This window comes from Hymenobacter setariae, assembly GCF_007713685.1.
Classification (GTDB): Bacteria; Bacteroidota; Bacteroidia; order Cytophagales; family Hymenobacteraceae; genus Hymenobacter; species Hymenobacter setariae.
In genome coordinates, this window is record NZ_VMRJ01000001.1 from 288358 (window position 1) to 346028 (window position 57671).

General features: G+C 58.5%; 51 protein-coding genes and 1 tRNA gene (2 of these 52 only partly in view). 27 read left to right on the top strand and 25 right to left on the bottom strand.

Annotation, left to right across the window (positions count from 1 at the left end; all coding sequences use genetic code 11):
* The 7 genes from hisH to hisIE all read left to right on the top strand — a co-directional run.
* Positions 1-197: the 3' portion of an imidazole glycerol phosphate synthase subunit HisH gene (gene hisH, locus FNT36_RS01190; RefSeq protein WP_144843163.1), read on the top strand. Its footprint begins 484 nt before the window's first position; 197 of the gene's 681 nt are visible here — the last part of the coding sequence; its start codon lies beyond the left edge, outside the window; its stop codon occupies positions 195-197.
* A 58-nt stretch (positions 198-255) separates the two neighbouring features.
* Positions 256-978 carry a 1-(5-phosphoribosyl)-5-[(5-phosphoribosylamino)methylideneamino]imidazole-4-carboxamide isomerase gene (hisA, locus tag FNT36_RS01195; RefSeq protein ID WP_144843165.1) on the top strand — a complete coding sequence of 241 codons (723 nt, stop codon included), beginning with the start codon at positions 256-258 and terminating at the stop codon, positions 976-978.
* 154 nt (positions 979-1132) lie between these two features.
* Positions 1133-1654 carry a hypothetical protein gene (locus tag FNT36_RS01200; RefSeq protein ID WP_144843167.1) on the top strand — a complete coding sequence of 174 codons (522 nt, stop codon included), beginning with the start codon at positions 1133-1135 and terminating at the stop codon, positions 1652-1654.
* A gap of 12 nt (positions 1655-1666) precedes the next feature.
* Positions 1667-2380 (top strand): HAD family hydrolase, encoded by a 714-nt coding sequence (locus FNT36_RS01205; protein ID WP_144843169.1) that lies wholly within the window; start codon positions 1667-1669, stop codon positions 2378-2380.
* A gap of 17 nt (positions 2381-2397) precedes the next feature.
* Positions 2398-3183 carry an imidazole glycerol phosphate synthase subunit HisF gene (gene hisF / locus FNT36_RS01210; protein ID WP_144843172.1) on the top strand — a complete coding sequence of 262 codons (786 nt, stop codon included), beginning with the start codon at positions 2398-2400 and terminating at the stop codon, positions 3181-3183.
* Positions 3184-3327: 144 nt separating this feature from the next.
* On the top strand, positions 3328-3735 hold the full coding sequence (locus FNT36_RS01215; RefSeq protein WP_144843174.1) for a VOC family protein: 408 nt from the start codon (positions 3328-3330) through the stop codon (positions 3733-3735).
* A 19-nt stretch (positions 3736-3754) separates the two neighbouring features.
* Positions 3755-4453 carry a bifunctional phosphoribosyl-AMP cyclohydrolase/phosphoribosyl-ATP diphosphatase HisIE gene (gene hisIE / locus FNT36_RS01220; RefSeq protein ID WP_144843176.1) on the top strand — a complete coding sequence of 233 codons (699 nt, stop codon included), beginning with the start codon at positions 3755-3757 and terminating at the stop codon, positions 4451-4453.
* A 134-nt stretch (positions 4454-4587) separates the two neighbouring features.
* Here the strand turns inward: hisIE and FNT36_RS01225 are convergent, their stop codons facing one another.
* From FNT36_RS01225 to FNT36_RS01245, 5 genes are all read right to left on the bottom strand, one after another.
* Entirely contained in the window at positions 4588-5625 is a 1038-nt protein-coding gene (locus FNT36_RS01225) for a hypothetical protein (RefSeq protein ID WP_144843178.1), read from the bottom strand.
* Between the two features lie 1053 nt (positions 5626-6678).
* Entirely contained in the window at positions 6679-7878 is a 1200-nt protein-coding gene (locus FNT36_RS01230) for a tetratricopeptide repeat protein (protein WP_144843180.1), read from the bottom strand.
* Between the two features lie 191 nt (positions 7879-8069).
* A complete protein-coding gene (gene gyrA / locus FNT36_RS01235) occupies positions 8070-10661 on the bottom strand; it encodes a DNA gyrase subunit A (RefSeq protein ID WP_144843182.1) in 2592 nt (863 codons plus the stop codon).
* 267 nt (positions 10662-10928) lie between these two features.
* The gene (locus FNT36_RS01240) at positions 10929-11186 is read right to left on the bottom strand and encodes a hypothetical protein (protein ID WP_144843184.1); all 258 of its coding nucleotides are present in this window, start codon (positions 11184-11186) and stop codon (positions 10929-10931) included.
* Positions 11187-11244: 58 nt separating this feature from the next.
* On the bottom strand, positions 11245-11901 hold the full coding sequence (locus FNT36_RS01245; RefSeq protein WP_144843186.1) for an HD domain-containing protein: 657 nt from the start codon (positions 11899-11901) through the stop codon (positions 11245-11247).
* 209 nt (positions 11902-12110) lie between these two features.
* Here FNT36_RS01245 and FNT36_RS01250 point away from each other — a divergent pair, with 209 nt between their 5' ends.
* The 4 genes from FNT36_RS01250 (at position 12111) to FNT36_RS01265 (ending at position 15124) form a co-directional block, all read left to right on the top strand.
* Positions 12111-13106, top strand: coding sequence for an NAD(P)H-dependent glycerol-3-phosphate dehydrogenase (locus FNT36_RS01250; RefSeq protein WP_144843188.1), 996 nt, complete (start codon positions 12111-12113; stop codon positions 13104-13106).
* Between the two features lie 388 nt (positions 13107-13494).
* Positions 13495-13977 carry an HAD domain-containing protein gene (locus tag FNT36_RS01255; protein ID WP_144843190.1) on the top strand — a complete coding sequence of 161 codons (483 nt, stop codon included), beginning with the start codon at positions 13495-13497 and terminating at the stop codon, positions 13975-13977.
* A complete protein-coding gene (locus tag FNT36_RS01260) occupies positions 13974-14402 on the top strand; it encodes an EamA family transporter (protein ID WP_144843192.1) in 429 nt (142 codons plus the stop codon). Before FNT36_RS01255 ends, FNT36_RS01260 begins: the two co-directional genes overlap by 4 nt.
* Positions 14403-14473: 71 nt before the next feature.
* Positions 14474-15124, top strand: a complete 651-nt coding sequence (locus FNT36_RS01265; RefSeq protein WP_144843194.1) for an HAD family hydrolase — start codon at positions 14474-14476, stop codon at positions 15122-15124.
* An 8-nt stretch (positions 15125-15132) separates the two neighbouring features.
* On the opposite strand, the gene FNT36_RS01270 is transcribed toward FNT36_RS01265, so the two are convergent.
* The 4 genes from FNT36_RS01270 to FNT36_RS25280 form a co-directional block, all read right to left on the bottom strand.
* Positions 15133-15699 carry a Maf family nucleotide pyrophosphatase gene (locus FNT36_RS01270; RefSeq protein WP_144843196.1) on the bottom strand — a complete coding sequence of 189 codons (567 nt, stop codon included), beginning with the start codon at positions 15697-15699 and terminating at the stop codon, positions 15133-15135.
* A 48-nt stretch (positions 15700-15747) separates the two neighbouring features.
* Entirely contained in the window at positions 15748-17097 is a 1350-nt protein-coding gene (locus tag FNT36_RS01275) for a DUF1015 domain-containing protein (RefSeq protein ID WP_144843198.1), read from the bottom strand.
* Between the two features lie 127 nt (positions 17098-17224).
* Positions 17225-17878 carry a pyridoxamine 5'-phosphate oxidase gene (pdxH, locus tag FNT36_RS01280; protein ID WP_144843200.1) on the bottom strand — a complete coding sequence of 218 codons (654 nt, stop codon included), beginning with the start codon at positions 17876-17878 and terminating at the stop codon, positions 17225-17227.
* Positions 17879-17925: 47 nt separating this feature from the next.
* Positions 17926-19890 (bottom strand): hypothetical protein, encoded by a 1965-nt coding sequence (locus FNT36_RS25280; protein WP_233635585.1) that lies wholly within the window; start codon positions 19888-19890, stop codon positions 17926-17928.
* A gap of 183 nt (positions 19891-20073) precedes the next feature.
* On the opposite strand from FNT36_RS25280, the gene FNT36_RS01290 reads away from it, so the two are divergent.
* The 6 genes from FNT36_RS01290 to FNT36_RS01310 all read left to right on the top strand — a co-directional run bounded on the left by FNT36_RS01290 (position 20074) and on the right by FNT36_RS01310 (position 26411).
* The gene (locus FNT36_RS01290; RefSeq protein ID WP_144843202.1) at positions 20074-20631 is read left to right on the top strand and encodes a YqgE/AlgH family protein; all 558 of its coding nucleotides are present in this window, start codon (positions 20074-20076) and stop codon (positions 20629-20631) included.
* Between the two features lie 89 nt (positions 20632-20720).
* Positions 20721-23162, top strand: coding sequence for a DUF349 domain-containing protein (locus FNT36_RS01295; RefSeq protein WP_144843204.1), 2442 nt, complete (start codon positions 20721-20723; stop codon positions 23160-23162).
* A gap of 108 nt (positions 23163-23270) precedes the next feature.
* Positions 23271-23343 (top strand) — tRNA-Thr (locus FNT36_RS01300).
* 217 nt (positions 23344-23560) lie between these two features.
* Entirely contained in the window at positions 23561-23716 is a 156-nt protein-coding gene (locus FNT36_RS25285; RefSeq protein ID WP_233635586.1) for a hypothetical protein, read from the top strand.
* 1013 nt (positions 23717-24729) lie between these two features.
* Positions 24730-25062, top strand: coding sequence for a hypothetical protein (locus FNT36_RS25290; protein ID WP_233635587.1), 333 nt, complete (start codon positions 24730-24732; stop codon positions 25060-25062).
* An 815-nt stretch (positions 25063-25877) separates the two neighbouring features.
* Complete coding sequence (locus FNT36_RS01310; RefSeq protein WP_144843210.1) at positions 25878-26411, top strand: GNAT family N-acetyltransferase; 534 nt, start codon at positions 25878-25880, stop codon at positions 26409-26411.
* Here FNT36_RS01310 and FNT36_RS01315 read toward each other — a convergent pair.
* Both FNT36_RS01315 and chrA read right to left on the bottom strand, forming a co-directional pair.
* Positions 26408-27127, bottom strand: a complete 720-nt coding sequence (locus tag FNT36_RS01315; RefSeq protein ID WP_144843213.1) for a GAF domain-containing protein — start codon at positions 27125-27127, stop codon at positions 26408-26410. The two genes, FNT36_RS01310 and FNT36_RS01315, sit on opposite strands and share 4 nt — an antisense overlap.
* A 120-nt stretch (positions 27128-27247) precedes the next feature.
* Complete coding sequence (gene chrA / locus FNT36_RS01320; protein WP_144843217.1) at positions 27248-28435, bottom strand: chromate efflux transporter; 1188 nt, start codon at positions 28433-28435, stop codon at positions 27248-27250.
* 460 nt (positions 28436-28895) lie between these two features.
* On the opposite strand from chrA, the gene FNT36_RS01325 reads away from it, so the two are divergent.
* From FNT36_RS01325 to FNT36_RS01335, 3 genes are all read left to right on the top strand, one after another.
* Positions 28896-29177, top strand: coding sequence for a hypothetical protein (locus FNT36_RS01325; RefSeq protein WP_144843220.1), 282 nt, complete (start codon positions 28896-28898; stop codon positions 29175-29177).
* A 531-nt stretch (positions 29178-29708) separates the two neighbouring features.
* Positions 29709-30569 carry a S24 family peptidase gene (locus FNT36_RS01330; RefSeq protein WP_144843223.1) on the top strand — a complete coding sequence of 287 codons (861 nt, stop codon included), beginning with the start codon at positions 29709-29711 and terminating at the stop codon, positions 30567-30569.
* Positions 30570-31160: 591 nt separating this feature from the next.
* Positions 31161-32690 carry a family 43 glycosylhydrolase gene (locus FNT36_RS01335; protein ID WP_233635588.1) on the top strand — a complete coding sequence of 510 codons (1530 nt, stop codon included), beginning with the start codon at positions 31161-31163 and terminating at the stop codon, positions 32688-32690.
* A gap of 93 nt (positions 32691-32783) precedes the next feature.
* Here FNT36_RS01335 and FNT36_RS01340 read toward each other — a convergent pair whose 3' ends face one another.
* The 4 genes from FNT36_RS01340 to sdaAB all read right to left on the bottom strand — a co-directional run bounded on the left by FNT36_RS01340 (position 32784) and on the right by sdaAB (position 37648).
* The gene (locus FNT36_RS01340) at positions 32784-33686 is read right to left on the bottom strand and encodes a phosphatase PAP2 family protein (RefSeq protein WP_144843226.1); all 903 of its coding nucleotides are present in this window, start codon (positions 33684-33686) and stop codon (positions 32784-32786) included.
* Between the two features lie 81 nt (positions 33687-33767).
* Positions 33768-35162, bottom strand: a complete 1395-nt coding sequence (locus tag FNT36_RS01345; RefSeq protein WP_144843229.1) for an efflux RND transporter periplasmic adaptor subunit — start codon at positions 35160-35162, stop codon at positions 33768-33770.
* A gap of 126 nt (positions 35163-35288) precedes the next feature.
* Positions 35289-36839 (bottom strand): TolC family protein, encoded by a 1551-nt coding sequence (locus tag FNT36_RS01350; protein WP_144843233.1) that lies wholly within the window; start codon positions 36837-36839, stop codon positions 35289-35291.
* A gap of 131 nt (positions 36840-36970) precedes the next feature.
* Positions 36971-37648, bottom strand: a complete 678-nt coding sequence (gene sdaAB / locus FNT36_RS01355) for an L-serine ammonia-lyase, iron-sulfur-dependent subunit beta (protein ID WP_144843236.1) — start codon at positions 37646-37648, stop codon at positions 36971-36973.
* A gap of 255 nt (positions 37649-37903) precedes the next feature.
* On the opposite strand from sdaAB, the gene FNT36_RS01360 reads away from it, so the two are divergent.
* Entirely contained in the window at positions 37904-38896 is a 993-nt protein-coding gene (locus FNT36_RS01360) for a tryptophan 2,3-dioxygenase family protein (RefSeq protein WP_144843239.1), read from the top strand.
* Positions 38897-39021: 125 nt separating this feature from the next.
* Here the strand turns inward: FNT36_RS01360 and FNT36_RS01365 are convergent, their stop codons facing one another.
* From FNT36_RS01365 to lpxK, 10 genes are all read right to left on the bottom strand, one after another.
* The gene (locus FNT36_RS01365; protein ID WP_144843242.1) at positions 39022-40320 is read right to left on the bottom strand and encodes a family 1 glycosylhydrolase; all 1299 of its coding nucleotides are present in this window, start codon (positions 40318-40320) and stop codon (positions 39022-39024) included.
* 295 nt (positions 40321-40615) lie between these two features.
* Complete coding sequence (locus FNT36_RS01370; RefSeq protein WP_233635589.1) at positions 40616-41863, bottom strand: MFS transporter; 1248 nt, start codon at positions 41861-41863, stop codon at positions 40616-40618.
* Positions 41864-42042: 179 nt separating this feature from the next.
* Positions 42043-42933, bottom strand: a complete 891-nt coding sequence (locus FNT36_RS01375; RefSeq protein WP_144843248.1) for an SDR family oxidoreductase — start codon at positions 42931-42933, stop codon at positions 42043-42045.
* A 337-nt stretch (positions 42934-43270) separates the two neighbouring features.
* Positions 43271-43972, bottom strand: a complete 702-nt coding sequence (locus tag FNT36_RS01380; RefSeq protein ID WP_144843251.1) for a DUF421 domain-containing protein — start codon at positions 43970-43972, stop codon at positions 43271-43273.
* A gap of 127 nt (positions 43973-44099) precedes the next feature.
* Positions 44100-44816: a DUF421 domain-containing protein gene (locus FNT36_RS01385; protein WP_144843254.1), complete on the bottom strand. Its 717-nt coding sequence runs from the start codon at positions 44814-44816 to the stop codon at positions 44100-44102.
* Positions 44817-44973: 157 nt separating this feature from the next.
* Positions 44974-46200 carry an alanine dehydrogenase gene (locus tag FNT36_RS01390; RefSeq protein WP_144843257.1) on the bottom strand — a complete coding sequence of 409 codons (1227 nt, stop codon included), beginning with the start codon at positions 46198-46200 and terminating at the stop codon, positions 44974-44976.
* A gap of 130 nt (positions 46201-46330) precedes the next feature.
* Positions 46331-46750, bottom strand: a complete 420-nt coding sequence (tsaE, locus tag FNT36_RS01395; protein ID WP_144843260.1) for a tRNA (adenosine(37)-N6)-threonylcarbamoyltransferase complex ATPase subunit type 1 TsaE — start codon at positions 46748-46750, stop codon at positions 46331-46333.
* 132 nt (positions 46751-46882) lie between these two features.
* Positions 46883-47479, bottom strand: a complete 597-nt coding sequence (gene miaE, locus FNT36_RS01400; protein WP_144843263.1) for a tRNA-(ms[2]io[6]A)-hydroxylase — start codon at positions 47477-47479, stop codon at positions 46883-46885.
* 278 nt (positions 47480-47757) lie between these two features.
* Positions 47758-49806, bottom strand: coding sequence for a putative porin (locus FNT36_RS01405; RefSeq protein WP_144843266.1), 2049 nt, complete (start codon positions 49804-49806; stop codon positions 47758-47760).
* A gap of 56 nt (positions 49807-49862) precedes the next feature.
* On the bottom strand, positions 49863-50972 hold the full coding sequence (lpxK, locus tag FNT36_RS01410; RefSeq protein ID WP_233635590.1) for a tetraacyldisaccharide 4'-kinase: 1110 nt from the start codon (positions 50970-50972) through the stop codon (positions 49863-49865).
* A 67-nt stretch (positions 50973-51039) separates the two neighbouring features.
* Here lpxK and FNT36_RS01415 point away from each other — a divergent pair, with 67 nt between their 5' ends.
* From FNT36_RS01415 to miaB, 6 genes are all read left to right on the top strand, one after another.
* Complete coding sequence (locus FNT36_RS01415; protein WP_233635591.1) at positions 51040-51726, top strand: uracil-DNA glycosylase family protein; 687 nt, start codon at positions 51040-51042, stop codon at positions 51724-51726.
* Between the two features lie 124 nt (positions 51727-51850).
* Complete coding sequence (locus tag FNT36_RS01420; protein WP_144843275.1) at positions 51851-52966, top strand: Nif3-like dinuclear metal center hexameric protein; 1116 nt, start codon at positions 51851-51853, stop codon at positions 52964-52966.
* On the top strand, positions 52956-53723 hold the full coding sequence (locus FNT36_RS01425) for a zinc ribbon domain-containing protein (protein WP_144843278.1): 768 nt from the start codon (positions 52956-52958) through the stop codon (positions 53721-53723). The genes FNT36_RS01420 and FNT36_RS01425 overlap by 11 nt, the downstream gene beginning before the upstream one ends.
* Positions 53724-53886: 163 nt before the next feature.
* Complete coding sequence (locus tag FNT36_RS01430; RefSeq protein WP_144843281.1) at positions 53887-55332, top strand: tetratricopeptide repeat protein; 1446 nt, start codon at positions 53887-53889, stop codon at positions 55330-55332.
* 102 nt (positions 55333-55434) lie between these two features.
* Positions 55435-56718 carry an anthranilate synthase component I family protein gene (locus FNT36_RS01435; RefSeq protein ID WP_144843284.1) on the top strand — a complete coding sequence of 428 codons (1284 nt, stop codon included), beginning with the start codon at positions 55435-55437 and terminating at the stop codon, positions 56716-56718.
* A gap of 129 nt (positions 56719-56847) precedes the next feature.
* On the top strand, positions 56848-57671 hold the 5' portion of the coding sequence (miaB, locus tag FNT36_RS01440; protein WP_144843287.1) for a tRNA (N6-isopentenyl adenosine(37)-C2)-methylthiotransferase MiaB. It continues 607 nt past the right edge of the window; the window shows 824 of its 1431 coding nt (coding positions 1-824); it begins with the start codon at positions 56848-56850; the stop codon falls past the right edge of the window.

Below are 57671 nucleotides of genomic sequence, written 5' to 3' on the forward strand. Positions count from 1 at the left end.
ACTACGTGTACTTCGTGCACAGTTACTATGCCCCGGTGGGCGACTACACCATTGCCCAGGCTAGCTACCCGGCGGGTGTGCCGTTCAGCGCGGGCGTGCGCCACCGCAATTTTTACGGCGTGCAGTTCCACGTCGAAAAAAGTGGTCCGGTAGGCGAGCACATCCTGCGCAACTTTCTGACCGCCAACCTAAGCTAATCTTATTTACTCAAATGTTATAATGAGGTATTCGCTAGATACCTGTTGCTATTTTCAAATGGATATAATACCTGCCATCGACCTCATTAATGGTTCGTGCGTGCGCCTGACCGGCGGCGACTTTGCCCGCCAGACTACTTATGCTGCCGACCCCTTAGCACAGGCGCAGTACTTTGAGCAACTTGGGGCTACTCGCCTCCACTTAGTCGACCTTGATGGGGCGCGTGCCCGCGAGCCGCGCCAGTTGGCCGTGCTCGAACGAATTGCCCGCAATACCCGGCTGCATATCGACTTCGGCGGTGGTATTCAAACCACGCAGGCCGCCGAGCAGGCGTTTGCGGCGGGAGCGGCGCAGCTTACGGCTGGTAGTATTGCGGCCCGCGAGCCGGCATTGGTGGGGGAGTGGCTAACCCGCTTCGGGGCTGAGCGCATTATCATCGGAGCCGATTTTAAGGGTGAGCACATTGCCGTGAGCGCCTGGACCGAGCAGTCGGACCAAACGCTCACAACCTTCATCGGGACCTACCTAGGGGCCGGGGCCACCACCTTTATCTGCACCGACGTGAGCCGCGACGGCCAACTGCAAGGCCCTGCCACCGATACCTACACCGCGCTGCGGCAGCAGTTTCCAGCGGCGCAGTTTGTGGCGAGTGGCGGCGTCACGACGGTGGCCGACGTGGTGGCCCTGCGGGCACTCGGCATGAGTGGAGCCATCATTGGCAAGGCCATTTACGAGGGCACTATTACGGAGGCTGAGTTGCGGGCGGAACTGGCGCGGTAGAATAGTAGCCTAGGTAAGCGTAATGGAAATAGAGGGAACCCGACCTAAAGAGCAGCAAGTGTTGGCACAAGAGCTTGGCCGGTTGGCCCGGTTATTTCCGACTGTTGCGCCGGCGGAGGTACAAGCTGCTTTGGCTTGCCTTCCGCTGTGCAAGGTGAGTTCGGGAGAAGAAGTGCCGGTGTCGAACCTGCTGTCCCCGGATGGCTACCTCCTTACCTGGCAGGGTAAGCAACTGGAACTGCCCTATCGCATCTACTTTCAAGAGCCTGCGCTCGGTGCCGAACAATTGCTAACGGACCGGCAGCGTCAACTGCTGCAGTGCTTATACCTGCGCCACCACGATGGGTTTGTGCGGCAGCGGTACTTGCAGCAGTTGTTGGCAAGTGCCGAGCTGGAAGCATTTACGACACCTTTTACATTTAGCTTGCTGAGCGACTACGTGCAAGAAATTCTGGAGGTGCTAGCTGCGCACCTTGCCCCGGCGCTGCTGCCCAGTTATGTCAGGCTGATAGGAGAAAATCCCCGCTACTGGTCGCAGACGCAGGGCCGCGTAGCAAGTTATTGGGATATTTACTATCGCACTGGCCGCCGAGGTTCTCCTCAATTCCGGCACTACGTGGGTAACCGGCTGCTGAAGAAGTTGCGTGCAGCTTTACAAGAAAATGCGTCGAATTAGCATTCTTAGCCTATGCCCGCTGCCACCCCCATTACGACCATTCTTTTCGACCTCGACGATACCCTGTTCGACCATATAGGTACGGCCTGGGCGACCCTGGCGGCCACTGCTGCCGGCCGCGCTACCCTGCGCGGGGTGCCTGTAGAAGACCTATACCGCCGCTACAGTGAGTTGCTGGAGGAGCTGCACCCGCAGGTAATGACCGGGCGCATCTCCTACCAGGAAGCGCGGCAGCAGCGGTTTGCGCGGCTCCTGGCGCCTTACGAACCCGCTGTGTCGGCCGAGGCAGCCAACGAATTCGCTCGGCAGTACTACGGGCACTACCAGCAGCAGCGGCGGCCGGTAGCTGGGGCACTGGCCTTGCTGAAAGCGCTAAAACCGGAGTATAAAATTGGTGTCGTAACCAATAACCGCTTAGCCGAGCAGCAGGAGAAACTGCGGCACCTAGGCATGAGTGCATTGGTGGATGCCCTGGTTACCTCGGAAGAGGTAGGGGTGCTCAAGCCCGATGCCCGCATCTACCAGGTGGCCCTAGCGCGCCTAGGTTCCGAAGCTGCCCAAACCGTGATGGTGGGCGACAACTGGACCGCTGACGTGGTGGGTGCCCTAGCCGTGGGCATCCGGCCCGTGTGGCTGAACCGCACCGGCGCGGTGCGCCCGCTGCCCCAGGTGGCCGAGCTCACTAGTTTAGAGCCACTGGCCGACGTGTTGCAACACTTACACTAGCTTACTTTAAGAATCAGATGTTAACCAAACGCCTCATTGCCTGCCTCGATGTGCAGAATGGCCGCACCGTGAAGGGTACCAACTTCGTGAACCTGCGCGACGCCGGCGACCCCGTGGCGCTGGCCGCGCGCTACGCCCAAGAGGGTATCGACGAGCTAGTGCTGCTCGACATCACGGCCACTGTAGAAAAGCGCCGCACCCTCATCGAATTGGTGCGCAACGTGGCCCGTGAGGTCAACATCCCCTTCACCGTGGGTGGCGGCATTGGGGCGGTGGCCGACGTGGAGGCGCTGCTGCTGAGTGGCGCCGATAAGGTTAGTCTTAATTCTTCGGTGCTGCGCGAGCCCGGCCTGATTGACGAACTGGCCCGCCGCTTCGGCTCGCAGGCCATCGTGGTGGCCGTAGATGCCCGTCAAACCAACGAAGCCGCCGCCAGCCCGGCCGATGAAGCCTGGGAGGTGTTCACCCACGGTGGCCGCCATCCCGCCGGCCGCGAGGCCGTAGCGTGGTGCCGCGAAGCCACCGAGCGCGGCGCGGGCGAAATTCTCCTCACCAGCATGAGCCACGACGGTACCCGCGACGGCTATGCCCTAGGGCTCACGCGAGGCGTGTCAGCGGCTGTGGGGGTACCGGTTATTGCCTCGGGTGGGGCGGGGGCCGCGCCGCACTTCCGCGACGTGCTGCTGCCTGGTGGCGCTGAAGCCGCGCTGGCGGCCAGCGTTTTTCACTTCGGCGACTTGTCGGTGGCTGGCCTCAAAAACTACCTGCTGGCCGAGGGCGTGGCCATGCGACCAGTAGGGTAGAGGGAAGCCAACCTAGGGGCGTTGGCAGGGCTTCCTAGGTCGGCTGGCGCGCTCCTAGGGGCCTGTAGGCTGAGTGGCTAGGATTCGGTATACCTAGCACCCGGTTACTTTTGTGCTACCAACTAGTGCTGGTTTTTCGCTTTTATGACTCAACAACTCGCCCATGTGGCCCTGCTGGTGCACGACTACGACGAGGCTATTGCCTTTTACACCCAAAAGCTGGGCTTCCGGTTGGTGGCCGATACGCCCCTGAGTCCTGGTAAGCGTTGGGTGCTGGTGGCTCCAGCGGATACAGATAGTGCTGGTCCGGCTTTGTTGCTGGCTAAAGCCGAGGGCGCCGAGCAGCAAAGCCGGGTGGGTAACCAGACTGGTGGCCGGGTATTTCTCTTTCTAAACACCGATGACTTCTGGCGCGATTACCATCAGTTCACCGCTCGCGGGGTGGCTTTCCAGGAAACGCCCCGCGACGAAGTCTACGCCACGGTTGCTGTCTTTGCCGACCTCTACGGCAACCTCTGGGACCTGCTGCAACCCAAACCCCAGCCGGCCTAGCCGGCTTAGTAGTTAGTATATGGACTTAGATTTTCAAAAAATGCCCGACCAGCTTGTGCCTGCTATTGTGCAGGACGCTGCCACCGGGCAAGTACTCATGCTGGGCTATTTCAATGCCGAAGCCTGGGTTAAAACGCAGGCTGAGGGCCGCGTTACCTTTTTCTCGCGCTCCAAGCAGCGTCTCTGGACCAAGGGCGAAACCAGTGGCCACTACTTGCAGGTAGAGAGCCTGCATATTGACTGCGACCAGGATACGGTGTTGGTGCGTGCCCATCCGGCTGGTCCCACTTGCCACCGGGGTACTACCAGTTGCTTTGATGCGGAGCTAGCCACAACGGTTGCCCCTGTCGCGGCTGGTAGCGGCGTTGTAGTAGGAGCGGGGTCGCCTGCTCCCGCTGTAGGATTCCTAGCTGAGCTGGACCAACTCATCGAGCGGCGGCGGCAGTTTCCGGCCGAGGAGCCGGGTTCGTATACAGTGCGTTTGTTTGAGAAAGGCTTGGCCCGTATTGCCCAAAAGGTGGGGGAGGAGGCCGTCGAAACCGTTATCGACGCGATGGCTGGTAATAAAGCCGGCCTAGCTGGTGAGGCCGCCGACTTAGTGTACCATCTGTTGGTATTACTACGGGCCAGTGGTTCCTCGCTCGATGAGATGCTAGCTGTGCTACGGCAGCGCCACCAGACTATTGGTGCGGGCCAGCGTCGTCCGTTGCCCGACTAGGATGTGGGCATAGCCATACTCTTTAAAGTAAAAGCCCTCTCCATTAAGTTGGAGAGGGCTTTTACTTTAAAGAGTATTCAACTTAACATAATAAGTAGATAGCGTTTAAATACGCTGCTTACTAGTGTTTTAACTTATTGCTTAAGGCGTCGCTCTATTTTATCGAGTAATGCCCGCACTAAAGCTAGGTCATCTATATCGACCACGTCTAGTTGAGTGTTGAGCCCTGGCCCCACTAGTTGAATACGAAATAGTAAATCGGCTGTACCTGCTTGGGCTAGGGGCGGGGTAATAGGTGGCTCGGAGCTAATGGCTACAGGCGTTGCTTGCGCTGTAGCAGGTATAGCTTGTGGTGTAAGCCTTGGTGGAGCAGATTCTGTAGTTGTAGTCGGGGTACTAGGCGTCGAATTGAAGCCAAACAAGTGTGCTATTGCATCGGTGGTTGCTGCTGGAGCGGGCCGGGGCGCTGGCAAGGGTGTCCGGTTGGGTGCCGTTGGTTTAGGAAGAGGTGTATGTACTGTGCTTGCTACTAAGGAACCCGTTGTTTCGGGTTCGCTGTTGGCATCATTTGTATCGGGTGCGTCGTCCTCATCGTTGTCGTCTGCGGCGGGCACAGCAGGCGCTGGTGATTGACGGAAGATATTACCAGCGGGTGGTGGGCTAGCGAGTTCTCGCCGGGGTGGCTGTTGTGCGGCGAGTTGGTCTATATCCGCTACGATATTGTTCTCATCAAGAATGCCGACCATGCATGCTCCATCAATAAAGGCCTTCGCTACGCTTTGTGCGTTTATCTCTTCTACATCAAATTCTCGAATTAAAAGCACATCGAGCATTGCTGCAGGTAGCTCGCGCGAGCGGAATTTGCGGCAGAGTTGTGTGAATAGAGGCGGCGTTAAAAAGGCTTCGCGGTGGAATACCAATTCCTCTTGCTTATCATATGCATGCTTGATGCGTCGGAAAAGGGTCGTTGTTGTTAGCATCTCCCGCTTGCTAGTCAATAAGCCAAACTTGACAGCTGAGCCTATGATAGCCTTAAAGGAGCCACTGACTTTCCGGTTGAGTTTGCGGGCACAGGTTTCAAGGGCGCATTTTCCTCCAGTATCATCTACTACTTCAGCGATTTCCCAGGCTCCGGTATAGCTAGTACGGGGGTAGTCTATAAGTTTAGGCATAAAAACGGGTGTTGTGGTTAGCAGAGAGAGAAAACTTAACGTAGTAAATAAACAAAGGTTATTCTATAATAGTACTATAAAGTATAAAAAAGTCCAAAATATTTATCTATTTTAAAACTTTTTTATACTTTATAGTACTAAAAGCTAATATCCTTAATTATGTGCTAACTGATGCAGCTTAAATAGAGTAGGGGGTAACCCCATCTTATTATACCACACTTATACCTCATACTACATTTCTTACTCACAATTACATCCCTAAGCGCCCATACTATAATTAATACCCATGAGACTCAAGGTGGCCGCAGCAGGAGTTACTTCGGTTTCCGAAGAGACACTATTCTCAAGAGACCAATAATCAATTATCTCTTAGCATTCCAGCCAACCCTTAACACATCTACCACCAATCGCCAGCAACTGAGCTGCAACTACCTCAATGTGCCTATATGATACAGAATACACAAGTGTCTTAAGTGCCTAGTGCGCCGTAGCTATTCGCAAGGCTCATCTATAGCTGGCACACAGGACACACTGATTCTTAGGTCCGCTTAGGTTAACAACGATTGTATATTAGGACAAGCAGTAAAATAAAAACTGGCGGTCAATTCTACCCGCCCTGCGTCCAGACGCATAATAGCCTCCTAGGTATCCAACAGCGCTTCAAACTAAACGTAGCCAACGACCACATGGCCACCACATAGAAAGATTTATTACGGTTCAGCCTACGCCTAGTCTATCTAATGGCAATACAGTACAAACTATTTTCACTAGAATGATGCTAGATGCTAAGAGTGCTAGGTGTCAAATCTATTCACTCCGAACTAACGACAAAAATGATTTTGCTGCCTTACAACTAGGGCTTCTTTCACAAGAGCTTTTAATATCTAAGTGCCCTAGAAATAAGCACTATAATTTGTCTTATAATTTATATTATGTTAAGTTGAGTTTTGTTAAGCCGGTCACTAGCCTATCAAGCCCTCCCTACCTAGCCAAACAGAGACAAAAAAAGGCCCGGCAACTAGCCGGGCCTTTTTAAATACTAAAAGCGAATGCTTACTTCATCGCTTGCAGTTTGGCATTCATTCGCTCCGAGTCAGCCGAGCGACCTAGGCGGTGGTACACCTTCTGCAAGGCCGTTGCCGAGCTACGGTCATTTGGCTGCAGTTCCAACGCCTTTTCGAAATACGGCACTGAGGCTTCGAAATATTTTTTAGCGTCGGCCTCTATTTTTTTGCCTTGCGCTTGATAAGTCTTCAAGTCCATTTTGCTGGCCTTAGTGTAGAGCCCAGCAGCCTTGTTGTAGTTGTAGATACCCATGTTGTACTGGGAATCGAAGTTGTTTGGGTCTAGCGAGATAGCCTTTTTGTAGTCTTCCTGCGCTAGGTCCGACTTCTTCTGCGCATCGTAAATACCAGCCCGCACCGCGTACAGGTTAGCATTTGATGGATCAGCAGCAATTGCTTTGTTGATTTTTTCCAAAGCACCGGCTCCGCCGTTGGTTCCCATCGACATGTTGAGGTCCTCAATCAAGAACGTCTTATTGTTGGGATACGCCGTTAACCCCTGCTGCACGATTTTTTTGGCATCAGCCTCGTTTTTCTCTTCACGGGCAATCGAGAGCAAACGCGTGTACACCGTCACTGGCGCAGGCTTGCTTTTATACGCGTCCAATCCTAGCAGCTGGTTGTAGCTAGCTTTTGCCCCGGCATAATCCTGCTTGGCGTCTTGAGTATAAGCGCTGTAGAGCACTGCCGTTGTATCCTGCGGATTTATTTTAGATGCCAACTGGAAGTTAGACAGTGCTTTGTCGTAGTCCTTGGCCTGGTAGCCGGCAACACCCGCGTTGAATGCGAGCCCGTACAGGTTGTTCAACTGACCAGGTACTTGCTTGCCGTATTCACCCGTGGGACCGTCTAATTCCAACGCTTTATTATACGATTCGACCGCTTTTTGCAGTGGCTCGCCAGGCTGCATGTCCTTGGTATACTTGGTATACAGCGCTTGCGTAGCTGGGTTGAGCAACTGCGCGTAAATTTCACCTCGCGTAAACCAGGCTTTGGCCTTATCCTTATCCTTGGTCTTATCGCTAGCTACGGCCTGGTTAATGCTTTCTAGCGCCTTATCTAGCTGGCCGGACTTTTGGCTGAGCATGGCATTGGTGATAGCCGAACTCTGAGCTTGGGCAGGCGAAACGGCACCAACAGCTACCATAAGCGCAGCCGTGGCGGCCAGCGTCAGGAATGAATTTTTCATGGGGAAGGGAAAGAAAAAAATGATGACGGGGCAAAACTACACCCATCTGACAAACGAACACGGCCCGTTTACGGAGAGTTATCTGGGCGGTTACCAGAAAAATCTACTTAAAATCCTGTTCCATAAGCTGGGCCAAAGAGAGGGGCAACCCGCGTAAACCGGCTGCCCCTCCCCTAGTACCTCAGCAAAGTTTATGCCTGGTCTTCTGCGTCCAAGTCGGCATCGCCGGGCTCCAGTGTGACATCGGCCACATCAGCAACTGCCTCGACATCACCGGCCGCTAGGTCGCCACTAGCAGCACCTTCAGCTAAAGAGTCCAATTCTTCGACTTCAGCGGCAGCTACCTTAGCTACCGACGAAATCTCGTCATTGGCCGCCACCTTGAACAAGCGCACGCCTTGGGTAGCCCGCCCAATAGTGCGCAGCTCACTCATGCTCAAGCGGATAGTGAGACCCGACCGATTAATAATCATAAGGTCATCGGCATCGGTAACGGCCTGAATACTCACCAGCTTACCGGTTTTCTCCGTGATTTGCATGGCTTTCACCCCTTTACCGCCGCGGTTGGTGATGCGGTATTCTTCCAGCGCCGAGCGCTTGCCGTAACCATGGTCGCTTACTACCAATAGCTCTTCCCCGCTGCCTTCGGCCACGCACACCATACCCACCACCTTATCGTTGTCGGCAGCTTCTTCACTCAGCGAGATGCCACGCACCCCGGCTGCCGTGCGGCCCATGGGGCGCACTTTCTCTTCGGGGAAACGCACGGCCCGGCCTGAGCGCGACGCCAGAATCACCTGCGAGTTGCCGGTGAGCAGCTGTACATCGAGCAGACGGTCGCCCTCGTTGATAGTGATGGCGTTGATGCCCGCCGCCCGAGGACGCGAATACGCTTCGAGTGGGGTCTTTTTCACCGTGCCCTGCTCGGTACAGAACATGAGGAAAGTGTTCTCTAGGTAGTCGGCCGAGCGCAGGTTGCGCACGTTGAGCACCGAGCGCACGGCATCTTCCTTAGGCTTGTCGATGAGGTTCTGCAACGGCGTACCCTTACTGGTCTTGGCCGTTTCGGGCACTTCATAGGCCCGCAGCCAGAACATACGGCCCTGCTCGGTGAAGATGAGCAGGTACTCATGGGTAGTAGCTACGAACAAGTGCTCGGTAAAGTCATCCTGCTTGGAGCCGGCACCGCGGGCACCTACCCCACCCCGGCCCTGGGTCCGGTACTCGTCGAGGCTAGTACGCTTGATATATCCTTCGCGGCTAACGGTAATCACCATCGCCTCGTCAGCAATCATGTCCTCCATCGAGAAGTCACCACCGGTGTGGTTGATGCTCGTGCGACGCGCGTCGCCGTAGCGCTCACGCATTTCCAGCAGTTCACTCTTGATAAGCGCACGCTGCTCGTCTTCCGAAGCCAAAATGGTGTTCAGACGGTCGATGAGACGCATCAGGTCCTCGTACTCGGCCACTAGCTTATCACGCTCGAGGCCGGTGAGGCGCTGCAAACGCATATCCAGAATAGCGCGGGCCTGCACCTCACTCAACGCAAAGCGCTCGATGAGGCCAGTGCGGGCTACTTCGGGGTCGCGCGACTCACGGATAAGCTTGATTACCTCGTCTAGGTGGTCGAGGGCGATGAGCAGACCTTCCAAGATGTGCGCCCGCTTCTGCGCCTCAGCCAGCTCGAACTTGGTACGACGCACAATGACTTCTTCGCGGTGCTCGACAAAGTACTTGATGAGGTCGCGCAGCCCTAGGGTCATGGGGCGGCCTTTTACCAAGGCCACGTTGTTGACGCCAAACGACGACTGCAGCTGGGTATACTTAAACAGGTTGTTGAGTACCACCGTGTTCAAGGCATCACGCTTGAGCTCGTACACGATGCGCATGCCGTCGCGGTCGCTTTCATCGCGCAGGGCGGCAATGCCCTCTATCTTCTTATCGTTGATGAGCGCAGCCGTCTTTTCAATCATCGAGGCCTTGTTTACCTGGTAGGGTATCTCGGTCACGATAATCTGCTCCTTGCCGCTGGGCAAGGTTTCGAAGTGGTGCTTAGCCCGCATCACGATGCGGCCCCGGCCCGTTTCGAAGGCTTGCTTCACGCCCTCGTAGCCGTAGATGATACCGCCAGTTGGGAAGTCGGGCGCCGTGATGTACTCCATCAATTCCGTCACCGTGATGTCCTCATTATCGAGGTACGCCACAATGCCGTTTACCACTTCTGTCAGATTGTGGGGGGCCATGTTGGTGGCCATGCCCACAGCAATGCCGCTAGTACCGTTTACCAACAGGTTCGGGAACTTGGCGGGCAGTACGCTAGGCTCTTCGAGTGAGTCGTCGAAGTTGGGCTGGAAGTCTACCGTGTCCTTGTCCAGGTCACCCAGCAGTTCGTCGGCAATGCGCTTGAGGCGGGCCTCGGTATAACGCATAGCGGCCGGCGAGTCGCCGTCGACCGAGCCAAAGTTACCCTGGCCATCTACCAAGGGGTAGCGTAGGCTCCAGTCTTGGGCCATGCGCACCATGGTGTCATATACCGAGCTGTCGCCGTGCGGGTGGTACTTACCCAGCACCTCGCCCACGATACGAGCCGATTTCTTGTGGCTCTTGGTATAGCTCACGCCCAGCTCGCTCATGCCGTAGAGCACACGCCGGTGCACCGGCTTGAGGCCGTCGCGCACGTCGGGCAGCGCCCGCGAGATGATAACCGACATCGAATAGTCGATGTAGGCCCCGCGCATCTCGTCTTCGATGTTTATCGGGATGATTTTTTCGCCTTCGGCCATGCTTAATTTAAGCTGTTAGCTGACAGCAGCTAGCTGCCAGCGCGGTTCGGAAAAAAGCAGTTGGTAGCGGTCCGGCTTCCAAAACAGAAAGTAACGCACCCACTCGCCTACTGCTTATATATGCGCGCAAGTTACGGCGAAAAACCCGGTTTTCCTAGCCTCTGCGCCACTTTAAAGCTTGTCTCGTCCTCCCCACGAGTTAGGGCCCCGCGCTTATCCTACCCCCATAAAAATCAGTAATCCGACTTTTAGGCGTTATAGCGCCGCTTATTTCAGCGACTTACTATGGTCGCTGGCCCGGCGGCGATTTTTACCTTCCGAATTGAGCTTGATACGCTCCCCCACGGCTGGGTACTGCATCTTCCAAATAGGACGAGCCCGGTACTTTACCCCGTTGTGCAGGTGTGCCTTGCGCGCGTGGCACGCATCGATGGGGCACGTGCGGCAGCTGGCTAGCAGCAACACCAAGAGGGGCACTATATAAAGCGGCCCACGGCCGAACATGGAGAGTACACGAAGCTTCATCGCTCTAAAGATACAGGGCGCCGGCGGCGCCCTAGGTTGGGTAGGTAAGGGCCGCTGGCTACTTCACGTCAGTGCTATCCCACTCGGCCAGGAACTGCGTCACGAACTCCTCCATAAACTGATGCCGACGCGCGGCTAGCTGCCGGGCGGCCGGCGTGTGCAGGCGGTCTTTGAGGTGCAGCAGCTTCTCGTAGAAGTGGTTGAGCGTAGGTGCGGTGCTTTGCTTGTACTGCTCGAAGTCGGCGTGCGACACGGGCGGTGTGGCTGGGTCGTGCATCGGGCGGCCCTTGTGGCCGCCGTAGGCAAAAGCCCGGCCTACGCCGATGGCCCCAATGGCATCGAGCCGGTCGGCATCTTGCACCACGGCCGCTTCGGGACTGCTCACGGGCGTTTCGACCCCTAGGCCTTTAAAGCTTACTTCGCGGATAACCTGCTCGACGCGGGCCACCGTGGCTTCGGGTACCTGCTGGCTCAGCAGCCAAGCGCGAGCAGCGCGGGGACCAGCCTCGTAGTCGCCCCCATGAAACTTCCAGTCGGCGATATCGTGCAGCAGCGCGGCCAGTTCGGCTACTTCGAGGTCGGTGCCCGGCGTTTGGGCACCTAGGGCACGGGCCACGTGCCACACCCGCCGAATGTGGGGCCAATCGTGACCCGAGCCCTCGGCTTGAAATTTTTCTTCGATGAAAGCAGCCGTAGCAGCGATAACTGGGGTCATGGCGGTGACGTAGTGTAAAACTATAGAGAAGGCCGAGCGAGCCCGCGCCGGGCTGACCCACTGACTAGCAGCCTTTACGGCAACTCGCCCGGCTGCCGGGCGCTGGACAGCCAAGCGCTGGCGTGCAAAGATGCGGCCCGGCACGCTAGTTTGCGGGCTGAATTCCCTTCTGACCTGTTTGCCGGGTCGCATTGCCCCGGCCCTCTCCTATGGAAAAAATTGCCATGCTTGGCGGCGGCTCCTGGGCCACGGCCCTCACCAAAATCCTCTCTGAGAACGGCGCCCGCGTCGATTGGTGGCTACGCTCGAAAGACGATGTGCAGCACTTACTGCGCACCGGCCACAACCCGCGCTACCTCTCGGCCGTGCAGTTCGACCGCAACCTGGTCTACCCCACCACCGACCTCACCGACGCCGTGGCCGAGGCCGACTGGCTAGTGCTGGCCGTGCCCGCCGCCTTTGTGCAGCCCGTGCTCGATAAGCTAGGCCGCGACGCCCTACGCCACAAAAGCGGCGTAGTGTCGGCTATCAAAGGCATGATACCCGGCAAAAACGTGCTCGTGACCGACTACGTGCAGGAGCGTTTTCGGCTGCCCGCCGCCCGCCTAGGGGTCATTGCGGGTCCCTGCCACGCGGAGGAGGTGGCTCTCGAAAAACAGAGCTACCTCACCATCGGCTCGCCCGACGTGAGTGGGCTGGCCAATAGCTTTTGTCACTTGCTACGCAACCGCTACGTGAGCGCCCACCCCGCCGCTGACCTAGACGGCATTGAGTACTGCGCCGTGATGAAGAACATCATAGCCCTCACCGGCGGCATCGCCCACGGCCTGGGCTATGGCGACAACTTTCTGGCCGTGCTGGTGAGCAATGCCGTGCAGGAAATCAGACGCTTCTTACAAGCCATCTCGCCCCAGCCCCGCGACCTCTCCGCTTCAGCTTACCTAGGCGACTTGCTAGTAACAGCCTACTCGCAGTTTTCGCGCAACCGCACCTTTGGCAACATGGTGGGCCGCGGCTACTCGGTAAAGTCAGCCCAACTGGAAATGAACATGATTGCCGAAGGCTACTACGCCGTAAAAAGTATTCACGAGCTCAACCGCCAGCTCAAAGTGAATATGCCAATTACTACGGCAGCGTACAATGTGTTGTATGAGCGTATCGCGCCAGCTGTAGAACTAGAGATTTTGAAAGAGAAGCTTAGGTAATGAAGCTTACGCAGACTTGCCTAACTACCTCGAAAACCAATCTTTGACCCAATCCGTTATATTTGCGTCCGTCTCGAAGAAAATAAGGGGCCGAGCACTCGGCCCAACCCCTTACCCAACTACTGAGATAAGTAGGTGATAAGTAGCCCAGCCAACGCCTTGGCTACGCCACCCGCAAACCCCACTAATGCCGCCGTACCGATGGCATCAAGTAGTTTCTTCGCGTTGTCCCGTTTCATTAGTGTGAGGTGAAAGGGTTGTCGCAAAACCCCCACTTCAGAAACCCCGAGCTGTTACCGCAGCCGGGGTTTCCCTTTTTCAAGGGCTACCGCAGGCCGGGGGACTAACCAACGCGCTTGGGGCAAAAGTAAACGCAACACCTAGTAGCATGGTTATTCTGCTTGACTTAGATGGGGTCTTAATCACTACCCCGCACTGGCGAGCAGTCGAAAACGAGCCCGATGGCTTCTTCAAATTCGATGCTCGTGCCACGGCGAACCTCGCCACCATCTTAGCCGAAACCAACGCAGCACTAGTGCTCACGACCTCGCACCGCATCAATCATTCCCTAGCCGAATGGGCTGCGTTTTTTCAAATACGGGGCCTAGCGCCGGCCGCTATCAGCAAGGTCAACGACCGCACTACGCTGCCCCCAGCGGGCTCCCGAGCCGATGAGGTTGCAGCGTGGGTAGCCGCACACGGCACGCTTGCCAACTACGTTGTGCTCGACGATGACCTATCGCTGCATGGCTTACCCCCAGCCATCAAAAGCCGGTGCGTTATTACTAAACCCTTACTAGGTCTGGATGCGGACGCAACCCAACAGGCACTGCATATCTTGCGCAGCTACCCGGCCTTACCTATCCTATGAACTGGCTTCCCCTGGCCCTGTTTACGGCCCTGTGCCTAGCGGGCTACAATTTCTTTATCAAGCTGGCGGCTGAGCACCTGCCACCCGCCGTAGGCGCGGTAGTGCTACAGTTGGTGGCTGCCGGCCTGGGCGCAGCATGGCTCGTACGCCTCAAGCTGCAGGGGCAGCCGCTAGCGGTTTCGGGCAAGGGCCTGGGGCTGGCAGCGTTAGCTGGGTTGAGTGTAGGGTTGGCCGAAATACTAACCTTTGTGGTGTTTAAGCGTGGGGTACCAGCCTCGGTGGGCACGCCAGTTATCGTGGGCGGCTCGGTGCTGCTAGCGGCCGTGCTCGGGCTAGTAGTATTGCGCGAAGCCCTAACCCTCGGGCAAGCCGGCGGGCTACTGCTCATAGTGGCGGGCATCGCGCTGCTGGCGCGGGGGCACTAAGCGAAGCGCAGAGCCACGCTACCAAACTGCGACTTGCTAAACCCCGACACACTGGGGCGGTTTAGCCTGCGATGAAAGCATTTATTTTCGACCTCAACGGCACGATGGTCCACGACATGGACTACCACACCAAGGCCTGGCAGCACATCTTCAACCACGACCTAGGCGGCAACTTTACCTGGGACGAAGTGAAGCCCCAGATGTACGGCAAAAATGCCGAAGTACTCGAACGGATGTTTGGTACCGAACGCTTTACGGCCGAAGAAGTAGCGCAGCTCTCCTTGGCCAAGGAAACCCGCTACCAGGAAGAGTTTCGGCCGCACCTGCGGCTACTACCGGGGCTAGCCGAGTTTCTGGCCGCCGCCCATGCGCGCGGCATTGGGCTCGCTATTGGGTCGGCCGCCATCCCCTTTAATATCGACTTCGTGGTGGATGGCCTAGAACTCCGGTCGTATTTCCCGACCATCGTGAGCGCCGACGACGTGACACTGAGCAAGCCCCACCCCGAAACGTTTCTTAAAGCAGCCGAACTGCTAGGCGTAGCCCCGGCCGATTGCCTCGTGTTTGAGGACGTGCCCAAGGGCGTGGAAGCCGCCGCCCGCGCTGGTATGCAGGCCGTGGTACTCACCACTACGCACCCCGCCAGCGACTTCACCGAGCTACCCAACGTGCTGCACTTCGCGCCCGACTTTACGGATGCGTTTTTTCAGACCTTGCTCTAGGACCTAGGTTACAGAAAGGCCTGTAACTCGGCCCATACGCGGTGCGTGGGCAGGCCCATCACATTGAAGTACGAGCCTTCGAGGCGGTCGATGCCGACGAGGCCCAACCAGTCTTGGGCGCCGTAGGCGCCGGCTTTGTCGAAGGGGCGGTAATTGGCTACGTAGAAGGCAATTTCTTCTTCGCTCAAGGTCCGAAAATGCACAGTGGTTTCGTCGGCAAATACGACGGGCGCGCGGCCGTCGCCGGGTAGCAGACACACGCCGGTGTACACCTGGTGGGCGCGGCCCTGCAGGCGGGTCAGCATCTGGCGAGCCTCGGCCGCGTCGGCGGGCTTGTTGAGCACGTCGTCACCTAGGCACACGATGGTATCGGCGGTGAGCAGTACTTCGTCGGCCCCTAGGTCGGCGCGGTAGGCCTCGGCCTTATGACGGGCCAGATACTCAGCAATTTCGGCCCGGCGCAGGTGCTCGGGAAAACTTTCATCGACCTCACGCAGGCGGATTTCATACGTCAGCCCGAGGTCGGTGAGCAGTTGGCGGCGGCGCGGCGAGCCGGAGGCAAGAATCAGGTTCAAGAGTAAAGGGGGCGCTTAGTGATTAGTAAATAACAGAACTACCAGTTTTTATGCCTCAGAGCCCACCGACTGGAAATATCGGTCAAAAGCCGACGCGTTCGCCCCGTCCTCCAAGCTAGTGAAGAGTAATCCGGCCAGCGTTTTGGGAAAGAAGAAAGTGGACTTAGCTGGCATCACGGCGCCCGAGTGACACACGGCTTCGACCTGGGTCATGGTGACCTCATTGGTGAGAAAGGCGGCGCGGGCTTCGCCCCTATCTACTTGCTGCAGGCACTCGGCCAGGCCACGCACGTAGGCCACCCCCGGCCAAGCGCGCTGAGCGTCAGGGCCTACGATGCCCAGCACTTTTTCGAGCACGAAGAAATGCAGTACCGTCAGGTCGAGGTCTTTGACCTCGGGCGTCGTATCCCAGCTTAGCTCGGCGTGCACCTCGGGGCGCAGGCGCAGCTTGTAGGCAGCCCCGCCCCCTAGGTAGAGCCCAAAGGCCCAGCGGCGGCCAGCAATCACCTCGGGCAGGTCCTGAGCCTCGGCCTGGGGCAGCACCGTGAAGTAAACAGCTAACCGGGTCAGCAGCTCCTCATCACTGAGATTGCCTGGCAGCTCGCGTAGCACCCGGTGGGTAGGCAAGATGCGCAAGTCGTCGCTAGCAGCATTGGTGAGATACATGAGGTGGTAGTTCCAAGGCTCGCGGCCGCTGTAGGCGCCGGGGCCGGCAGCCAGCTCACGCGCCTGGCGGTAGGCCAATGAGCCTTCGTAGCGGTGGTGCCCATCGGCCAAGATGACCTGCCGCGACGCCAACACTTGCTGAAAACGCTGAATAGTCGAGGCATCCTGAATAACGGCCAGCACGTCTCGGGCGCCTTGGTAGTCTTCCTCGGTCTGGCAGAGCGGGTCCAAAATGGCCTCGTCCATGAGCGCCTCGAGTTCAAAGCGTTCGTCGCGGTACAGCCCGTGGGTGGCACTAGACTGAAAGCGCAGGGCGGCCAGCAGCTCGGCCCGGTCATTAACGGCGGCGGGCAGCGTGTTTTCGTGGCGCAGCACCACGTTCTCGGCCCAGTCGTAGGCCCGAATGTGGGCTATAAAGCCCTTGCGGCAGCGCTCGCGGGCCTCGCCCGGCAGCCGGAAATACTGGTAGTACACGTAGATGCCCGGCAGTCCATCTTGCCGCAGCACGCCCTCGGCTTGCCAGCGGGCCAGCCGCGCCGCGGCAGCGGCGTGGGGCGGTACTTCGCCCTCGGCGCGCGGCACCGAAAGATGAATGCTGTTGCAGGGGTTTTGATAGAGCGCCTCGCGCTGGCGCACGCTTACCACGTCGAAGAGCGGCGACACCACTGCGTCGATATCGGCGCTTAGGGTTGGGCTATAGCGCCAGCCGCGCACGGGTTGAATTTCAGCCAAAAGCGTAATGGACGTAATTTAGATAATAAGCGTAATTATTGAGTAGTGAGAAGCAGGTGGTATAATCAATAGCTTTTCAACGCTAGTGACTAGGACATTAAGCCAATTAACCCCTACTCCCACCACCCTAGGGGGCTAGGCGACTAATTTTCCAGCCTTCGCCTTCGCGCTCATATACCAGGCGGTCGTGCAGGCGGCTGGGGCGGCCCTGCCAGAACTCGATGCGCGTAGGGCGCAGCACGTAGCCCCCCCAGTGCGGCGGGCGCGGCAGCGGGTTTTGGTCGGCAAAACGGGCTTCTATATCGTGCTCGCGGCCTTCAAGCGCCTCACGGCTTTCGATGGGCTGGCTCTGGGGCGAGGCCCAGGCGCCCACCTGGCTGCCGCGCGGCCGGCTCTGGAAGTAGGCCGTCGATACGTCTTCGGGAGCTTTTTCAACTCGGCCTTCTACCCGCACCTGGCGCTCGAGGCCGGGCCAGAAGAAGTTGAGCGCGGCCAGCGGCTGGGCAGCCAACTCGTGTCCCTTGCGCGAGTCGTAGTTGGAGTAAAACAGAAAGCCCGCGTCGTCGGGCAGGCCCTTAAGCAGCAACACCCGGGTACTAGGCTGGCCGGTGGCCGCATCTACGGTAGCCAGGGTGAGGGCAGCGGGCTCGGGCAGCTGAGCGGCCACGGCCTCGTCGAGCCACTGCCGAAACTGGCGCACGGCATCGGGCAGCACGTCGGTTTCGAGCAAAGTGCGCTGGGCGTAGGTTTGGCGCAGTTCGGCGAGTTCGGCGTCGGTCATGGGCGAGATAGAGCGAAAAGAGGGGGGAAAAGAAACCAGTGGGCACCCTAGGGCTTGGGCTGCCATTCGTAGAGCGACCAACTGCCTTGGTGGCGCAGGCGGCGCATGTGCTGCTCGCGAATGAAGCTGGGCGTGCGCTCGAAAAGTGCGAGCACCTCGGGAAACCGTGTAAGCTGCTCGCGGTAAAAATTGTTGCGGCCGTCGTAGTAGGCTGTATCCAAAAACACTAGGATGGGGCGCTTATCGAGACGGGCCAGCAGGGCCGGACTGGGGCCGCCAGGGCGGAACATAGACTGCAATTCGGCCGCCTGGTAGCCAGGCGTGCGGCCGGCTTTGTTTGACATCAGGGGCAGGCCCGTGACGATGCCCAACTGGTAGCCAGTGTTGCAATGCGGGTCATCGGGGTCTACTCCTAGGTAGGGAAGGTCGTCGACCTTGGTGCCCTGGTGCCAGTATGGCAGCGGCAGTAGCGCCTGGTAGCGCCCGGGCTCGGGCCAGCCTACTAGCTCGCGCACGGCGATGGTGGCGGGCTCGCGCAGCAGGTTTACCCGCGTAAGCCCATTGCGGTAAAACTTGGTAGCGTGCACCATATCAATCACGGCCAGGCCCACTAGCACCACCCATAGCACCTGCAAGCCCCGGCGGCGCAGTGCCCCCGCCTGCTGCCACGCCAGGCCCGCGTACCAGGCAAAGCCTAGCACCAGCGCCCACCAGAAGGGCCACACAAAGCGCCCTAGGGCGCGAAACTGCGTGACGCGCACCGTGACCTTATGCAGCCACAGAAAGGGGTTGAGGTAGTTGTTGAGCACATAGCTGTCATTGTCGAGGTGAATCTCCTCGCCCAGCGCCACCAGCAGCACCGGCAGCGTGGCCAGCAGCAGCAGGCCCAAAAAATCGCGGGTTGGGTGGCCAGGGGCCGGCAGCACTGGTAACAGCGCCGGGCTGGCCGTGGCTGGGGCTTGGCCCCCCGCCTGCGGCCGCTGCTGCCACCAACGCACAGCGGCTAGCACACCTACTGCCACCAGGCCGTAAAGCACAAAGGCACCTAGGTAGGAACTAGACTCGTAGGGCACGGTGGCTGTGCGCTCAAGCAAGAATTTTATTTTGTTGTAGTCGTAGCTTTTGAACAGGCTAGTAAACTGAAATTTCCACTCTATCCAGTCGTAGCCATCGCTGCCAGCTGGGCGCTCGCTACTACGGGCATCCAGCACCTGTAGCAGCCCAAACGTGAACACCAGCGTGGCCGCCAGCACGGCAGCCCCCCAGCCGGCCAGTTGGCGCCAAGGGCGCTGGGCGCGGGCCTCACGGCCTATCCACAACAACAGGAACAGCCCCGTCCACATCCCCATCACGCCTAGGTAGTAGAAATGCACCCAGCTCGCCGCGATTAGCCCTAGGCCCAGCGCCAGCCACCAGCGCGCTAGCGGGCGGCCTGCCCGCCAGGCCCCGTAAAGGCCTTGCAACAGCCACAAGGGACCTAGCACGGCCGGCGTGTACGACAAGGCCAAGTGCCCCACCCCTAGGCGCGCAGCCTGCGGCCCTAGCCAAGGCATAGCTAGGCTTAGCAGCAGCGCCACCCAGCCCGGCACCCCTAGGCGCCGCAGAATACTCAGCAGCAGCAGCGTGCCCAGCACCATACCCGACAAAATGAATACGTCGAACAGGTACAGCCCGTAGGGCGCCAGCGCCGGCACCGCCCGCACCAGCCAGTGCAGCGGAATGCTGAAGCCCGGCGCAATGTCGGTGTAGAAGATGTACTCCCCGAAAGGGTAATTGGTACCGTGGTCGAGAAGCCCCTGGCTAAGCGGCTGCCGCAGAAATGTAGCCAGCGAGTAATAGCTGCGGATGCCATCGTAGTAGTCTACTACCAAGTACTGGCCGGGGTGCACTAGCAGGCGGGCAAAGGTGCGGCCAACCAGCAGCAGTTGAAGCAGGCCAGCGGCTAGCAGCCAGCGCCAGCCGGCGGGCTGGCCGCCGGCCACCGCCGGAGGCGCGGAAGCAAGAGACGTCATGAAGTGCGCAAAACAACGATAGCGAAGCCTCGGGCCGGTGGGCCAGGCGCGGGCAAAGGTAGCGGCCCACCGTGCCCTAGCCCGGAACCCTTTCGGGCGGTGGGCGGCTTATCACACCCTAGGGGCTGCGTTTTGCGTAGCTTACTTTCCGTCACGATTTGGTTTTGTTACCCTGCCTTACCCATGAAGCCCGGTACCCTTCTTATTTCACAGCCCTTCTTAGGCGACCCCAACTTCGAGCGTAGCGTGGTGGTGCTCTGCCGCCACCACCCCGAAGAGGGGGCGTTTGGGCTGGTCCTCACCCGCCCCACGGAGGCCACTCTCGGGCAGGTGCTCGACCTACCCGGGGGCGAAGCCAGCCCTGCTGCCGCCCTGCCGCTGCACGTGGGCGGGCCCGTACAACCTGACACCCTGCATTTTTTGCACCAGCAAGCCGACCTGCCCGGCGCCCAGCCTCTGGGCCAAGATGTGTATTGGTCGGGCGACTTCGACGTACTTATTGGCCTGATAAACAGCGGGACTATCGCACCTAGCAGTGTCCGCTTATTTGTGGGCTATTCGGGCTGGTCGGCAGGCCAGCTAGAAGAGGAAATTGAACGCGGCTCCTGGATTCGGCAGCCCGCTAGTGCCGGGAAAGTATTTACTTTGGAGTCTGATGCGTTCTGGCAGGGCATCTTGCGCGAAAAAGGCGGTCGCTTCCGGGCCCTGTCCAATTATCCGGTTGACCCCCGCCTCAATTAATTTTTTTCGATTTCTGACCCGCGTCCGGCTTCGGCCCCTTGCTTTTCACGTTCCGGCCCGGTGCCGGGAGCCGGCTTTTGTTTTTGTTTATGCTACCCGAAGAAACCCCCACCCCCGCTTCGTCGACGCCCACTGAGGGCACGCCTGCCGACCGCATGAGCATCTTGGAAGCTCGCTTGGCCGAAATCCGCGCCAAGCAAGGCGAAGTGCCAGCTGCTTCTAATACACCCGACGCCGCGTCAAGCCCGGCTGCCCCGGCCCTGAGCGACACCCCCGCCGCCGCCGCCGTGCCCCCCGGGGGCGGAGCCACGCAAACTGAGGCCGACCCACTGCTTTCGGAGCCGGGTCTGAGCGATGCCACTGGTGTGCCAGCCCCGGCTCCGGTGAACGCGCCTACCCCCACCGATGCCTTACAAGCCCCCGAAGCAGCTGCCGCGGCCGAAACGGCCCAGCACGTACCCAACGAGGTAGCCGCCGAGCAATTCTCGGCGCCACAGGCTCGGGCCGTGGCTCACTACGGCGATGACATGGCCCCTGGTGCCGATAACGATACCGCGCCGAGCACTTCGACCTCGGAAGGCAATAGCACGGCGCCCGCCGACGAAGCAGCCCCCGTGCACACGCTTGCTCGCGCTGAGGACATCGACAATACGCCCGACGAGGTGGCCACTCTGCCAACCTCGGCTACGGAGTCGGCCGCCGAAGCGCACCAGGCGGAGGTAGCGCACATCGCGGCCGAAACGGAGCATTCGGAAGAAGCAACAGGTGAAGAAGCCGACCACTACGTACCCGAAACTCCGGCGCCCGACTTTGCCGAGCTTGACTTGGAAAGCCAAGCTTCTTACCTAGTGGGCCTGCTGCGCCGCCCCGACGCGCGCCGCAATCGCCAGCAGATTTTTGAGCTCAATCGCCAATACGAAACCAACGTGGCCGCTGCCCGCGCCGCCTCGCGCCAGAAGCTGGCTGAGGACGCTAACGCGCCTCAGGAGTTTAGCTTCCAGCCCCCAGCTAGCCAAGCCGAGCTCAACAAAGCCCTGCAGGACTTCCGCGAAGGCCGCGCTCGCGATGCTAAAGCCGAAGACCAAAGCCGCGCCCAGAACCTGGCCCGCAAGCAAGAATTGCTCGGCCAGCTGCGCCAATTGGTAGAAAGCGCCGAGACGAAAGACAGCTCGCAAAAGCTGAAGCAGCTGCAAGCCGACTGGAAGGCTACCGGCCCGGTGCCCCAGACCGATAGCCAGGAAACCTGGAACACCTATCACGGCCTGCTCGACCGCTACTATGCCAACCAAGGCCGCTTCTATGAGCTGAAGGAACTAGACCGCCGCCGCAACCAAGAGGCCAAGGAAGCCCTTATTGCCCGCGCGGAGGCTCTAAAAGATGCTCCTGGCATCAACAAGGCCCTAGATGAGCTGAAGAAGCTACACGATGAGTGGAAACACATTGGGCCGGTACCCGGCGAGCAGCGCGAGCCCCTGTGGCAGCGCTTCCTAGCTGCCTCCGAGGCTATTCACCTGCGCCGCAAGGAATTTGTAGATGTGCGCTCGGCACAGGAAAAAGAAAACCTGACCGTGAAGCAGGCCCTACTGGCCCGCGTGTTACCCTTCGCCGACTTCGCCACCGAGCGGGTAAACGAGTGGCGTTCGCGCACCGATGAACTGCAGGAGATTAAGAAAGAATGGGAAGCAGCTGGCCCAGTGCCCCGCGCCCAAGCCGACCAGCTCAATAAGCAGTACTGGAATGCCTATAAAGCATTCTTCAACCACAAAAATGAATTCTTTAAGAGCCTCGACTCAGAAAAGAATACCAACCTGCAAGCCAAGTATGCGCTTATCGAGCAGGCCGAGGCAGCGCAGCAAAATCCCGACTTCGAGGAGGCGCGCAGCGTGATTGTGCGGGTGCAGAAGGAGTGGAAAGATATTGGCCGGGTGCCCGAAAAACAGGCCGACAAAATCTGGAAGCGCTTCCGGGCCGCCTGCGACGGCGTGTTTGACCGCCCCAAGCAGGAGACGCGCCAGCGCGAGGAGCGTCAATCGGCAGCTAGTGCCGAGCAGGTTACTCGTTTGGATAAGATTGCGCAGCAAGTAGCGGCCCTATCGCCCTCCGAGCCAGGTACCCTAGAAGGCTTCCGGGCCCTAGCAGCCGACTGGCAAACGCTTGACGCTACCGGCGACCATCCCGGTGCAGGCACTTCTGACCGTGGTGAAGAGCAGTTTCTTACGCTTATGGGCAAGTACTTGGACCAAACGGCTGGTATCACGCCAACCGACCGCGAGGATTTGCTTTTCCAATTGGAAATAGCTCGTTTAAAGGCGCGTCCTCAAGCTCAGCAGGCCTTCACGCGTAAGGAAACCAGCTTGCGCCGCGAAATCCAAGAATTGGAAAATGATGTAGCAACCCTGCAAACCAACCTGGACTTCTTCGGCCGCTCTAAAAATGCTGACCAGTTGCGCCAGGAGTACCAGGGACGCATGAGCGAAACCAATGCCCGCGTTGCTAAGCTTAAAAAGCAACTCAAGCAACTGCGTAGCTAGTAGCTCAGTCTCAACCACTAAAAAAGCGAGTGCCCGAGGGCACTCGCTTTTTTAGTGGTTTTTTTTTGGCACCAAGGTCTGGCGTGCTTACTTTTGCACCACGATTAAGCCTCCATAGCTCAGTTGGTAGAGCTTCTGACTTGTAATCAGAGGGTCGTTGGTTCGAGTCCGACTGGGGGCTCTTAATTGGCAAAGGCCGTTGTGAATTCAATATTCACAACGGCCTTTTTGTTGGTGTGCCGTTTAGTGTGCCCAAATAGTGTGAGCTGTCGCTCATAGCGCTCAGCCGGGCCCGCCGCCATAGTGCTGTGCTTATCTAGCCTAACCATTGAACCTATCACGGTTTGCTCAGCGATTGCGTTCTTATGGCAGCATTCTTTTTGCTTTGACTAACGTCATTGAATGAAATCCGAACATACATCGGCTTCACTGGCGGCTATGGCGGCTACGCTAGCTTAGTGCTCGGCACCAGTGCCATCGAAAGAAGAGGCGCCGTGCCGGTGCGGCGCGTGGTGATTAAGTGCAAGCGGCCGCACCACGTCAGTAACGCCTGAGCAGTGGAGGAAGTGGTTTAAGAAGTAGCCATGCTGATACAGCCAGACGAAGAGCAACGCATTGCCTTAGAGCCGAGCCACTGAAAATTGGGCTTTATTAGAATGGTTAGTTGATGAGGGGCGTGGCACAGGTACCAGCCCAAGTGACTGATTACGACGCGCTAGGCGATGCACTGCCAAGGCCTGGCCAACATCCGGAACGAATCTAATCGAGTTGCAAACTCACTAGCCTCGACAAATGCGACGCCCAAATCAATACTTAGCATGCAGCTTATCGGGTTCCTAAACCAACTCGAAAAGGCCGGCATCCTAGGGCAGTTCTACCAGGCTGATATTGTGAACCTGAGAACCTACCGCACCGCGACAATTTACTGCATTATAGGGCGCTGCTAGCTAAGCCCAACTATGCCGAGAATACAGCGCGTATAATAAAAATAACAGCTGAACAATGCGGTGTAGCAAGAAGCACAGTATATGCAGCTATCCGAGAAATGGAGCAAATAGTGTAGCGGCACGTATTAATATCTCTCATCTTAAGCCTGTATCTTCAAGCTATAGAATCTGCTTATTCCTATTATCCTAGATAAAAACCATTATAATTAGCATTTATCTAATAGTACTTTATTTCTGAACTGATAAAATTCTTTATGAAATCTTTGAGGATAGCGGTAGTGGGCGGCTGTCATGTAGCTGGCTATGGGGTTAATCCGGAACAATCCTTTCCTACGCTGCTTGCAAAACTGCTAGATGGTGAGGTAGTAGGACAAACTGCCCATGCACGTTTCGTAGACCTACCCCAACATTTGAAACCCTTGTTGACTCAGCACCCCTCCCATGTGGTCATACAAATCGGTAATCATGAATTCTCCGCAAGCTGGTACCGTTTGTTACGACAGCTGAAGCTAAAGAGATGGGCAAAGAACCCACCGGAAAAGGAGTCGTCGGAGACCTTAGACCATTGTAGGGTTATGTCGTTGGCGATGTATAGTCAAATGGCAGTTATGAGTTTGCTCATGACTGCTATTTGGTTGTTTTCGGCGCCACACCGCCGTAGTTTTCAAACCCTTGAGCGCTGCATGCGGCAGTACCCTGCCACCGCATTTATCTTCCTGTCGCCTTTCCCCGACCTCAATCCTGGCGATAATATTTTACGCCGGTTTGGTGGCTGGTTGCTCCACCACCGCTTATCGAGCCGGCCCAATCTTTATTGGGTGGACTCCCATCAATTATTGCGAACTGACTCTCAGTTGTATGTTGACGCCTCTCACTTAAATCCGCAAGGTCATCGTGCTTTGTCCTATGGCTTGGCCGCTTGCGTTCTTCGTAATACTGTTCTTGCCATGTAGTTTCTTACAAGAGCAGCCTACACTAATCGAATCAGTTCAACTGTCGTGCTTGGCGTATTTTTCCCTGCCATCTGCTTCGTTGACGAAAAATCACGTCTGCTCATCCTAAGCTACACGCGCTGCAACTGGCAACTTAATGCTAGTAGTACCGCGAAGGGGCTAGGGTACTCGGCAGGAAGCAAGCTGGATTGCATTCTGCAAGGCACGGCAGCGCCCAACTATGCGACTATGACCGATATGCTAGCGAAGTAGCCAGATGTATCGACCGACTGGCTGATGATGGGCCAATAATGTAGATAATGCTCCCCGACGCTTAGGCTTTGGCAGGAAGTATGCGGCGATAAACCAGATTCATATCAGCCTTTTCTCCTGCTGAGCCTATTAGTGTACCCACTGACTCATGTCAGGGTAGTAGCGACATTATCTTATGCTGCCTAAGAAGCAAAACTGTATACAAGCTGACGCCTACCCTCCACACCATCGCTAGGCATGGCCGAAACTTGACCTAGGAACCGGCTTGGGCAGAGCCACAGTACCAAAAAGCCCCACCCGAACCGGGCGGGGTTTTTAGCTTCACAAGAAACAACCCCTAGGGGTCCCCTTATCTGTACCGTGCGAGGATGTCAAACATTACAGCCTCACTAAAAAATAGTGGCCGGCTCCTCTCCCACCGCGCCTACTTCATATTGGGTACTGAGCACAAAATGCTAGTTGCGTAGTCACAGCGCGGTTAATAAAGTCAAGGCAGTAGATTTCTACGCCTGCTAGTGCACACCTTTACATTGCGTTTCGGCTTACCCTAGCAGCTCTAAAGTATGCATTTTACACTTCGTCCCTGGGGTTCTAGCGACCTCTCCAGCTTGGTTAGGCATGCCAACAACGCGGCGGTTGCTCGCAATCTAGCTGACATCTTTCCGCACCCTTATACCGAGGCCGATGGCTTGGCGTACATAGAATTTGCCACGAGCCAGGTGCCGGGCTGCATTTTTGCTATTGAAGTGGCGGGCGAGGCAGTAGGTAGCATTGCGCTGCATCCGCAGACCGATATTCACCGCAAGAATGCGGAACTGGGCTACTGGCTGGGCCAGTCCTTCTGGGGGCACGGCATCTGCACACGGGCCGTGCGCGAGGTTGTAGCCTATAGCTTTCACACTTTCGACCTTGCGCGCATTTTTGCGCGGCCCTTCGGGACAAACCGCGCTTCGCAGCGGGTACTGGAAAAAGCGGGCTTCTTGCTGGAAGCACAGTTTTCCCAGACGCTGTTTAAGAATGGCGAGTTTATAGATGAGTGGGTGTATGGGGTGCGGCGCGAGACTATTGGCCCTGGGCACACCATAGCCGGGAGCTAAGTGGCTAGGGCTAGCGCCTCAGCTACTTGCTGCCGAAGCACTTGCGTAACCAGATTTATTTCCTCCTCGCGCGATTGCTGGTACTGCAAGGCGGCCGGAGTAGTCGGCGAATCTTCCCAACGGGCCAATTCGGCCAACGTGTCGAGGCGCGTCAGGGATAAGTCAAGGCGCTCGTAGAGCTTAACCCAGGTGGCGCTGGCGTGCTGAGGGCGCTGGTGCAGCGCCAGCCGCAGCTTCAACATTTGGGTTACAATCTGGGCTAAGTCCTGCAAACGCGTTTGCTCCGTAATGTCTAGCTGCCGAGGCTTGCGGTCAATGATGCACAGGGCCCCGATATTGTGTCCTTGCTCATCGCGCAAAGGGTGGCCAGCGTAAAAACGCAGTTGTAGTGCCTCGGCTACACCGGGCTTAGTGAGCTGACAAGGGGCAGTCTGTAAGTCATTATAGATGGTAGTATCTTCATTTAGAATGGCTACTGAGCAGATACTCTCGTCACGGGCTATGCGTTCGGCACCTCCTAGGCCAAAATTTGCCTTAAACCACACACTGCCTTCATCCACGAGCGATACTAGGGCAATGGGCACACTGAATAGCTTGGCCGTGAGGCGCACCACTTCGTCGAAAACAGCGTCGGGAGCGGTACCTAGCACGCGATAAGGCGCCAAGGCAGCTAAGCGTTCATGGTCATTAGGTGGAACAAGAGTAGCTATTGACATAATGAAAGAGATAGAAGACAGAATAATAAACAAATTTAGTGCTTAGCTTATAAATCTTCAAGGCCGCCTATTGGGTCTCACCCTATCGGCACATATAGTAAGCACCATTGTTAGCTGCGCTTAGGTAGCCCAGCCTATAGCTTGCAGACTGTAGCCTAGCGCAGCCCCGCCTAGCACCAGCCAAGCCGAATTGAGGCGGTAACGCAGCAACAGGAAGGTACTGCCTGCGGCCAGCAGCACAGTTGGCACATCTAGCAGGGCTGTGCGGGCCAACGCAAACGATACGGCCGCCATCAGCGCCCAGGAGGCTGCATTTAGCCCATCTAGGAAGGCCCCAGCCAGTGGCGACTGCCGCAACTGTGCTACTAGCCTAGTGCTGAGCCCCACAAAAACAAAGGCCGGCAGAAAAATACCTACTGTAGCCACCAGCGCTCCGCGCCAGCCTAGCAGCACGTAGCCCACAAACGTGGCCGTTGTAAATACCGGCCCCGGCGTCACTTGCCCCACCACCACGGCGTCGAGCAGTTGCCCCTGAGTAAGCCAGTGAAAGCGCTGTACTAGGTCAGCATCGAGGAAGGCTAGTAGCACGTAGCCGCTGCCGTAGAGCACCGAACCAATTTTGACAAAAGCCAACCCGAGTGGCAGCAGCCCCAGCGGCTTGGCAATTCCGGCAGCGGGAGCGCCGCCTGGCCCTAGGCCCAGCAACAGTGGGAGCAGCGCCAGCGCGGCCACCGCTCCAACTAATTTGAGTAGGGCCGGCGACACAGTTTTGCGAGGTAACGTTGGCCAGCTTAGCCCACCAGTTAGCAGGCCAGCCGCCAAAAGCAGCAACAACTCATTTACGCCCAGCAGCCCTAGCACAAGGGCCACTCCGGCCACTAAGCGCAAATGCCAGGTTTTGAGCGCTGACTTGCCTAGGCTCCAGAGAGCTTGCGCCACCACGGCCACTATCATAGGCTTCACGCCATAGAGCACGCCTGCTAGGGCCGGCAACGTGCCAAAGCGCACGTAGGCCCAAGCAAAGACCATGACGATGAACATGGCTGGCAGAATAAAGCAGGTTCCGGCCACTAGTAGCCCGGCCCAGCCTCGGCGCTCATAGCCGATATGAATGGCCAACTCCGTAGAGTTGGGGCCGGGAATAAGGTTGGCCGCGCTAAGCAAATCCAGAAATTGCTGCTGCGTAAGCCAGCCGCGGCGGCGTACCACTTCTTCCTCCATGAGGGCAATATGAGCGGCTGGCCCGCCGAAGGCCGTGGTACCTAGGCGGAGAAACAACCAGGCCAGCTCGGCTAGTGCAGTAGGCATTGCGGAAGACAGTTCTTAGGTGTAGAAAACATAATAACCCGGAAGGTCAGCAAACAACCTACAAGGTCGGCATGCCCGCACGTTTAGCGGCTTTGATGCTGGCTAGACTCATCCATGTTACACTTAACGCTTGCCATCAACAACATAATTGATAGCTTTCATTCAGGCACTATATCACCATGCATACTATAGGAAGCATTAATATTTTTTACATAAAAAAATATGCAACAAAAACATACATTCATATGTTAATGGTATGTAGCTTGCAGTCGCAAATTGAGTATGACGCTAGACACCACCTGCTATCAATGTAGTAATCAGCAAGTAATACAATCTTGATTCTACTCGTACAGAATTGAATACCAATGAATTTCAAGGAAGTTGAGTGACGAAGACCATAATAAAACGCAACTAGCAAGCCTACTTACATAAGTATTTTCTACCTTTTCCTCCTACTTTTATGCAGCTCACTGACATGTTATTCAACAGCAGTAAAACAGGGCACTTTGCCCAAATTCTCACCAGCGGCCTGCTTGGCGACGTACTGGTTAACCAGCTCACCCCGCCCGACCCCGTTGTCATTCAGCAGTGGGGGTCGATGATTATCCAGTTTTTGGTAGCAGCTGTGACCATCTGGGCCACAATCCGGAAGGCACTGCAAAAGCCAGATGCGGTACTGCCAATGCCCGCTGGCGCAGGAGTGTCGGCCACACCATCGGCCCCAGAGCCCCTGCCCAAATAGACTCCCAGCTATCAGTACACTTCTTCCCAATAAGGGTTAAACAGCTACCTGAGCAGCCCAGTCGGGCCACATAATGGCTTTTAAGGCAACCTCTGGCTTACTACCAAGCCCTGATAGCAGGGTGCAGCACATGTCTATAAAAAGGGTTTCCACTTATGCGGTGGAAACCCTTTTTATAGACATGTGCTGTGGCTATTGTATAGACTTGTCAGGTACTAGGCAGACCTTAATGTTAGTGAAAGGTCAGCCGTTTTCGAGTAAGGACTAGACCTAGGAACAATGACAGACATCCTTTTGAAATTATGTCATCGAACAACAGAGCAGTATGACTGAGCCGAACTGTACCGCTGTAGCTGCTGGGAAATCCTGTAGAAACTTGCCAGCTTAAGCCTAAAAAACCCCAGTGTCGGTTATATAATTATGGGCAACTGATGCAGAATCATCTATATTTGCTGCAAACTTTACGTATAAGCCACTCAAAATTATACGTAAAGCTCACCCTAGAGGCCAGCCAGCATTTCACCGATATATATGAGCAAATCGAGCAGTGTCACGACACGCATAGCCGAAATGGTGGCCTACTATGGCCTCAATGCAAATAGCTTGACCACCAAACTGGGCTACAGCACCAATAGCAAGATGTACAAGATACTGTCGGGAACGGAACCCAGCTTTCCTACACTTGTAGATATGCTGCGCGCTTTTCCGGAAGTATCGCCGGGCTGGCTAGTGCTGGGTGAGGGCGGCATGCTGCGGGCGCCAGCTACCGATGCGGCTCCGACTACAAGCCGAGCAGCGCTAGCAGGAGGGCGGCCACCGGTGATAAACAGCGGGCAGGTGCTAACCATCACGGTGGATAGTGCGGGCAATGAAAATACAGAACTGGTGCCGGTGCAAGCGCAAGCGGGCTACTCGGTGCAGCACAACGAAGCGGTATACCTGCAAGACCTGCCTCGCTACCGCATTCCGGGATTTGAGCATGGCACTTACCGGGCCTTTGAGGTGGCTGGCGACAGTATGGAACCCACGCTCAACCACCGCGATGTAGTTGTGGCCTCCTATGTTGACAACTGGCGTCTGCTGGAGCCGGGCGACGTGTACGTAGTGGTGACGGCGGAGAGCGTCATGCTCAAGCGCATTCGGGAGCGCATCACGGCCCACGACATGACGGTAATGCTGTACTCGGACAACCACCATCGCAAGCCCTACCCTATGGACTGCGCCGATATTGCGCAGTTGTGGCGGGTGCGGGGCTACATCTCAACCTACCTACCTAGCGCGCCCGACGTAACGGTGGAGCGACTGTGGGAAGTGATAGAGGTATTAGGCTTCGACAAAGGAGAGGTGCGGCGGCACCTAGAGGAAAACGCCTCGGCCGAAGCAGCCCGCTGATAACTAGCCAGTTGCTCTCGCGTGCCCGGGGCTTAGTAATAGCTTTTTCGCCTACTTAAGGGCACCTTCGGCCACGGGCGGAAGGTGCCCTTAGTGTTTAGGGTAGTACAGCAAACGTAGCCTGCAGTGGATAAGCCTAGGTAAGCGATGCTTCATCCTAGTAAAAACGTTTTCTAAAATTGGGAATTAAAGGGCAATATAGATAAATCATCCACCTAGGATAAGCCCTAAATCAATACCAATTCTCAGTAAAAAACTAAGTAATCGGCGCTATTATTACAACACGGATTGTTCTTACAATAATTAAATTAACGTACATAGTAGCATCTCACTCACAATAAGTTGTATTAACACAAGACACCTTGCCATTAGGACCTTCACAAGCCTAAAAATGGATATATTATTGCTAATAAAATTTTCATAGGTGAGTAACTCAGCATTAACATTTAAAAGCAGGGACAGCTAGTTTCACTAAAAAATTATATTGCTCGCTTGTTATTCGCTTGCTTAGTGTACCTTTACCACCGAAAGAGCGAGTATTGCTATTCTTTCTTTTTTTCTATTCTTTACTCTTTACGCAAACTTATTCCCGTGTCAGTCGAACTACTCTTAACTCCCGCCCAGGCGCCCCAGGTGGCTCCGGCCCTCCCCCACCCTTCGTACGACCAAGTGGTACTGCCGGGTGACCATCCAGACCCGACGGTTATTAAAATTGGGGATACCTATTGGGCTAGCGCTACCTCGGCCGAGTGGGGCGCGGTATTTCCACTGTTTTCTTCTAAGAACTTGCTCGACTGGGAACTGGTAGGGCACGTGTTTCCGGATAAGCTGCCCGACTGGGCTGGCTCTAATTTTTGGGCTCCTGAATTTTACCAAGAAAACGGCCGCACCTATATATACTACACCGCTCGCAAGAAGGGTGGTATGCTGTGCGTAGCCGTGGCCAGCGCCGACCATCCTGCCGGCCCCTACCATGACCACGGCCCGTTGGTAGGCCAAGAAGCGGGCTCCATTGATGGCTTCGCCATTCCCGATGAGCACGGCGACTTATACCTAATCTGGAAAGAAGACGGCAACTCGTGCTACCAGGAAACACCCATTTGGGCGCAGCGTCTCAACGACGAGCGCACGGCCCTTATTGGGGAAGCTACCGAGCTCTTTACCAACGATGTGCGCTGGGAGGGCCCACTAGTAGAGGGCTCGGCCCTGGTACGGCATAACGGCTGGTTTTATATGTTTTATGCTGGCAACAGCTGCTGCGGCAAGGGCTGCCAGTACGCCACTGGCGTGGCCCGCTCGCGGGCACTGCTGGGGCCCTGGGAAAAGTACGCTCAGAACCCCATCCTGGACAGCAATGATACTTGGAAGTGCCCCGGCCACGGCACCGTGACGGAGCTAGACGGGCGCTGGTTTTTGCTGCACCACGCTTATTTCAAGCAAAGCCACGAGTTTGTGGGCCGCCAGGGTCTGCTAAGTGAATTTACCTGGAACGCCGAAGGCTGGCCCGAGTTTGTGCGGCGCAGCCCCCAGGCGCCGCCCCTCACCGACCTAGGGCGCCTGCACGTGGCCGACGAGTTTGAGGGCAGCCGACTTGGGCTGGAGTGGCAGTGGCCTATTAACCAGCAACCGGCGACGGCCGTGGCCAATGGCCAACTACACCTCAGTGCCGAGCCTTCGCGCCTAGGTGCCGTAGTGGCCCGGCGCACCCATACGGCTACTTACAAAGCCGCTACCACCCTCGACTTTGCGGCCCTGCCCGCCGACACCTTTGCTGGCTTGGCTGCCGTGGGTGACCCCTACAATGCCCTGGCCCTAATGGCTGGCAATGGCCAGCTGCAGGTGTGGCACCTCAAGAGCGGCAAGCAGCAGTGCCTCACGTCCATCTTTGTGGAGCCTTGCGCCACGCTCACGCTACGCTTGGAGGTGTGGGGCGGCCAGCGCTACCGCTTTGCTTATAGCACCGATGGCGCCACATGGCAGCCTATACCTACCGAAAGCTTCGCCGTGAATGGCACCTACCTGCCGCCTTGGGACCGCGGTGTGCGGCTGGCTCTGGTGGCCCAGGGGGAAGCCGAGGCTACGGCAACTTTCCACAACTTTATTCTGCGCAACCAGCGGTAGACACTTCTTGCCTGCGCTACACAAAAAACCAAAAGGTCCAGCAGCTACGGTGGCTGCTGGACCTTTTGGTGTGACTGGGGGCTATGGCGCCTACTACTTGGCCGCCCAGGTAAACGTAACGCCCGGCGTGCCGCCCGGCAGCATGGTGGGGGTAGCCTGCCAGAGGCCGCGCGGCGGCACCACGGGCGCACCTAGGCCCACACCCTGGCGGTCGGCGGGGTGGCGCCCCCAGCGGTGGCGGTGCGTGAGGTAGGCCAGGTGTGCCGACAAAATGCCGAAGCCGGCACCGGCAAACACGTCGGCCTCCCAATGCTTGTTGTTGAGCATTCGGAAGGCCCCAACCGTGGTAGCAATAGTGTAGGCCCCGATGCCGTACCACTGGCTTTTTTCGCGCAGCTCGGTGTGTACGATGCTGGCCGCCAGAAAAGCCTGCGCCGTGTGGCCCGACGGAAACGAGCGAAAATCGGAGCCATCGGGGCGCTCGTGCCGGGTCAGGGTTTTCACAATAAACACCGAACCCAGCATGATGGCCTCCGACTTAGCCAGGATGAGGGCCAGGTTCACGCGGTCGTTGCGGCTCTCCACCCCAAAGGCCAGCACGGCGCCCAGCTCTAGGTAGGGAGCCCACTGCATATAGTCGTCGAGGTGACTATTAAAGTTGGGAAAGTTGCGCTGAATGTCACGCCGGGCATCATAGGACGAGTAAAAACCGTGTTCATCGACCACGCTAATGCCGTAGCCAATGAGTATGGCCGGCACTACGGTCGCCTTAAAGACCTTGCTCTGATACCAGGGCCGGGGGGGCGTGCCGGGCAGCGTCTGGTACTTGCGCAGCGTGGTGTCGGTGGGTGCGGCAGTGGCGGGCGTGGGCAGTATTTGCGCCTGGGCGGGCAGCGCGGCACCAGTGAGCAAGCTGGCGCCCAGGCCGATACCTAGAGCCAGGCGGCGCAGACTAGCACTCGCCGACCGGGCTGTAGAGGTAAAAAAGTTGGTCATAGTAGCAGGCAAAAAAAAAGAGCCGCCCCGTGCCAAGCGGCGCGGGGCGGCCCAACCAAAAGTGGCTGGCGCGGTGCAAAGTTATTTGCCCGCGTCTTCGGTGCTCGCTTTGCTGAGGCTGGCGGCATCTTTTACAAGCACGTGTGCCCCATCTTTTAGCGTTTTGGCCACGGCCCGGAAGGGCCCGCTGGCTACTTCGGTGCCAGCGGTGAGGCCACTAATAATCTCAATGTTCTGAAAGTCGCTGATGCCAGTTTTTACCGGCGTCATCACAGCTTTGCCATTTTTAATCACAAATACAACTTCCTCAATCTTGGGCTTGGGGGCCGCGGGGCCTTCGACCTTGGTAGCCGTGCCGCGGTTAGGACCAACGCGAATGCCCCCGCCTTGCTCCTGCGTCTTAGCCGAGTCGGAGCGGGTCGTCACGGCGGCCAGCGGCACGCTCAGTACGCCGGCCTTGCGCTCGGCAATGATGTCAACCGAGGCCGTCATGCCCGGGCGGAAGGGCACCGTAGTGCGGCCGGCGGGGCCCGTTTTCACGAGGTGGCGGTAGCTTTCGGGCAGCAGACGCACACGCACCTCAAACTCCGTCACGGCCTCGGCGGTGAGGGCGTCCTTGGCCGTGTTGGCAATGGCCGTCACGACGCCCTTAAACTTCTCGTTCTGGGTGGTGTAGGAGTCCACTTCTACATCGGCCGAGTCGCCGAGCTGCACCCGAATGATGTCGTTCTCATTCACGCTTACCCGCACCTCCATGTTATTGAGGTTGGCAATGCGCATGATTTCGGTACCCGCCATTTGGGTGGTGCCCACCACGCGCTCGCCTTTTTTCACGTTGAGCTTACTGACCGTACCGCTTACTGGCGCGTAGATGGTCGTCTTGTTCAGGTTTTTCTGGGCTTCGCTCAGGCCAGCCTGGGCGCTGCGCACGCTGCTCTGGGCCGCCGTAATCTGTGCCCGGATGGCCCGTAGCTGCTCCTGCGAGGCGTTGTAGGCCGCTTGGGCAGCTTCGTAATCGGCCTGCGAAATCACCTTTTGCTTAAACAACGAAGCTTGGCGGCGGTAGGTCAGCTCGGTTTGGCGGGCGTTAGCGGTTTGCTGCTCTAGCTGGGCCTGGGCCTGGCTCACATTGGCGCGCTGGGTGCCCACCACGGCAGTCTGCTGGCTCACCATAGCCTCGTAGTTGTCGGGCCGAATGCGCAGCAGCAACTGGCCTTTCTTCACCGAGTCGCCCTCCTGCACGTAGAGCTCAGTGATTTCGCCCGATACGTCGGGCGAGATTTTTACTTCGGTTTCGGGCTGCACCTTGCCCGAGGCACTCACTTTCTCCACGATAGTCGCGGGCCCAGCCTTAGCGGCCGTCACTTCGGTGCCGGTGGGCTTGCCTATCCAGCCTTGTTTTTTGGCCACCGCGTAGCCGCCAATCAGCACTACGATGAGACCTAGGAGAATATAAAGGAGTCGGTTATTTTTCATTTTTAAGCTGTTAGCTAGTAGCAGGGGCTTTTATGCAGCCCTTAGCTACCAGCTTTTTCAAGTATTAGTGATTTTACCGTCAACCAGCAGCTAACAGCTCACAGCCATTAGGTAGCTACTCAATTGCTACAGCGCCAGCGGCTTGCCTTGATAGAAGTCCAGCACCTTGCGCCGGAAGATGAAGGTGTACTTGGCCTGGAGCTGGTTGGAGATGGCGAAGTTGAGGTTATTCTTCGTGACGTTAAACTCGGTGCCGCTGAGCAGGCCGTTGTTGAAGCGAATCTCGGCGTTGCGCTGCGTCACGGTTAGGGCCTCTACCTGGCGGCGGGCGGCGGCATACTGCAGCTGGGCGGCGCGGGCGTCGGCATAGGCCTGCTCGATACTTTGGCGCAGCGTGAGGCGCGCTTGCTCGGCTTGCAGCTGCACCTGCTGGGCATTGATGAGCGTGCGCTGCACATTGGTGCGCACCTGCAAGCCATTCAGAATCGGGATATTGAGTGCGAATTGCACCTGCTGGCCTAGGTTCTGGCTAAGCTGGTCCCAGTAGCTCTGGGGCAGAGTACTGAGGTTGCGCTGGTAGGTGATAACGCTCAGCGGCGTGAGCGGACCGCCGGGCGTCGTAGGGTTTTGCACGAAGAAGGTGGTGCGCCGCGCCGTGGAGTCGCCACCAATCTGCGTGACCGTACGCGCCGACGAAAAGCCGCTAAATATGCTACCAGCCAAAACCAACCGTGGGTAGTAGGCGCCCCGCGCCAGCTCGACGCTGCGGCCAGCACTAAGCACGCGCAGGTCGGCGGCCTTGATTTCGGGCTGCCGGGTAGCGGCCCCCTGAAATATGTCGTTGGTATTCAGAGCTAGGGGTGCCTCGGCGTCGGGGTCGGGCAAGTCGGGCACTTCAATCTGAAAGTCAGGATTAGCAGCCGGGTCTAGGTTGAGCAGCTGCAGCAGGTTGAGCCGCGCCACGTTGGCCTGGTTCTGGGCGGTGGTCACGTTCAGCTCGTCGGTGGCCAATTGGCTTTGGCTGTCGAGCAGGGTACTTTCCGGAATGCTGCCGGCTTGCAGCAGCAGCTTGGTGCGGGCAATCTGCTCCTGGTCGCGCGTCACGTAAAACTGATTGGCGCGCACCAGCTCTTGCGCTAGCACCAGCTGCAAGAAATATGAAGCTACGTTCAGGCTTAGGTCGTTGCGCGCCTTTTGCACATCGGCTTCGCTCGCCTGCAAGTCCAGAGCATTGCGCCGGATGGTATTGCGCAATTGAAAACCCTGGAACAACACCAGCTGCGAGTTGCCCGACACGTTGTTTGAGCGCACCGTCTGGCTCTGAAATTCATACGTGAGCGGGTTAACGCTGGTGCCGTACTGCCAGGCTTGGCTGGCGCTGAGGTTGGCCGTGGGTAGCAGCGCCGCCTTGCTTTGGCGCAATACCTGAGCATTGCTCTGCACCGTCAACTGATTGATGCGCAACCCAATGTTGTGCTCGAGCGCGTAGTCGATGGTGCGCTGCAGGCCCCAGGGGCCAGTAGCCGCCACCGCCGGCGTAGCCATCGCTGCTGCGGGGGCCGTGGCTGGGCGGGCGGGCTGCGGAGTCGTTTGGGCCGCCACAGGCCCGGCAGCCAGCAGGCCTGCTAGGGCCAGCGCTACGTGACCTGGGGGTAGGCAGGTAGTTTTTGCAGTCATAAGCGGAAAAGAAACGAAGGTGTAGAGGGTGGCCGGGAGCGAAGACGAAGCCACTCGGCCGGTATTTTAGAGCCCCTAGGCGGCGCTGCCGCCTGCATCGCTGCACCGGGCGCGGGCATTACAGGGGCTCGTCATTCGAGGGTGGGGATGTAAGTGATGTGATGCACCCAGCGTAGTTGCCGCAGGTAAGCCAGGGTGATGTCGTTGATGGGACTGTCCATCTCGATAAATTGCCGGGCGGCCTCATTTTTGCCTTTGCGCGACACAAACATGGTGGCGATGTTACAGTCATCGTGAGCGATAACTGAGGCAATGAAGGCAATGGAGCCCGGCACGTCATTGGCATCGATGATGAGCGTGTGCAGCGCCCCCGAAAAGTCGCAGCCGAAGCCATCGACCTCCACAATGCGAATGACGCCGCCACCCCGGCTCTGGCCCACCACCTCCACGCGGTGGCCATCGGGCCCGGTCAGGTTGAGCTTGATGGTGTTGGGGTGCAGCGTCGAGGCGTTGCCCACGCTCTGAAACGTGTAGCGCAGGCCAGCCTCGGCGGCGTGGTCGAAGGCCGTGCGGATGCGCTCATCATCAGTAGCGTACCCTAGGAGGCCGGCCACAATGGCGCGGTCCGAGCCGTGGCCCTCGTAGGTGCGGGCAAAGGAGTTGTAAAACGTGATGACGGCCTCGGTGGGCAGCGCGCCCAAGATGCGAATGGCGGCCCGCGCAATGCGCACAACCCCCGCCGTGTGCGACGAGCTGGGCCCTATCATCACGGGCCCTATCATATCAAAAATGCTGGATTTCTCGGCCACGGATTGGGGTGGGATAAGAAGGTTAGGGTGAGAAGGGGCTCGGGCTCGGAGGCGAAGAGGTAGGTGAGCGGTAGGGTGTTGTGCTTTCTCATCCTGCTTGCCTCATGTTTTCCCCTTACCTACTCACCAGCTTACTTTCTTACTGCTTGCCTCATAACTTTTTCATGCGGGGCTAAAATTAGGGCGTGGCGCCCAACCTTGGGCATGGCGCGGGCGGGCGGGCCGATATTTGCAGTGGCTCCTGCCCTCTTGCTTATGTCTGACCAGCCCACTTCGCCCTTGTCCGCCGACGAATTTTCGCCCGCTGTGCTGGCCCAATTGCGCCGCTTACAGCAGCGCTACGCCGCCGATGGCCAAGACCTAGCGGCCTACCTCGAAGGCCTCTACCACGCCGACTACATCAACTATTGGGACTACATCGAGCTGGATACTCTGCTGAGCCTGCAGCGCCCGCTCACGAAGTTTCCCGACGAGGAAATTTTCATCATCTACCACCAAATCACGGAGTTGTATTTCAAGCTCTGCCTGCGCGAGTATGAGCAACTGGGTGAGCTGCAAGCGCCGACCCTGGGCGAAGTGGTGCTGCGCCTAGGTCGCGTAAACCGCTACTTTGAGAACCTGATAGACTCGTTCGATGTGATGGTGGACGGCATGGATAAGCAGCAATTTTTGCAATTCCGGCTGAGCCTGATGCCCGCCTCGGGCTTCCAGAGCGTGCAGTACCGCTACATCGAAATTGCCAGCACCGACCTCGCCAATCTGGTGCCCGAAGAAAAGCGCCGCTTGCTCGGCGACGCCCCCACCCACGAGCAGTTTATGGGCTGTATCTATTGGCAGGCGGGCGCTACGGTCGAGGAAACCGGCGCCAAGGCCCTAACCCTAACTGAATTTGAGCGCAAGTACGCGGGCGACCTGCTGGCCCACGCCCGCCATTTCCAGCACCGCAACGCCTGGGCCGTGGTGCAGCGCCTGTCCGAGGCCGAGCGCCAGCACCCGCGCCTGCTGCGCGCCCTCAAGCAACTCGATGTGAACGTGAACGTGAACTGGCCGCTCATGCACTACAAGTCGGCCGTGCGCTACCTCCAGCGCGACCCCAACGACGTGCCCGCCACCGGCGGCACCAACTGGCGCAGCTACCTGCCGCCCAAGTTTCAGCGGCGCATTTTCTACCCCCAGCTTTGGAGCGCGCAGGAGCTAGAAGACTGGGGCAAAGGCTGGGTGGAAAAAGTGCTGGGTGAGGAAAGCTAGCGGCTAGGCTTAGCCGCTGGCAATCGCGAGAAAATTGGTAAGTCGCTCCAACGGGAATATAAAAGGGCTAGTACGCTACCGTACTAGCCCTTTTATATTCTAATTCGTTTCCTAATGCGTTGGCCCTAGGCAGCTTTCACTGACCAATCGAAGCGAATGGGCCGCTGCCACCAGCCAGGGGCCGTTAGCACGGGATGTTCATAGTCGCCTTGCAGGGCCAAGCCTTGCACTAGCGCATGTAGGGCGGTGGGCCGGGGCTGCGCCCCGCGCACGTCAAACACGCCGGGCTCATAAGAGGCGCCGTCTTGGGTGAGCAGGTTGTCCCAATCAAAGGCACCTAGCAGCGACCAAACCGTGAAGCCTCGTAAATCGACGCCGCTATCGCGCAGCCGGTTGGCTACCTGCCAGAGTTGGTAGAGCCAGCGCATTTGTTCCTCGCGGGTGCAGCCTAGGTGGGCCTCCGTGATGGCCAGCGGCAGGCCATAGCGCTCCCACACGGTGCGGAGCAACACTTCGGGGCCCGCCACCGGCGCGCCCTCTACCCGCAGGGCCTGCAAGTCGGCGTAGGCCGAGTGGTGCAGACCGCGCAAGGCGGGCATTCCTGGAAACAGGGCCATCCGCTCGTCAAGATAGCGCTCGCTGGTAGCGTAGTGGTTGATGCCTAGCACGTCGGGAGGCAGCGGATTGTCAATAAACAGCTGCAATTCGGCTTCTTCGATACCGTTGGTGCGCAGGTAGGTCCACAGCGGATGGCTGGGCGTGAGGCTGCCGGTCAGGATGTCGAACGTCAGCCAGCGCCGGTGGTTTTCAAACTCCACCTGCCGGGCCAGAGCGGGGGTGCCGTGGGCTTGCCCTAGGTCCTCCGTTTGCACAAGCCGGGCCGCCGGGTTCACTTCCCGAATGGCGCGCATGGCCTGCCAGGTAGCGTGCAGTTGGTTGAGCAGCAGGCGCACAAAGGTACGGTCGTCGCGTCCGTGGGGGTACCACAGGCCATAGAGCCCACTAAAGCGAGCCGTGGTGAGCGGCTCGTTGACGGGCGTGTAATCCGTGACCCACGGGTAGCGCTCGGCCACCATGCGCGCGTAGCGGGCCAAGCCGGGGGCAAAGTTGTCTTGGTTGAGGGCCGTGTAGCGCGGGCCGCTGCCGTGGTGCACCAGCCCCACGATGGGCGTAATATCTAGTTCGCGCAGGCGAGCCAGCCGCTCGTCGGCCCAGCGCCAGTCGGGGCGGTCGAGGCTTTCGGGGGCTACGTGCTCCCATAAAATGGGATAGCGCAGGGTGCGCAGCCCCATGGCGGCAAACTGGTCTAGGTCTTCGACCCGCTCCCAGTGGCCGTTGCGCGTCAGTTGGTTGGAGTAGGCATCACCGACGCGCCGGCACGTGCATTCTACCCCACCCCATATTTCGATTTTTGTTTGCTTCATACAAGTGTGTACTATCCTAGGGCGGGTAGTACCCGCTCGGTCAACTTCTGCTTCCCTATCTATACTCAGCACTTAACTTTCAAGTTACCAATATCCTACGCTGCCTATACCTCTTACTGGGGTAAGCCCCGCCGTCAGGCAGGCTATACCAGCCAGTTTGAGCGCGAAGCACGCTGGCGCAACAGCTCGCATTTTTTTAGTCGCCAGCGTGGGCAGCACTGCGCCAGAAGGCAGGGGCTACCCGATTGCGGCGCAGCTTATAGTGCCGGCCGATTTTAGGTGCCAACCCGCTGGGTTAGGCCCCCTGCGCCTCTAGGGCTACCTCGGGGCCAGCCGGCGCGGCGAGCTCGATATCCTTGGTTTCGGGCACCAGCAGCCAGTAAAAAACAGTGGCCAGCCCGCCCATGCCCGCCAGCACGCAAAAGCCTACCATGTAGCCAAAGTTCTTCACCACGTAGCCCGCCCCAATGCTGCTGAGCGCCGCCATCAGCCCAATGGCCGAGTACACGACGCCTTGCAGCAGATTAAACCGGCCGGTACCGTTGCTTAGGTCGGCTATCATGAGCAGGGTCACGACGCCCAGCAGGCCGGCCCCGATGCCATCGAGCAGTTGAATGGCGGTGAGGGCAATTGGATTATCCACGAAAGCGAAGAGCAGCGCCCGCACCGGCAGCAGCACAAAGGCGGCCAGCAGCACCTTCTTGCGGCCGTTTTCGGAGGCCTTGCCCGCGTACTTGGCCACGAATACCATTACACCTTGGGCCACAATGATGGCGCCCGATAAGTAGAGCGACGAGTTTTTTTGGTCGGCCAAACCTAGCTTCTGCCCCAGCAGCGGCAGCATGGGCGCATTGGCGAAGTGAAACAACGCAATGGCGATGGTAAAAACCAGAATATTGCGGTTAGACAGCAACTCTTTTACGCCGGCTACGCTAGCGGGCTGCCCGGTTTCAGCAGTGGCGCCCCGCGCCAGGTCGTGGTCGATGTCTTGCTCGCGTACCACCAGCACCGCCACCACGAGCAGTAAGCACTGCACAATGGCAAAGTAAAAAATACCCTCGTAGGAGATATAACGCCCAATGAGGCCCGCAATGATAGCGGCTAGCATGTTGCCTAGGTGGTTGAAACTTTCGTTGCGCCCCACGCGCTGCGACAGCGCCGCCTGCCCCACAATGCCCAGCGTGATAGCCGCCACGCACGGCGCGTATACCGACTGCGTGAACCCTACCCCTAGTTGCGAAAACAGCACCGGGTAAAAGCTGCTATTTACTACCACAGCCAGGCAGCACACCGCGATAATGAGCGATGCCACAATTAGCAGCAGGCGCTTGTGCCGGGTGCGGTCGATGAGGGCGCCTGCGGGGGCCTGCACCAGCAAGCCAATAATGCTGGGCGCGGCAATGACAATCCCAATTTCATCGGCTGACCAGTGGCGCACCGTGAGCAAGTACACCGACAGGTACACCCCCACCCCGTCCTTTACATCGGACATGAGCAGGCTCACCCAATCCAGGCCTTTCAAGCTGCGTGTTTTTGCTTCCATTGTGGCCATGTAGTGAGTACCCTGCGTTCAACGCAGCCCGAGCGGCTTAGATATGGTTGGGGTTACTAATGAGGCAGATAGCGTCGAGCTTACCTAGGGCCGAATCGCGGCGCAACCTCCAGTAACCGCTCGCCTATCACTTCGAATTTTTCGTTGGTGATAGCAAGCGAGCGCTCCTACTACCCCACCAGTATCGCCGGCGGATTGGCCGATTGCAACAGCCGCTCATCTTCTAGGTGGCGGTGCAGGCCGCTTTCCACACTGGGCAGCAGCAGGCCGTGCTGACTAGCCAGCACACTGTAGCGCGGGCGGCGGGCGGCCCAGCCAAAGCTGGCGGCGGGGCGGGGCACTACATATGCCTCATCTAGGCCCGCCACGCGCAGCGCCAAGCGAGCCAGCTCGGCCCAGGTGTAAGCGCCTTCGTTGGCGAGGTGCCACAGGCCCTGGGCTTGGTCGAGCAGTAAGTCGAGGCTGTGGTTGACGAGGTCGGGTACGTAGGTGGGTGAAATGAGCAGGTCGTCGGCCGCCACAAAGTCTTCGCCACGGCGGGCGGCAGTGAGAGCGTGATATACAAAATTGTGCTCGTCCCAGGCGCTGAAAAACGCGCTGGTGCGCACCACTAGAGCGCTGGGTAGCTGGGTCAACACGGCTTGCTCGGCCAGCTGCTTGCTGTGGCCATACACGCTCAAAGGGCGAGGAGCATCGCCTTCGCGGTAAGGCGTCGTCTGCTGGCCATCGAACACTAAATCTGACGAAAACGTGAGCAGCTGCACACCTTGGGCGGCGCAGGCGGCGGCCAGTAGCTCGGGGCCGGTGGTGTTTTCGCGGTAGCAGCGGTCGGCATCTGCCTCGGCCTCATCGACGCGTACGTAGCCAGCCGCATTGACCACGGCCCAGGGCTGGTAGCAACGCAGGGCATGGGTGATGGCGTGCGCATCGGCGATGTCGAGCGCGGCGCGGGTGAGGGTGATGGCGTGCAGGCCCCGAATGCGGCACACGCGCTGGAAAGCCTGCCCTAGGGTACCGGTGCTGCCGGTAATGAGGATAGGCTGAGTAGTTGCTAAAGACATAAAAAGTATTCTTAAAGCGGTTATAAAGAGAAGGTCCGGCCAGGCTAGCGAGCGGCTCGCAGCCAAGGCCGACCGGCGGCTACTCGGCTACGATGGTTGCGCTCACCAGCCTAGCTGGACCCCACCAGCGGACTGTATGCTGTATTGCGTCAACTTATACCCTAGGGCGACCCAGATGGGATGGTGCACATTATTTTCTTAGATAAATACTAGCCTATCGACCAGCAGGTTATTGTCGAGACTAGTCATTTCTGCCTTTTCCACCCAGTAAGCCCTACCGTCTTCGGGGCGTATCTAACCCAGCCTCAGGCGGGCTGCTAGCCGCAGGCAACGGCCTTTATTTTATTACTTCTACGGCCGGGTGCCAGGCGCTAGCATGGCAGCATGGGCAGTCTTTAGTAGGCGACTGGGGGGCATCTTCCACGTACCCGCAAGCCACACAGGCAAACTTGCCCGCCACTACGGGCTGCAGTTTTCGGAAGTCTTCGTCCCAACCCGGCACGATGGATAAGCCTGGCGCCGGCTCGTCAGCTTCGACCATGCTAAACGTGCCATTGGCTTCCATGTACAGGCGCTTTACCTGCCCTAGGTGCTCTAGGCTATCGCCGCGCAACTGAGCAAACAGCCGCTCGCGCGACAGCACCACACGCTCCATAATCGGCAACTGCATGACCCCATCGACGACGACCGTCGTGACGGTACCTTGCAGCAGGCGCTCGGCGGTGGGGCGGTGGGCGGCCCACCGCGTCACGAAGCGGTGCAGCACCACTACAGTGGCCACAATAGCAATGGGCGCCAGCAGGCCCCGGTCGGGCGAGAGCAGCGGAATACCAATGCTCACAGCTATCGATACCAGGCCAGCCAGCTCGGTGCGGCTAACTTGCCCGGCTTGGCGCTTGCCCATCAGGCGCAGGCCCGTGAGCAGCAGCAGGTACATGGCCACTAGGCGCAGCGAGCACTCGAGCAAAAAGCTCCAGGGTACGTCGCCCATCAAGATGCGCATGTAGTCGGTAATATGGGGAGGAGGAGGGGGCGGCATAATCGTATCAGCTAGAAGGAGTTGTAAAGCAGTATTTTATTTTTTGGTGCGCATAGTAGCCTGGCGCCCAGGCTACTTGCCTGCACGTGGCCTCACCCGTGCGCTAACTCATTAGGGAACCTAGGGCTTATTCTTTCCCCTCTTTGCCGGTTTTTACCAGCGACGCCGGTACCCAATTATCGGCTTGGCAACGCAGGCAGTGGGTGCCGGCGTGTTCGGTATCGGTGGGCACATGGCCGCATGTGGCGCACACTTTCTTATTGAAAGCGGGGCCGCTGATGGCGGCGGGCGGCGCATCTTCCCGCGGCAATACGCTTAGGCCAGGCTGCGCCTCAGTCAGCTTGTAGATGCTCAGGCGGCCATTGGCCTCGAAGTACACACGGCGTAACTCGCCCAGTTGCGCCACGCTCTCGTTGCGCAGCTGCCCAAATAGTTGCTCTTGCGACAGCGCCTGGCGATGCATAGCAGGCAAGTCCAGCTGGCCATCGCGCACTAGCAGGGCGGCATCGCCTTGCTGCACCAACTCAGCCCGGCGCGACTTATACGCCAGCCAGTTGGTGAAGCGGTGCATGAACAACAGGGCTATCAGCACGGCGAAGCTGGGGAGCAGTCCGGCAGTCGGAATCTGCATGGGCCCGGCAATCACGGCACCTAGGGTCAGCACTACGGCCAGCTCGGTTACCGACATCTGGCCTTTCATGCGGCGGCCCATGAGGCGCATGATGAATACCATAAACAGAAAAATCACGAACGCCCGCAGGGCCGTTTCGCCTACAAACGACGGCGGCGCTTCCCCAAACAGCCAGCGCTGCCAGTCGCCGAACATAATATCTTCCTTCTTCATATCCCTTACCGAATTGCTAATACCTTGCGTGAGCGAGACTTAACGCTCACGCAAAGGCCAGGGTTGCCGGTAAATAGCTATGTAACAATACGGGGCACGGCGCCGCTACCCGAGTTAGCTGCACCGTGCCCCGACCTAGGAGCGCTTAGCCTAAGGCTTAATTGCGCACCGCAATCAGCAAGCCGAGCTCCTTATAGCGCATGTTAAATTTTTTAGCAATAGCCGCATTGGTCAGCGAGCCTTTGTAAATGTAAACGCCACTGCGAAAGTGCTCGTTGGTAAACAGCGCCTCGTTGATGCCGCCCTGCTGGCTGATGTCTTGCAGAATGGGTGTGAAGATATTGCTCAGCGCGTTGGTGGCCGTGCGCGGCACCCGCGAGGCTATGTTGGGCACGCAGTAGTGCACCACATCGTACTTGCGAAACACGGGCTTGCTGTGGCTAGTCAGCTCGCTCGTTTCGAAGCAGCCGCCCTGGTCAATGCTGATGTCGATGATGATGGAGCCGGCTGCCATGCTGGCCACCATGTTTTCGGGCACCATAAAGGGGATGCGCCCCTCCTCCACCGCCAGGGCGCCAATTACCACATCGGCCCGCCGAATTTGCTGGCTCAGGGCGAAGGTATCGAGCGTGCTGGTATACAGCTGCGCACCTAGGTTGTGCTTGAGGCGGCGCAGCTTATACAGGTGGTTGTCAAATACTTTAACCTCGGCGCCCAGCCCAATGGCAGCGCGGGCCGCGTACTCAGCCACTGTGCCTGCCCCCAAAATCACGACCTGCGACGGCGGCACCCCCGTGATGCCCCCTAGGATGATGCCCTTGCCCTCGTTGGAGCGGGCCAGATACTCAGCCGCCACCAGCATCACCGTCGAGCCTGCAATTTCGCTCATAGCGCGCACCACTGGGCGCGCCCCGCTGGGGTCCTTTATCAGCTCGAAGCCAATGGCGTTGACTTTTTTGCGGGCCAGTGCATTGATGAACTCGGGCGTCATGGTGCCCATTTGCAGGGCCGAAATCAGCGTTTGGCCGGGGCGCATCAGCTCAATTTCTTCCAGCGTAGGCGGGGCTACTTTCAGGATGATGTCGGCCTTGTACACCTCATCTGTGGAGTAGGCGATGGTGGCGCCCGCCTCCGAGTAGTCGTGGTCGGAGTACTTGCTGGGCTCGCCGGCCCCACTTTCCAACATCACTTCATGGCCTTCGTTTACGAGGTGCAGCACGGCCTCGGGCGTGAGACCTAGGCGGTTTTCCTGAAGCAACGATTCCTTGGGCAGCCCGATGAAGAGCTTGCGCTTGCGCGTTTCCACGGCCAGCATCGACTCCTGGGTGAAGTAGGCGCGGCTGGTGGCCAGCGCACCGAAGCCGGGGGGTAGCTGTTCGGCCATATATTTTTTCAAGTAACAACGAATAAGTAGCAATTATCGAAGAACTAATGGCTCTACACAGGGGCATCGCCCCCTGGCAGCCTGGCACTCGGTACTTGCTAGGTATTACCTGCTCCTTGCTTAGTGATACTTAAGTAATAGATAATTGTCTTGATTCTGAACCCATTACAGCTAAATCAACCTGTAAGTGAGCGGTGGGCAATAAACCTGCCACACGGGCAGGCCATTCCACTAGACAAAGATACCCCGAATCGAAGTACTCGGCCGCACCTAGGCGAACTGCCTCTTCTTCAGAATCAATGCGGTAAAAATCAAAGTGATAGACAGGTTTTCCTTGTCCGTCGCGGTACTCATTGACCAGCGCGAAGGTGGGGCTGCTCACGTCGTCGGCCACGCCCAGCGCGGCACCTAAGGCCCGGATGAGGGTCGTTTTGCCGGCGCCCATCTCCCCTTCAAAGGCCACTACTGAGTGGCCGCTTTCGGCAATGGCAGTGGCCAGCTGCTGGGCCGCGGCGGGCAGCGCGGCGAGGTTGGGAATATCAATTTGCATAAGCTATTGGTATTTCGTTGTCATTGCGAGAAGGCACGACGAAGCAATCTCTCCTTCCGGCTTATCTAGCGTCTGCAATGCGAGAAGGAGAGATTGCTTCGTCGTGCCTCCTTGCAATGACAACTGCTTATCTTAGTGCATGCGGTCGTTGCGCACGGGCAGATTTACCACAATCTCGCCTTCTATCTTGAGCAGCTCCTGCAAGCGGGCGTCTACCTCCACTGGGTCGCAATATTCTTTGGCCAGGTCCACGTAGCTCACAAAGTGGCCGGCCTCGCTGGCCATGAGCTCGTAGTAAAACTGGCTGAGCTCGGGGTCGCGGTCTTGCAGGTGCAGCCACAACAACTTGAAGCGCTCGCAGGAACGCGCCTCGATGAGCGACGACACCAAGAGCTGGTCCATGAGCTGGCGCTCGCGGGCACCGCCCTTGCGCACGTGCGCCATCAGTTGCACCACGTATTCATCGCGCCGGGGGCGCCCTAGGGGCAGGCCACGCTTGCGCAGCTCCTTCACCACGCGGTCGAAGTGCTCCCACTCCTCGGCCACCAGGGCGGTGAGTTCGTCTACGAGGCGCTCCTTTTCGGGGTAGTGCACGATAAGCGAGATGCCAGTGCTGGCCGCCTTTTGCTCGCAATAGGCGTGGTCTACCAGAATTTCTTCGAGGTTTTTGCTGGCAATATCCGCCCAGCGCGGGTCGGAGTTGAGCTTGAGCTTAAGAATGGTCTTCATGACCGCAGATTATAACGGATTAAACAGATTGCGCAGATACGCCGGGCTAGGCCGGGCTGACTACGCTAGCTGCGGATAGACATAGAGGGAAGCGGGTACCCTGGGTAGTTGCAACGCGCAAATTTCGGTAAGACCAAGGTACTATTCGACGCTAGTAGCAGCCAGCCGGCGTTTTGCAGAAAGTACTGCCTGAGCACTAGCAATATGAAATTACCGACCGAATGCTATGGCCACCTAGCGAGCCAGGTGTAGCTGCAAGATCCGTTGTAAGCTGCGACCTAGGTGAAGAAGCGCCACCGCACACCGAGCTGCAGGCGGCGCGGATAGCCAATGTAGAACGGCGAAGCGAAGTAGCCCTCATGCCCGAGGCCTTGGTTGAGGTAGGCAACCTTGAGGAAGATGGTAGCCGCCTTGATATCGGCCGTGAGAAACACGTTGGCCACCGCGTAGTTGCGGATAGTGAAGCTGTTTTGCACGTAGAACTGCTGCACGCTGGGGCTATAGCCGTAGCCTTTGAAGGCTGACTGGTAGTAGAGTTCGGCCCCTAGCTGCGCCAACAAAGCTTTCTTGAACACGTGCGTCTGGTAATATACCCGCGACTCGGTAACGAGCGTCGGGATGCGGAGTACTGTACTATCGGCACTTGCCCCAAGGGTGTATGTGCCCTGATTATCGAAATACACCTTGCCAACCCTAAAGCGGTGGCGAGCGGTAGCAATGAGTAGCTGTATACTCCCCTCCTTCTTCTGCGCAGGCCCGAGCAAGGGACTCAGCCGATTATAAGCGGGGCTGATAGCTGGGTCATAGGTGTAGTAGACCAGGCCAGCAATATTGGCAACCGAGAAGCTGGCATCGATAGAATGGTCGGCCAGCAGCGGCAGGCGCTGCTGCAAGCGTCCCGTGAGCTGGTTGACATTCGTATTATCAAACTTATTCTCTCCTTCGAATTGCCACGTGTAGCGGTTTCCCTGCTGCAGTTGCTGGGTGAGCGTGGGAGCAGAAGAAGTGGTGAGCAGCTCGGCCGAGAGGGGCCCGGTGCGGATGCGGCCGCGCAGCCAGTATTCTCCCAGCGGATTATACCCTAGAGGCTTGTATTCACCAGCTACCTCCACCGCATAAATAGTGCGGTAGTTGAAAGATGCCGTGCCACCAAGAAAAATCTGTGAGTAAGTTCTGGAGAGACTTATCGATGGAGCTGGGGTCGTGGGGTTGATAGAAGTAGCCGGAATGGGTAGCTGCGTGCTTTGGTTTAGCGAGGCGATGCGGTAGCGGGCGTACACATCGTAGGCTATGCGGTCGGTGCGACCTAGGAAACCCACCGTGTTTTCGGCCTGGCGATAGGTCACGCGGTCGGCCGTCAGCGTGGGGTTGCGCAGCGGCGTACGGGCCTGGTAAAAGGCCCCGTCGGTGGTAGTCACCGGCGAGTTGAAGGCCCCCGTGAGGTTATTGTCGATGTAGCCGTTGTACTGCCGCCGAATATCAAACACGTGGTAGGCCGTGACCCCACGCCCCAATAGCCGGTACGAATGAAAGAGATGCAGTTGGTCGCGGTCGTCGGTGTTTGTTGCGTAAGCCAGGTTAACCTGGGCGCGTTCGTACACGAATAGTCTATTCGGATTGAGCTTGCCCGGCACAATAGTGTCGCTGGCGAACGGCAGCACCCCGCCCTGCTCTAGGGCACGGTGGCGCGTATCTACAAGGCTCACCAGCAAGTGGTAGCGCTCGTCGTCGGTTTGGTAGCGCGCAAAAAAGCGGGCGGCATTGTGCTCGACTAAGTTTGCATCGATGCCCCCGCTGGCCCCTGGCCCTACTATTCTGTTAGAGGCAAAACGCTCGTAAGCCGCCCCAATACTAAAGTTTTTCTTGAGCGAGCGGCTGTAGCTGATTTCGAAAACCTGCTCGCCCGCCCCGCTCTGGATAAAGCGAAAAAATGAGTACGGCGAGCGGCTGTCGTAGTACGGCACCTGGCTGGCGTCGAGGGCGTAGCGGTCAAACACGTTGCGCCCTAGGCGGGCCCCCAGCTCCGTATTGGGCTGAAAGAGCAGCGGCCGCGAGGCCGAGCCCACTGTGCCGAGTTCTTGCTGAAACGTGCTATCGTGCAGCCAGTACTTCTGCTGGGGCCAGCGCACCAGCGCGGTATCGATGAGCACGCCGCGCGTAGAGTCGCGCCGCAAATCGGCCTCGTAGATGACACGGGTCGTCTTGGGCCCGTAGAGCACCTTGGTCGAGTCGTCCACAATCTGGGCCTGCCCCAGCAGCGGCGCGCCCAGCACTAGCCCAAGCAGCAGAAAAAGCCAGCGGGTGGCGGCGGTCGAAGGAAAAACCATGCGGAGTAACAACACTCAAATTAGGGGCACCGCTGAATGGCAGCACCCGCTTGAACTCATAAAAGTACCAGTGAACTAGGGCTTGCGCCCGGCAGCAGCTGGCGCAGTTGCGCCGCACCGGCCCCCAGCAACGCCACACGCACCGGAATCGTGTACACCGGCAGGCCCGCTAGGGTCTCGGCCAGCGCCGGGGCCAGCAGCCGGGTCGCATCCTTTTCGGTGGTAAAAATAGCCTGCCCCGGCTGCCACCGCGCCCGCACGGCCCCGAGGTCGGCTGGCGTGAAGGCGTGGTGGTCGGGAAATACAAGCTCCTCGGCCAGCAGAAAACCCACCGCCAGCAGGTGCTCGCGCAAAGGTCCTGGCTGCGCAATGCCCGTGAGCAGCAGGGCCGGCTGGCCAGTCCTAGGTGCCCCCAGCGTCTGCGCGGCGGCCGTGAGCGGCTGGGGAGCAGCATAGTCGTAGGCCGAGAACAGCACAGGCACGCCCGACCGGGCATAGCGCCGTACTTGGGTCGTAACCTCGCCTTGAGCCGCAGCCCCTAGGTCAGGCGGACACTTCGTGATGATGACTACATCGGCGCGGGCGGCCCCGGCGCGGGTTTCGCGCAGGCGGCCGGCCGGCAGCACGTGGTCGTGGTAAAAAGGCCGTGCCAGCTCGGTGAGCAAGATGTTAAGCGTAGGCTGCACGCGCCGGTGCTGGTAAGCATCGTCGAGCACCACGGTAGTGAGTTCGGGGTGGTGCTGGCGCAAGAGGTCGAGGCCGAGCTGGCGGTTTTCGGCCACCGCCACAGGCACGCCTAGGGTGCTGAATTGCGTGAAATACTGCCACGGCTCGTCGCCCACCGTAGCTGCCGAGTCGGCGGCTGTAGCCAAGCGCGGGCCGCGGGTTTGGCGGCCGTAGCCGCGGCTCAAGATGGCCGGGCGCTGGCCCTGGCGCAGCAATTCCTCAACCACCCAGACCACATGGGGCGTTTTGCCGGTGCCGCCCACCCGCAGGTTACCGACCCCAACAAGGGGTACCCAACCGGCCGCCGAGGCCTTCCAGCCGCGGTCGTAGAGCCAGTTGCGCACGGCCAGCACAGCGGCGTAGAGCCACGATAAAGGCAGAAGCAGCCAGGTTACTAGCTGGTGCCGGATGCTTGGTGCTGGGGGGGGGCTAGGCCGCATACGCCTACAAAGGTCGGCCTTTTTCAGCGGTCCTGCGTACCCATGCCCCACCCTACTTATCGTTTCAATGCCCGATTTTGCCACTCGCATGCTGCACCTGCTGCGCAGCTTTCCCCTTCCCGATTCGCCGCTGCCGGGCAGCGTAGAAGTTCGCCGCTCGGCCGAAGACCCGGCCGTGGCGGGCATCATCACGGCGTTTGCGCAGAAATACTACCGCGGCAACGGGCAGCGCGTGGGCATCTTCGGCATCAATCCCGGCCGCTTTGGCGGGGGCCGCACCGGCGTGGCCTTCACCGACCCGGTGGCCCTCACCGATATCTGCGGCATCGCTCATAGCCTGCCCAAGCAGCGGCGCGAGCTGTCGAGCGAATTCGTATACCAGTTTATTGCCGAGCTCGGTGGCCCCACGCCGTTTTACGAGCACTTTTTTCTGAGCTCCATTTACCCGCTAGAGCTCACGCACGCCGGCAAGAATTATAACTACTACGACTCCCCGGCCGTCATCAAGGCCCTGTGGCCAGATATGCGCCTCTCGCTGACCGAGCAAGCCGAGCAGCTGCATCTGCGCCGCGACGTGGCCGTGAGCCTAGGCCGCCGCAACGGCGAGTTTCTGCGCCGGCTCAACGATGAGCTTGGGCTCTTCGACCGCATCGAAATCCTTGACCACCCACGCTTTCTTATGCAATACCGCCGCCGGTTCTTGGCCGAAAACGTGGCCCGCTACGTGGAGGTGCTGGGTGGGCTGCTGCCCTAGGGCTCCCCTGCGCGGCTCGGGGCCCGTTACCTTTGCCCACAACTAGCGCTTGGTACGTCCTCCAGACCAGCGGCACGCTGAGCAAGAGAAGCACCGGCTGTTGTTCACTCTGTCTCTACTCCCTGTGCCCACCGTTCAAGACCTAGCGCGGCTGCTCGAAGCCGCCGCCCCCCTCACCTACCAAGAAAGCTACGACAACGCTGGCTTGCAATGCGGCCTACCGAGTGCCGAGATTACGGGCGTGCTCATTGCCCTCGATTGCACGCCCGCCGTGGTAGCCGAAGCCGCGCAGCGCGGTTGCAATGTGGTCGTGTGTCACCACCCTGTTATTTTCCGACCACTCAAGCGCCTCACTGGCAAGGGCTTGGTGGAGCAGACTATCATGGCTGCCCTTAAGGCCGACGTAGCCATCTACGCCGCCCACACCAACCTCGACAACGTGCGCCAGGGCGTGAATGCCAAGCTAGCCGAAAAGCTGGGCTTGGTTAATACCCGCATCTTGGCGCCTAAAACCGGTACGCTAGCCCGCCTCAGCACCTACGTGCCCAATACGCCAGACTACCCTGGCCTAGCCGACCGAGTGTTGCAAGCCATGTACGCTGCTGGGGCGGGCCAGGTCGGCGACTATAAAGACTGTAGCTTCCAAACGCCTGGCACGGGCACCTTCACACCGGGCCCAGTTGCTCAGCCTGCTATTGGGTTGCAGTTGCAGGCCGAAGCTGTATCCGAAATCAAGCTCGAAGTGCTCTTGCCCCTGCACCGGCAAGACGCGGTACTAGCAGCTCTGCGCCAAGCACACCCCTACGAAGAAGTAGCCTACGAGCTCGTGAAGCTCGAAAACCAGCACCAGGACGTGGGCGCGGGCATGGTGGGCGAGCTACCCAAAGCCCTAGCTCCGGCTGAGTTTCGCCAGCGCCTCAAGCAGGCCCTAGGGGTGCCAGTGGTTAAGTATACGGCCTTCGAGCAACCCATCAAGAAGGTAGCCTTATGCGGCGGCGCAGGCAGCTTTCTGACCGGTGCAGCGGTGGCCAGCGGGGCTGACGCCTACGTAACGGGCGACGTGAAATACCACGAGTTTTTTGCGCCCGAAGGCCGGCTGATGCTCTGCGACGTGGGGCATTTTGAGAGCGAGCAGTTTACGGGCGAAATCTTCCGGGATTTGCTGCTGGGAACGTTCGGTCGTACTTTTGCGGTCTTATTCGCTGAAACTCCCACGAATCCCGTTCAATATGACTGCTAACTCCGCCGCCGTGGTCAACCCGGCTGATGCGCCCATTTCGGCCAAGCTCGAAGCGCTGCTCAACCTGCAACGCATTGATTCGCAGCTCGATGAAATCCGGCGTGTGCGCGGCGACCTGCCCGAAGAAGTCCGCGACCTGGAAGACGAGATTGCCGGCTACGAAGCCCGCGTAAAACGCTTCGACGACGAAATCAGCGGCCTCAACGACCAGATTAAGCAGCGCAAAGCCGCTACGAAAGAGGCGGAAGGCCTCATCAAGCGCTACGAAGAGCAGCAAACCAACGTACGCAACAACCGTGAGTACGAGGCTATTGCCAAGGAAATCGAGCTCCAGCGCCTGGAAATCCAGATTTCGGACAAGAAAATCAAAGAAGCTCAGTACCAGATTGAGCAAAAGAACACTGAGGCTAATGTGACGCGCCAGCGCCTCGACGAGCGCCGCAAGGACCTCGACACCAAGAAAAGCGAGCTCGACACCATCGTGGCGGAAAACGAGGCAGAGGAAAAAACCCTCATGACCGAGCGCGAAACCGCTACCCAGCCCGTAGAGCCCCGCCTGCTGACGGCCTACGACCGCATTCGCGGCAACATGCGCAACCGCCTGGCGGTAGTGCTGGTGCGCCGCGATGCCTGCGGTGGCTGCTTCAACACGGTGCCCCCGCAGCGCCAGGCCGACATCATTTCGCACAAGAAAATTATCGTGTGTGAGCACTGCGGCCGCATTTTGGCCGACGTAGAAGGCAAGCAAGCCGCTTAGGTTACTGATTTTGTCTTTAAGAAAAAGGAACGGCTTTGGTCGTTCCTTTTTTTATATCAGCTTGTTTATGAGCTTTCTCGCGAAGGTGCGCAGAGGATTATGCAGAGGGGTGCAGGGCCTGGCGGTTGGGCTATGCTTGCCCTCGGCTAGCCTCTGCGCCCCTTTGCACGAGATTCGCCAAGTCGTACTTGAGACGAAAGCCACGCCAGAAGCCCTCTCGCCCGGCGCCCGCCGCGCCTACGCCGAGCTGCTGAAGCTAAAAGTCGGCACCTGCCGCCAGTTGCTAGCCGCCGAGCCCGCCACCGCGCCCGGGACGCTACTCGTGGCCGATTGCGCCGACTTCGTAGCGCTCATTATCAGCCAAGATGCCAGCCAGTACGAGGCGACCATGGCTGCCCACGACGCCCGGCTGGCCGTGCTCGAAAAAACCCCTGCCAACGCTCTGCGCGACTATGCCCAGGCTGAAATCAGCCTGCATCAAGCGCTCAGTCAAATTGGCTTTCACCACGAGGTGCGCGGGGCCTGGAACCTGCGCCGCACGGCTGGGCTAATGCAGGCCGTGGCCACCCGCTACCCGGCGTTTATTCCGGCCCGCAAGACCCTAGGACTGTGCCAGTTCGGCATCGGGTCGCTACCCGAAGGCTACCATTGGTTTTTGCGGCTGCTGGGCCTGCGCGGCAGTGTGGAGGAAGGCCTGCGCAACCTAGGGCTGGCCGCCACGCAGCCGAATGATTTTCAGACCGAAAGCCAGATTCTATTGGCGCTCATTCGAGAATCGTACTATAAGCAGGGTTCTGAGAGCCTGGCCCTAGCCTACCGCCTGGCCCGTGACCAGCCCGACAACCTTTTATTCAACTACCTAGTTGTCAGCCTCAACAAGCGCCAGCACCATGGCGATGAGGCACTAGCCGCCTACCGCACCCGGCCAACGGGGCCGGCGTATTATCCGCTCGGCTTTGTGCACCACCTAGCTGGCGACCTGCTGCTGTACAAGGGCGACTACGCGGCCTCGCTGGCCGAAAACGAGCAGTTTCTGCGCGAGTACCGGGGCGACTACTACCGCAAGGACGCGGCATTTAAGCTCTACCTGGCGGCCTGGCTGGGTGGCGCGCCACCCGCCACCTGCGAGCGCTACCGCCAGCAAATCAACCTAGGCGGCCCGCTCACGATTGAGGAAGACATTTACGCCCAGCGCTTTTACCACGATGCGCAGACCCTCAACGCCACTCTCACCCGCGCCCGCCTCCAGACTGATGGCGGCTACTACGCGCAGGCCTTGAGCACCTTGCAGCAGTTCCGGCTCACCGCCGCTACGCCCGCCCGCGACCAGCTCGAGGCGCCCTACCGCCGTGCTCGCGTGTGGCAGGGCCTTGGCCGCCTCGATTCGGCCCGCGCCGACTACTTGCGCACGCTGCGCCGCTCGGCCTCCCTAGGTGAGCCCGCGTACTACTTCGCGCCCCAAGCGGCCTTGCAGCTTGGTTACCTGGCCCAGGCGGCCGGGCAGCGGGCAGCAGCAAAAGCGTATTTTGAGCGGGCCGTGGCCTATCCCAAACATGAATACAAAAACAGCACCGACCAAAAAGCCAAGCTAGCATTGCGCCAGCTGTAACCCGCTGTATCGTGCGCTATAAGGAGGACCCTGCGGGTCCGCACGTATTGCGTACCTCACTTTGCCTACCCCCACGCGGACCCGCAGGGTTCACGGTATTTCATGCTTCGCATTCCGCTTTCCGACTTACCTACTGATTTTCGCCACCGCGCCTTGCAGTGGGCGGCGCAATTTCCACACTGTGCTTACTATGAGCACAATGATTTGCAGCAGTCGGCCCCCGGTACCTTTAGCCGGCTACTGGCCGTGGCCCCAGCCGCGCCGGTAGCCCCGGCTTCGCTAGCCGAACTGGCCGCTTATCTGAGTGGGGAGCCAGAGCGGCCGGGGCCGTACTGCGGCTTTGTAACGTATGAGGTCAAAGACGAAATCGAGGCGCTGCACAGCCAAAATTTCGCGGGTTTGGCCTGGCCCGGCCTACATTTCTTTCAGCCCGAAACCTACCTGCATTGGCTGCCCGATGCCGTGGAGCTACACGGCCGCACGACTGGCGTGCTGGCGGCTATTCTGGCAACCGAAGTACCCGCTGCCGCTCTAGCTGCCGTGCCGCCGCTGCGCCCTCGTATGCCGCGCGCCGACTACCTAGGGGCTGTTGAAGCTGTGCGCGAAGACATCCTCAATGGGGAAGTATATGAGCTGAACCTATGTCAGGAATTCTACGCCGAAAACGTGGTACTCGACCCAGTAGCTGCCTTTTGGCAACTCAACGCGGTTTCGCCGGCGCCCTACGCGGGCTTTTTGCGCCACCACGACCACTACCTGCTATGCGCCTCACCCGAGCAGTTTATTGCTAGTCGAGAGGGCGTTATCACATCGCAGCCCATTAAGGGCACGCGGCGGCGCGGCCCCACCCCAGCCGAGGATGAGGCGCAACGCCTAGCCTTACTGCACGACGAAAAGGAGCGCGCCGAAAACTTAATGATAGTAGACCTCGTGCGCAACGACCTCGCCCGCGTGGCTCGGCCAGGCAGCGTGCGCGTGCCCGAGCTGTTTGGCACCTACGGCTTCCGGCACGTGTGGCAGCTGATTTCGACTGTTGCGGCTGAGCTGCGCACGGATGCTGACCTAGGCGACATTCTGCGTGCTACCTTCCCGATGGGCTCCATGACCGGCGCACCCAAGATTCGCGCCATGCAGCTCATCGAGCACTACGAGCGCAGCCGGCGCGGCCTCTACAGTGGTAGTTTTGGCCTGGTTTGGCCCGATGAAGGTTTCGAGTTTAACGTCGTGATTCGCAGCCTCCAATACCGCATCGATACCGGCTACCTCAGCTTGCAAGTAGGCTCGGCCATCACCTACGACTCGGTACCTGAGCACGAATACCAAGAGTGTTTGTTAAAAGCTCAAGGCGTGCTGCAAGCACTTTCGACAGTTATTAGTCAGGAATGAGCGCGCTATCGCTTTGCTGCGCTCGCAATGACAAACAGTTACGAGGTCGCTCTGTCATTCTGTCATTTCCCAACGCTATTTTGTATCTTTGTTATGGCCTGGCTCCTAGCCTAGGGCCTCTTGCCTGCTATGTCTCAACCGCTCATTACCTTAGATTTTCTCGATAAAGCGCCCGTAGCCGACGCCCTGCCCGCCGACGTGCGCGTAAGCGCCGCCACCCGCACCGGCCGCGCCCGCAAGCTCTACATCGAGAGCTACGGCTGCCAAATGAATTTCTCCGATTCCGAAATCGTGTCCAGCATTCTGGCCGATGAGGGATTTGATACTACCGAGGACCTCGCTGGCGCCGACCTCGTGCTGCTCAACACCTGCTCCATTCGCGAGAAGGCCGAGCAAACCGTGCGCATGCGCCTCAAGCAAATCAACTCGCACAAGAAGCGCAAACCTGGTATGCTAGTAGGCGTGCTGGGCTGCATGGCCGAGCGCCTGAAAAGCAAGTTTCTAGAAGAAGAAAAAATTGTAGACCTCGTAGTAGGTCCCGACGCCTACCGCGACCTGCCCCAGCTCATCAGCCAAGTTGATGGTGGACAAAAGGCCGTGAACGTGCTGCTGAGCCGCGAGGAAACCTACGCCGACATCACGCCGGTGCGCCTGAATTCGAATGGCATCACGGCCTTTATCAGCATCATGCGCGGCTGCGACAATATGTGCTCGTTCTGCGTGGTGCCCTTCACCCGCGGGCGCGAGCGCAGCCGCGATGCCCACAGCATCGTGCAGGAAGCTACTGACCTAGTAGCCGCTGGCTACAAAGAAGTTACTCTCCTAGGCCAGAATGTTGATTCGTATAAGTGGGCCAGCGAAGACGGCACCGAGCGCGTCAATTTTGCGCAACTGCTAGAGCGCGTAGCGCTCATCAGCCCTGAGCTGCGCGTGCGCTTCTCGACCTCGCACCC

Excerpts from the sequence above, each read along its gene's own strand:
- hisA (WP_144843165.1), top strand. The coding sequence starts at position 256 with ATGGATATAATACCTGCCATCGACCTCATTAATGGTTCGTGCGTGCGC.
- FNT36_RS01205 (WP_144843169.1), top strand. The coding sequence starts at position 1,667 with ATGCCCGCTGCCACCCCCATTACGACCATTCTTTTCGACCTCGACGAT.
- hisF (WP_144843172.1), top strand. The coding sequence starts at position 2,398 with ATGTTAACCAAACGCCTCATTGCCTGCCTCGATGTGCAGAATGGCCGC.
- FNT36_RS01215 (WP_144843174.1), top strand. The coding sequence starts at position 3,328 with ATGACTCAACAACTCGCCCATGTGGCCCTGCTGGTGCACGACTACGAC.
- hisIE (WP_144843176.1), top strand. The coding sequence starts at position 3,755 with ATGGACTTAGATTTTCAAAAAATGCCCGACCAGCTTGTGCCTGCTATT.
- FNT36_RS01225 (WP_144843178.1), bottom strand. The coding sequence starts at position 5,625 with ATGCCTAAACTTATAGACTACCCCCGTACTAGCTATACCGGAGCCTGG.
- FNT36_RS01230 (WP_144843180.1), bottom strand. The coding sequence starts at position 7,878 with ATGAAAAATTCATTCCTGACGCTGGCCGCCACGGCTGCGCTTATGGTA.
- gyrA (WP_144843182.1), bottom strand. The coding sequence starts at position 10,661 with ATGGCCGAAGGCGAAAAAATCATCCCGATAAACATCGAAGACGAGATG.
- FNT36_RS01240 (WP_144843184.1), bottom strand. The coding sequence starts at position 11,186 with ATGAAGCTTCGTGTACTCTCCATGTTCGGCCGTGGGCCGCTTTATATA.
- FNT36_RS01245 (WP_144843186.1), bottom strand. The coding sequence starts at position 11,901 with ATGACCCCAGTTATCGCTGCTACGGCTGCTTTCATCGAAGAAAAATTT.
- FNT36_RS01250 (WP_144843188.1), top strand. The coding sequence starts at position 12,111 with ATGGAAAAAATTGCCATGCTTGGCGGCGGCTCCTGGGCCACGGCCCTC.
- FNT36_RS01255 (WP_144843190.1), top strand. The coding sequence starts at position 13,495 with ATGGTTATTCTGCTTGACTTAGATGGGGTCTTAATCACTACCCCGCAC.
- FNT36_RS01260 (WP_144843192.1), top strand. The coding sequence starts at position 13,974 with ATGAACTGGCTTCCCCTGGCCCTGTTTACGGCCCTGTGCCTAGCGGGC.
- FNT36_RS01265 (WP_144843194.1), top strand. The coding sequence starts at position 14,474 with ATGAAAGCATTTATTTTCGACCTCAACGGCACGATGGTCCACGACATG.
- pdxH (WP_144843200.1), bottom strand. The coding sequence starts at position 17,878 with ATGACCGACGCCGAACTCGCCGAACTGCGCCAAACCTACGCCCAGCGC.
- FNT36_RS25280 (WP_233635585.1), bottom strand. The coding sequence starts at position 19,890 with ATGACGTCTCTTGCTTCCGCGCCTCCGGCGGTGGCCGGCGGCCAGCCC.
- FNT36_RS01290 (WP_144843202.1), top strand. The coding sequence starts at position 20,074 with ATGAAGCCCGGTACCCTTCTTATTTCACAGCCCTTCTTAGGCGACCCC.
- FNT36_RS01295 (WP_144843204.1), top strand. The coding sequence starts at position 20,721 with ATGCTACCCGAAGAAACCCCCACCCCCGCTTCGTCGACGCCCACTGAG.
- FNT36_RS25290 (WP_233635587.1), top strand. The coding sequence starts at position 24,730 with ATGACTGCTATTTGGTTGTTTTCGGCGCCACACCGCCGTAGTTTTCAA.
- FNT36_RS01310 (WP_144843210.1), top strand. The coding sequence starts at position 25,878 with ATGCATTTTACACTTCGTCCCTGGGGTTCTAGCGACCTCTCCAGCTTG.
- FNT36_RS01315 (WP_144843213.1), bottom strand. The coding sequence starts at position 27,127 with ATGTCAATAGCTACTCTTGTTCCACCTAATGACCATGAACGCTTAGCT.
- chrA (WP_144843217.1), bottom strand. The coding sequence starts at position 28,435 with ATGCCTACTGCACTAGCCGAGCTGGCCTGGTTGTTTCTCCGCCTAGGT.
- FNT36_RS01325 (WP_144843220.1), top strand. The coding sequence starts at position 28,896 with ATGCAGCTCACTGACATGTTATTCAACAGCAGTAAAACAGGGCACTTT.
- FNT36_RS01330 (WP_144843223.1), top strand. The coding sequence starts at position 29,709 with ATGAGCAAATCGAGCAGTGTCACGACACGCATAGCCGAAATGGTGGCC.
- FNT36_RS01340 (WP_144843226.1), bottom strand. The coding sequence starts at position 33,686 with ATGACCAACTTTTTTACCTCTACAGCCCGGTCGGCGAGTGCTAGTCTG.
- FNT36_RS01345 (WP_144843229.1), bottom strand. The coding sequence starts at position 35,162 with ATGAAAAATAACCGACTCCTTTATATTCTCCTAGGTCTCATCGTAGTG.
- FNT36_RS01350 (WP_144843233.1), bottom strand. The coding sequence starts at position 36,839 with ATGACTGCAAAAACTACCTGCCTACCCCCAGGTCACGTAGCGCTGGCC.
- FNT36_RS01360 (WP_144843239.1), top strand. The coding sequence starts at position 37,904 with ATGTCTGACCAGCCCACTTCGCCCTTGTCCGCCGACGAATTTTCGCCC.
- FNT36_RS01365 (WP_144843242.1), bottom strand. The coding sequence starts at position 40,320 with ATGAAGCAAACAAAAATCGAAATATGGGGTGGGGTAGAATGCACGTGC.
- FNT36_RS01370 (WP_233635589.1), bottom strand. The coding sequence starts at position 41,863 with ATGGAAGCAAAAACACGCAGCTTGAAAGGCCTGGATTGGGTGAGCCTG.
- FNT36_RS01375 (WP_144843248.1), bottom strand. The coding sequence starts at position 42,933 with ATGTCTTTAGCAACTACTCAGCCTATCCTCATTACCGGCAGCACCGGT.
- FNT36_RS01380 (WP_144843251.1), bottom strand. The coding sequence starts at position 43,972 with ATGCCGCCCCCTCCTCCTCCCCATATTACCGACTACATGCGCATCTTG.
- FNT36_RS01385 (WP_144843254.1), bottom strand. The coding sequence starts at position 44,816 with ATGAAGAAGGAAGATATTATGTTCGGCGACTGGCAGCGCTGGCTGTTT.
- FNT36_RS01390 (WP_144843257.1), bottom strand. The coding sequence starts at position 46,200 with ATGGCCGAACAGCTACCCCCCGGCTTCGGTGCGCTGGCCACCAGCCGC.
- tsaE (WP_144843260.1), bottom strand. The coding sequence starts at position 46,750 with ATGCAAATTGATATTCCCAACCTCGCCGCGCTGCCCGCCGCGGCCCAG.
- miaE (WP_144843263.1), bottom strand. The coding sequence starts at position 47,479 with ATGAAGACCATTCTTAAGCTCAAGCTCAACTCCGACCCGCGCTGGGCG.
- FNT36_RS01405 (WP_144843266.1), bottom strand. The coding sequence starts at position 49,806 with ATGGTTTTTCCTTCGACCGCCGCCACCCGCTGGCTTTTTCTGCTGCTT.
- lpxK (WP_233635590.1), bottom strand. The coding sequence starts at position 50,972 with ATGCGGCCTAGCCCCCCCCCAGCACCAAGCATCCGGCACCAGCTAGTA.
- FNT36_RS01415 (WP_233635591.1), top strand. The coding sequence starts at position 51,040 with ATGCCCGATTTTGCCACTCGCATGCTGCACCTGCTGCGCAGCTTTCCC.
- FNT36_RS01425 (WP_144843278.1), top strand. The coding sequence starts at position 52,956 with ATGACTGCTAACTCCGCCGCCGTGGTCAACCCGGCTGATGCGCCCATT.
- FNT36_RS01435 (WP_144843284.1), top strand. The coding sequence starts at position 55,435 with ATGCTTCGCATTCCGCTTTCCGACTTACCTACTGATTTTCGCCACCGC.